This is a genomic window from Herbidospora yilanensis, from assembly GCF_001570565.1.
GTDB lineage: Bacteria > Actinomycetota > Actinomycetes > Streptosporangiales > Streptosporangiaceae > Herbidospora > Herbidospora yilanensis.
Genome location: NZ_BBXE01000014.1, coordinates 113,184 through 169,791 on the forward strand (window position 1 = coordinate 113,184; position 56,608 = coordinate 169,791).

Sequence of the window (56,608 nt, forward strand, 5' to 3'; positions counted from 1 at the left end):
CCCTGCTGGTCGAGGCCGTAGGGGAGGATCAGCTCCTTGACCGCGACGTCGCGGTCGAGCAGCACGTCGTGTGCGTGCCACACCATGCCCATGCCGCCCCGGCCGACCGGCGAGAGCAGCCGGTAGCGGCGGCCGACGAGCCTGCCCTGCCCCTCGGGCGTCCCGCCCTGACCATCGGGGACCATACCGAGCAGGCGATCGGTCGTCATAGGCGGGGTCCCCAATTCTCCTCGTCCGGGCCGCGCGAGAGACCCGCACGATTTTCTGAGGTTGGCCACCGATATTAGGGTCAAACCAGGGTCAAAGGGAATTAAACCCGGGCCAAAGCGGCCAGCGCGGCCGTGAAAGCCTCCATCGGAGGACTCACCAGACCTGCTCCGACCTGCCCCGTTCCGGCGACGCGCCCGGCGATACCCGTATTGACTACCGGCAGCACCGAGGTCCGCGTGACCAGTGTGACATCGATCCCGGCGGGCGTGCCGCGGAACCCGAGACCCGGGATCTGGTAAACGGGGTGCTCGGCGAGCGTGATCTCGTACATGGCCGTGGTGGCGGCGACCGCGTCGGCGACGTCGCCGCCGACGAACCGGACGATCGCCGGGGCCGCGGCCATCGAGAAGCCGCCCAGGCCGACCGTCTCGGTGATGGTCGAGTCGCCGATGTCGGGGTTGGCGTCGCCGGGGCCGTAGGCGCCCAGATAGAGGCCGTCGGGCACGCCCGCCGGGCCGGTGAACCAGCGGTCGCCGAGGCCGGAGACCTGGATGCCGAAGTCGGTGCCGTTGCGGGCCATCGCGACGACCATCGAGGAGCCCGCGACGTTCCGCGCGGCGTCGGCCGAGACCTTGCCTGCCGCCATGCCGGCGTTGAGGAAGAAGTGGTCGTTGCCGTTGACGAACCGGAGGATCTCGGCGGCCCGGCTCGGGACGGCGTCGACGATGGCCGGGGCGAGCTCCCTGACCATGAGGGAGGTCGCGGCCCGGTTGCGGTTGTGCAGCTCGTCGCCCATCTGGAGGGCCTGGGCGATCAGGTTGCGCAGGTCGAGCGGGCCGACGACCTTCATGACCTCGGCCAGCGCCGGGCCGAGGACCTCGCCCATCCACCTCAGCCGCTCGATCACCTCGGGCCCGTAGGCGCCGTAGCGGAGCACCTTGCCGAGGCCCTCGTTGAGCGAGCAGTAGGCGGTGCCGCCGTTCTCGGCGTCGTGCACCTCCAGCATCCACATGGACGGGGACACGACCCCGGCCATGGGCCCGACGGTCCGGTGGTGGTGACAGGAGTCGAGCGTGACCTCGCCTCCCGCGAGCTTCCGCTCGGCCTCCTCGGCGTCGGCCGCGAGCCCCTCGAACAACATCCCGCCGATGAGCGCGCCCCGCATGGGCCCGGAGGCCCGTTCCCACTCGATGGGCGGCCCGGCGTGGAAGAAGGTGCCCTTCGGGAGATCCAGTACGTCTCCGGCCCGCTTCACCCCGACGAGATGCGGCCGCGCGCTCAGCAGCCGGGCGACGGCCTTCTCGTTGGCGGCCTTCCGGCGGGGGTCGGCCATGACGGCGGCCAGATCGGCGGCCACCCCCTGGACGGGGGGACGCCAGTCGACGGGGGTATGCGCCACGGCCTGCTGGTCGATCGCCTCGGCCAGGATCGACGCGCCCACCGAGATGACGGAGGGCTCCGCCGAGAGCATGGCCAGAGGACGGCCCACCCAACCGCCCTGAGAGACCGACGCCTCTCCGGCCGTCCCGGCTCCGGCCGCGGTGGGTTCGGCCGCGGTGGGTTCGGCCGCGGTGGGTTCGGCCGCGGTGGGTTCGGCCGCGGTGGGTTCGGCCGCGGTGGGTTCGGTCGCGCTGGGTTCGGCCGCGCTGGGTTCGGGCGCATTCGGCTCGGCCGGGCTGGTTCCGGTCCCGGTGGTGGCCGCCGCTTCGGGCGCGGCCGGAGCCGCTCCGGCCAGCGTGGCGGCTCTCCGCGCCGCCTGGGCGTTCGAGGTGTAGACCTCGGCGCCCGACTCGAACAGGCGGGCCGCTTGGGCCTGGAGGTTCTGGGGGTCGCCCTCCGTGCCGACCAGCGCGACCACCACGGCCACGCCGCGCGACTTCGCGGCGGCGATCGCCGCGGACAACGAACCGGCCGGGTCGGGGTCGGAGCCGTGGCCCAGCACGACGTCGAGGAGCACGACGCCCTCGGTCACCGCGTCGAGGGCCTCCAGGCGGAGGGCGGGGTCGATCATGGGGTGGGCGCGGCCCACCGTGTACTCGTCGTCGCCGAAGTCGGTGAACTCGCCCGTCCCGGCGATCAGGCGGGCCTCGGTGCACAGGGTGCCGCCCGAATAGAGGCCGCGCAGCGGGCCGCCGCCGGGCTCGGTGTCGCCGGGCCGGCTCGGCCAGACCGGGATCTCGGCGCCGACGGCGCGCAGGACCGATTCGGCGGCCGTCGTCAGGTCGGGCCGGCCCTCGCCGAGGAGGGCCGTGATCACGGGCTTCGGGCTCCGCGCGATCGCCTCGCCCAGGTGGGCCGCCACCTCGGGGCTCGGGGGCTTGGAGACGACGACGATCAGCTCGGTCGCCGGGTCGGCGTTCAGCGCGTCCAGGGCCTGGAGGGTGGACCGGCCGCCGACCTCGGCGCCCAGGTCGCGGCCGCCGACGCCGAGCACGTGGCTGACGCCCACCCCGGCCAGGTCGAGCAGGGCGGTGAGCTGCTGGGCGCCCGTCCCGGAGGCGGCGACCACGCCGACCCGCCCGGGGCGGACCACGTTGGCGAAGCCCAGACCGGCGCCGCCGACGATCGCGGTGCCGCAGTCGGGGCCCATGACCAGGACGCCGCGCTCGCGGGCGAGGTCCTTCAACGCCACTTCCCGCGCCACCGGCACGTTGTCACTGAAGATCATCACGGAGTGGCCGCCGTCGACCGCCTCCATCGCCTCGGTGAAGGCGTGCTCGCCCGGCACGCTGACCAGCACGACCGCCGACGGGTCGGCCAGGCGCGCCGCGGCCCGGATCGTGCGGGGGAGGGCCTCCTCCCGGCCGCGCGTCTCGGTCCGGGCCGACAACTGTCTCTCCAGGTCGGCCGCGGCGTCGTGGAGGTCGGCGTCCGTCGTCGCCCGGATGGCGACCAGCAGGTCGCCGGCCGTCGCGGCCGGGACGTCGAAGCCCGCGTCCGCGGCGAGTTCGACGTTCAGGGCCGTCGCCATCGCCACGATCGCCAGTTCGACACCCGGGCGGCCGGTCAGCGCCTGGCTGACCCTCATCAGGCTGACCGAGTCGTGATAGACCCCGGGACGGATCTCCACCAGGTTCACTCAGCGTCCCTCTCACCAAGTCCGAGGACGGCCGACACTCCCGTCCGGATGCCCCACGCCAGGTCGGCGCCCGAGGTGTGACCCAGGCGGAGCAGGCGGTGCGCCGCCGGTTCCAGCGGCTGGCGGCCGGTGAGGCCGCGCAGCACCGCCAGGGTCTCCAGGCCCGCCTCGCCGCGCGCCGCGCAGTGCAGCAGCGTCGCGGAGATCGGTGTGGTCCGGGTGCGGGCGTCGAAGGTCACCGCGGCGGCGAGCCAGTCGGCCAGCCACACCGCCCGGCCGACCCCGGCCGCCGTGCCGACGGAGCGCAGGGTGACCAGGAGCCCGGCCAGCATGTCGTCGCCGCTCGGGGTGAGCCCCGGCCCCAGGCCCATGAGCTGCTCGGCCGCGGTGATCGCGTCGACGAGCGAGCCCCGGTGGCAACCGGCCGACAACAGCGCGGACGCGCCGCCGCTCTCCAGGCCGGGTCGTCTCGGGGAGGAGACGCAGATGTCGTTCAGGACGGGGAGGGAGGCGGCGAGGGCCGTGGCGGAGACGGGGCCCAGCGGCGGAGCGGGGTCCCACCAGCGGCGGACCCGCACGGCCCGGCCGCCGGCCTCGACGACGCCGTCGCCGACCCAGGCGTCGTCGCCGGGGGAGAAGCCCTCCAGCGTGCCGGTCAGCACAACGGCGTTGGGGAGGCGGGTGGCCTCGCCGGTCACCAGCGCGAGCACCCGCGGCTCGGTCTCGGTCCGCACCTCCAGGTAGACCGCCAGGGGGAAGGCGGCCAGCACCCGGGCGGGGCGGCGCGGGGCCTCCAGAAGCGGCCGGAGACTGGTGGCGGCGGCCCCGGAAAGGTACGTGACCTCGGGCTGCGCCGTCTGCACCGGGCGGCGGCTTCGAGGGCGTGTACCTACAACCACGAGTCCTCCCTCATCCGAACCCCCATTAGAAGGGACGCTAGAACGCGACCCCCGGGGTCCGTACGGGGAAATCTGCCAACAGTCGGCCAAATGCTTGGCTCTTCCTGACAGTCGCCCAGTCGGGCACAATTTGCGGAGAACGTTCAAATCCCCCCGGAGCGCACCATGACGACGGATCCCGCTGCACCCGCCATGCGGCTCGCCAGCACCGGAACGATCATCCACGGGGTGGCGGTCGGAGAGGTCCTGGGAGTCTCGACCCTCGCCGGGGCACGGCTCATCGCCGGGAAATCCGGGCTCGACCGCATCGTCCAGCGGCTCAACGTCATGGAGGTGCCCGACATCCTGGCGTGGGTGAAACCCAACGAACTGCTGCTCACGACCGGTTACCCGCTCAGGAACACTCCCCAGTCGCTGGGCCGCCTTGTGGCGGATCTCGACGAACGCGGCTTGTCGGCCCTCGCCATCAAACTGGGCCGATACCTCGACGAACTGCCCGCCGAGATGATCGAACAGGCCGACCGGCTCGGCTTCCCGCTGATCATCCTGCCGAACGACGTTGGGTTCGACGACATCCTCAACCAGGTGCTGACCGACATCCTCAACCGGCAGGCCGCCATCCTCGCCCGCGCCGAGGACGCCCACCGGGGGCTCGTCCAGATCGTGCTGGCGGGCGGGGGCATGCGCGAGGTGACCGCCGAGGTCGCCGGGCTGCTGGAGGTCGCGGTCGCCGCCATGGACGTCTCGGGCGCCACCCTGGCCGCCGCCGGGGGCGCGGAGCAGGTGGCGATGCTGCGCGACGCGTACATGATCAGCGGGCCGGGCCGCGACCAGCCCGAGCCGATGGTGCGCGCCGACGGCCACTACGCCGTCGTGCCGATCGTGGCCGGAGGCCACCACCACGGCCGGATCGTCGCCTTCAGCCAGGCCGGGACGCTGCGCGAGAGCGACATCCGCATCCTGGAGCGGGCCGCCACGGTCGCCGCGCTCGTCATCACCAAGCAGGAGGCCGTCAACGCGGTCGAGAGCAAGTACCGCGCCGACTTCCTGCGCGACGTGCTCACCGGCCGGGGCGGCGGGCGCATCGCCGAACGCGCCAAGGCCTTCGGCTGGGACCTGGAACGCCCCGTCAGCGTCATGGTCGCCGAACTCGACCCCGAGAGCGACGAGCGCACCGCCCAGGACCGGCTGCTGGCCGTCTGGCAGACCGCCGTCCGCCGCCACGACCCCCGCGGCGCGGTGGCCGGGTTCTCCCACGAGGTCGTCGTCATCGTCGGGGCCGGGGTCGACACCGCCCGGCTCGCCGCCGCCGCGCAGTCGGCCTTCGCCGAGTGCACCTTCTCCACCGGCATGAGCCGGATCGCCTCCGGCGCCGAAGGGCTCGCCGACGCCTACGCCCAGGCGCTCAAGGCCGCCCGGGTCGGCCGCCAGCTCCACGGCAACGGCGCGGTCGCCCACTTCGATCAGCTCGGCGTCTACCGCCTGCTGTCACTCGTCAACGACACCGCCGAACTGCACGCCTTCGTCCGCGAGACCCTCGGCGCGCTGGCCGGCGACGACGACGCCGAGAACGCCGACCTGCGGCGCACCCTCCACGTGCTGCTGGAGACGAACCTGAACGTGGCCGAGACCGCCCGGCGGTTGCACTTCCACTACAACACGCTGCGCTATCGCATAGGCAAGCTCGAACGCCTGCTCGGCAACTTCACCGAGGACGCTCACTTGCGCCTCAATCTGACGCTCGCTCTTCATGTGCTCAACATGCGTGGTATTTAGCGCCCGTCTTTTGGGCAAGCTCGAACGCCTGCTCGGCGACTTCACCGAGGACCCTCAATCTCACCCTGGCGCTCCATGTCCTCAACATACGGGGCATCTGAGGCCGGTTGTTTGGCACATGCTGCCCGTGTGCTAGAGAGATCGCAGGCCTAATGTGCCCGCAACAGCCCTGGTAGAAGGGCTGACTGAACGATTTGCCGCGCTGGGAAGCCCGCGGGGTGGCCACCAGGTGTCGGCCCGTTGCAAAGGGGCTCACATGGCTTTCGGGTGGAAGGTACACGGAGAAAAGGGCACGCTCGCACCGGGCGAGGTGGTGAAACCCGACGAGCGGTTGTCGTGGCCGCGCATGGTCGGGTTCGGCGCCCAGCACGTCATCGCGATGTTCGGCGCCACGTTCGTCTTCCCCGTGGTGATGGGGCTCGACCCCAACGTCGCGGTGATGATGAGCGGCGTCGCGACGATCATCTTCCTGCTCATCGTGAACGGGAAGATCCCCAGCTACCTCGGCACGTCGGCGTCGTTCGTCGGCGGCGCCGCCGCGATCACCGCCCAGGGCGGGAGCCCGGCCACGATCACGGGCGCGATCCTGGTGGCGGGCGTCGTGCTCGCGCTGTGCGGCGTGGTCATCCACTTCCTCGGCATCGGGGTCATCAACCGGATCTTCCCGCCGGTCGTGACCGGCGCGGTGGTCATGCTCATCGGCTTCGGCCTGGCCTACGTCGTCGCCGACATCTACTGGCCGCAGGACCAGTGGATCGCCCTCATCACGATGCTCGTCACCTTCGTGATCATCGCGCTGTTCCGGGGCTTCGTCGGACGGCTCGGCATCCTGATCGGCCTCGTCGCCGGTTTCGTCCTCTCGTGGCTGGCCGACGTGGTCTTCGGCCAGATCACCGCCCCCGACGGCGCCGGGCAGGTCACCGCCCACTTCCGCGTCGACTTCGGCGGCGTCGAGCAGGCCCCCTGGTTCGGCCTGCCCAACTTCCACGCCCCCGACTTCAAGCTCTCGGCCATCATCGTGGTGCTCCCGGCGGTCATCGCTCTCATCGCCGAGAACATCGGGCACGTCAAGGCCGTCGGCGAGATGACCGGAGCCGACGTCGACCCGGTCATGGGCAGGGCGATCATCGGCGACGGCGTCGCCACCGTGGTCACCTCGGCCGTCGGCGGCTCGCCCACCACCACCTACGCCGAGAACATCGGCGTCATGGCCGCCACCCGCGTCTACTCGACGCTGGCCTACTACATCGCCGCCGTCATCGCCATCCTCCTGGGTCTGGTGCCCAAGTTCGGCGCGCTCGTCTACGCGATCCCGGGCGGCGTGCTCGGTGGCGTCACCGTCATCCTGTACGGCATGATCGGCCTCCTCGGCGCCAAGATCTGGATCGAGAACCGGGTCGACTTCGCCGATCCGGTCAACATGGTCCCGATCGGCGCGGGCATCATCCTGGCCATCGGCCCGGTCAACATGCAGATCGTCGAGGGCTTCGACCTCGGCGGCATCGCCCTGGGCACCGTGGTCGTACTGGGCGGGTACCACCTGCTCCGAGCCTTGTCGGGGAGTAAAACGGTTTCGTGAAGCCTCCTTCGTTCGTCTACCACGCTCCCGCCACGGTGGCTGAGGCCGTCGAGGCGCTCGCCGCGGCGGGAGCCGACGGGAAGGTGCTGGCCGGGGGCCAGAGCCTCATCCCGCTCATGAACATGCGGCTGGCCGCGCCCGGTCAGCTCGTCGACATCAACCACGTGGCCGGGCTCGGGGAGATCACCGCCGAGGCCGGGGGAGTGCGGGTCGGCGCGCTGGCGCGGCACGCCGAGGTCGAGGCCAGCGAGACCGCCTTCGCCGCGCAGCCGCTGGTGCGCGGGGCGCTGCGGCTGGTGGCCCATCCGGCGGTCCGCAACCGGGGGACCACCGTGGGCAGCATCGTGCACGCCGATCCGGCCGCCGAGATGCCGGCCGTGCTGGCGCTGCTCGACGGATCCGTGCGGGTACGCGGCCCCGAAGGGGAACGCGACATCCCGGCGGCGGAGTTCTTCACCGGGCCGATGGAGTCGTCGCTGCGTACCGGGGAACTGGCCGTCTCGGCCTTCTTCCCGTCCACTCGGGGCGGGACCGCCATCGCCGAGGTGGCGCGGCGGCACGGCGACTACGCCATGGCGGGGGTGGCGGCGCTGGTCGCCCCGGACCGGGCCAGGGTCGCCTGCCTGAGCGTCGGGCCGGTGCCCGTGGTCGTCGACGTCACTTCGGCCGAGGGCGACTGGAAGCGGGCGGCGCACCTCGTACGGGAGCGGATCGAGCCGGAGGCCGACATCCACGCCACGGCCGACTACCGGCGGCACCTGACCGGGGTGCTGGCCGAGCGGGCACTCAGGGAGGCCGCCGATGCATGACGTCACGTTGATCGTCAACGGGGTGCCCAGGCACGCGCGGGTGCCCGCGCGGCGGCTGCTCAGCGACTTCCTCCGGCACGACCTCGGGCTGACCGGCACCCACGTCGGATGTGAGCACGGGGTGTGCGGGGCCTGCACCGTGCTGCTCGACGGCCGGCCGGTGCGGGCGTGCCTGACCTTCGCGGTGTCGGTGTCGGGGCAGGAGGTCACCACGGTCGAGGGTCTGGCGAGGGACGGCGAGTTGTCGCCGGTGCAGCGGGCCTTCGCCGAGTGCCACGGGCTCCAGTGCGGGTTCTGCACGCCCGGGTTCCTGACGACGGTGACCGCGTTCCTGCGGGAGAACCCCGCGCCCGCCGACGACGAGGCGATCGAGGCGGTGGCGGGGAACCTGTGCCGGTGCACGGGTTACCAGAACATCGTGAAGTCGGTGCACCGCGCCGCCGAGCTGATGGCCGAGGAGGGCCCGTGACCACCCGACTGTTCGGCGAGCCGGTCCGCCGCAGAGAGGACGCCCGGCTGGTCGCCGGTAACGGCCGCTACCTCGACGACCTGGGCGCGGACGCGCTGGCCGTGGCGTTCGTGCGCTCGCCGCACGCGCACGCCCGCATCACCGGCGTCGACGTCGACGACGCGATCGACGTCGAGGGCCTGGTCGCGATCTACACGTGGGAGGACCTGCCCGAGGGGGTGCGGGAGCCGCTGCCGCTGCTGATCCCCCATCCGGCGCTGACCCACGGGCGGACCGCCTACTGCCTGGCCAAGGACGTCGTGCGGCACGTCGGCGAGCCGATCGTCATGGTCGTCGCCGCCGACCGCTATGTCGCCGAGGACGTCTGCGAGCGGATCCGGGTCTCCTACGAGTTCCTCAAGCCCGTCGTCGGGCTGGAGAACGCCGTCGAGGGGCCCAACCTCGTCCACGACGACGTGCCGGGCAACATCGGCGCGCACATGGTGCAGGAGGTCGCCCACCGCGACGGCCGGGCCACCCGCGACGTCATCGCCGCCGCGCCCCACACGCTGGAGTTCCGGCTCGACATCGAGCGGTCGGCGTGCATGCCGATGGAGGGCAAGGGGGTGTACGCCCGCTGGGACGCCGACGACCGTTCGCTGCGCGTCTACAGCTCCACCCAGACGTCCACGAGCGTGCGGATGGCCATCGCGGCCAAGCTCGGGCTGCCCCTGCCGAAGGTCGAGGTCATCGCGCCCGACGTCGGCGGCGGGTTCGGTGTGAAGATCGTGCACCCGTGGCCGGAGGAGATCCTCGTGCCGTGGGCGGCCCGGCTGCTCGGCCGGGAGGTCAAGTGGACCGAGGACCGGCGTGAGCACTTCGTCTCCTCGGCCCACGAGCGCGCGCAGGTGCAGCACGTCAAGGTGGGGTTCGACGACGAGGGCCGGGTCCTCGGGCTCGACGTCGAGATCCTGCACGACCACGGCGCCTACACGCCCTACGGCATCATCGTGCCGATCATCACCTCGACGCAGTTGCTGGGGCCGTACAAGATCGGCTCCTACCGGGTGGAGTTCTTCTCCGTCTACACCAACACCGTGCAGGTCACCCCCTACCGGGGGGCCGGGCGCCCGCAGGGCGTGTTCTGCATGGAGCGCACGATGGACAAGATCGCCCAGTACCTCGGCAAGGACCGCACCGACGTCCGGGCGGTGAACTTCATCCAGCCCGACGAGTTCCCCTACGACCAGCAGATGATCTTCCAGGACGGCCGCCCGCTGATCTACGACAGCGGCGACTACCCCGAGTCGCTGCGCAAGCTGAAGGACCTGATCGGCTGGGACGACTTCCCGGCGATGCAGGCCGAGGCGGCCGCCGAGGGCAGGAGGATCGGCATCGGGGTCGGCTGCTACGTCGAGGGCACCGGCGTCGGCCCCTACGAGGGCGGCCACGTGCAGGTGACCTCCGACGGGCGGGTGCACGTCTCCACCGGCCTCACCTCACAGGGGCAGGGCCACGAGACGGTGTTCGCGCAGATCGCCGCGACGGAGCTCGGCGTGCCGATCGAGAAGGTGTCGGTCGTGACCGGTGACACCCGGCGGTTCGGCTACGCCGTCGGCACCTTCGCCTCGCGCGCCGCCGTGATGAGCGGCAACGCCATCGCCCTGGCGTGCCGGAAGGTCAAGGAGAAGGCGCTCCGGATCGCCGCCGACGCGCTGGAGGCCGACCCGGCCGACCTGGAGATCACCGACGGCATGGTGCACGTCGTGGGCGCCCCCAGCGCCTCGATCCCGCTCGCCACCGTCGCGGTGCTCTCCAACCCGCTGCGGTACGCCTTCGACGAGGAGGCCAAACGTGCCACCCAGTTCGCCACCGGCGGCGGCATGGACCGGCCCCCGGTCGCCGAGGGCCAGGAACCGGGCCTGGAGGGCAAGGACTACTACTCGCCGGTGCGCTCGACGTTCGCGTCGGGCATGCACGCCGCCATCGTCGAGACCGACCCCGACACGGCCGAGATCAAGATCCTCCGGTACGCCGTCGTCCACGACTGCGGCAAGATGATCAACCCGATGCTGGTCGAGGGGCAGATCCACGGCGGCGTCGCCCAGGGCGTCGGCGGGGCACTCTACGAGAAGATGGTCTACGACGAGTACGGCCAGCTCCTCAACGCCTCGTTCATGGACTTCCTGATGCCCTACGTCACCGAGATCCCCCGCATCGAGACCGACCATTTGGAGACCCCGTCCCCGCTCAACCCCCTGGGCATCAAGGGGGCCGGCGAGGCCGGGGTCATCCCGGTCTCCGCCGTCGTCGCCGGCGCGGTGGAGGACGCCGAGAAGATCGTCATCGACCGGATGCCGATCTCCCCGTCCGACCTCTACGCGTTGCGCGACTCCAGCAGGACCTCCGGAGCGGTCAGCCTCTTGCGGAACACCCAGTAGGTCCACGCCTGGTAGGCGATGACCCCCGGGAGCGCGATGAGGCCGATCCACGTGAGGACCGTGAGCGTGTAGGGGGCCGAGGCGGCCGACTCGACCGTGAGCCCCGGCAGGGGCTCGGGGTGCAGGGCGAGGAAGGTCGCGGCGGTGGTCAGGGCGATCGTGACCGCCGTGCACCCGAACGCCCACGCCTCGCGCCCGGCCCAGACGAGCGCCACCCCGGCGGCGTACGCCGCCATCGCGGCGTACGCCGGCCAGGCGTCCATCCGCCACAGGGCGAAGGCGACCACCGGGACGAGCACCACGCCCGCCACCCAGGCGGTCTCGCGGGCGCGGGCCCGGACCGGGCCCCTGGTCTTCAGCGCGACGAACACGGCGCCGTGCACCAGCGCGAGGCCGAGCGACAGCAGCCCGCCCATGACGGTGGCGAACGCCGACCCGAACAGCACGTTGCCGAAGATCGCCCCCCACAGGAAGGCGGGCAGCACGCTGCCGGTGACGATCGCGGCGTCCACCAGCGGGGTCTCCCTGGCGCGCACCTTGCCGCGCCATTCGAGCCCCACGCCGCGCACGATCAGCCCCAGGACGACCATGACGGCCGCCAGGTAGAACTGGCTGAGGAACCCGGCGTACCAGGCGGGGAAGGCGGCGAACATGGCGCCGATCGCGGTGATCAGCCACACCTCGTTGCCGTCCCAGACCGGGCCGATGGTGCGCAGCACCTGGCGGCGCTCGGCCTCGCCGCGGGCCAGGACCGGCATCAGCGCGCCGACCCCGAAGTCGAAGCCCTCCAGGACGAAGTAGCCGGTCCAGAGGAAGGCGATCACGATGAACCAGAACGTGGTCATGTCAGGGCACCTCAGTACATCAGGGTCGGGACGCGGCGTTCGGTCTCGTCGGGCACCACGGCCGGCATCGGCTCGTCGGGGCCCGCCTTGACGTGCCGGATCAGCAGCACCGCCTCGGCGACCGCGAGGACGCCGTACACGAGGGTGAACAGGCCCAGCGAGATCGCGACCTCGGTCAGGCTCACCCCGGGCGACACGCTCGCCGCGGTGAGCAGCTCACCCTGGACGGTCCAGGGCTGGCGGCCGATCTCGCTCAGCAGCCAGCCGGAGATGATCGCCGCGATCGGCAGCGGCAGCGCCAGCACGCACAGCCGGGCGAACCAGGTCGGCACGGGCCGGGCCCGCCGGCCCCGGCCCCGGGTCAGGAACAGCCCGAGGAAGGCCAGCCCGACCGTGGCCATGCCGAACACGATCATCACCCGGAAGGACAGGTAGACGATCGGCAGGTTCGGCACGTAGTCGCCGGGCCCGAACTGGGCCACCAGGCGCTGCTGGATGTCGTCGATGCCCTGGACGGTGGCGTTGGGGTCGTGCGCGGCCAGCAGGCTCAGCATGTTGGGGACCTCGATCCCCGGCACCGGCGAGAACGGCGCCCCGGCGGTGTCGTGCCGCAGCCCCTCGGCGGCGGCCAGCTTCATCGGCTGCTGCGTGTGCAGCAGTTGCCCCGACATGTCCCCGGTCAGCGCGACGATCGCCCCCGCGACGGCCGTCATCACCAGCGCGCCGCGCAGCGCCGACCGCCACATGCCGGCTTCGCGGCGCATCGGCACGGTGACGTCGCCGAAGTCCCTCCGGCGGGGGATCAGGCCGGTGGCGTCACGCTCCCGCAGGATCCGGTATCCGGCCACCGCCAGCACGAACCCGCCGGCCACCACGAACGACCCGGCCACCACGTGGGGGACCTGCGCGAGCGCGGTCGAGTTGGTCAGCACCGCCCACAGGTCGGTCATCCGGGCCTTGCCGTCGACCACCTCGTAGCCGACCGGGTGCTTCATCCAGGCGTTCGCGGCCAGGATGAAGTAGGCCGACAGGTTGGACCCGATGACGGCCGCCCAGATCGTGGCCAGGTGGAGCTTCTTGGGCAGCTTGTCCCACCCGAAGATCCACAATCCCAGGAACGTCGACTCCAGGAAGAACGCCAGCAGTGCCTCCAGGGCCAGCGGCGCCCCGAAGACGTCGCCGACGAAGATGGAGTACTCGCTCCAGTTCATGCCGAACTGGAACTCCTGCACGATGCCGGTGACCACACCCATCGCGAAGTTGATCAGGAACAGCTTGCCGAAGAACTTCGTCAGCGTCAGGTAGTGCTCTTTGCCCGTGCGGTACCAGGCGGTCTGCAGGCCGGCGACGAACACGCCCAGCCCGATGGTCAGCGGTACGAAAAGAAAGTGGTAGACGGTGGTCACCCCGAACTGCCACCGTGCCAGGTCCAAAGCGTCCATGGTCGGTCCCCCTCCGGATGCTCTACGGGGCGTAGTGCTACCTCAAGTAGTACTACAGCTTGTAGAGCTCAACCTCCGGTGTCTGCTGCGATCTTCGTCACATACGTGGCACGACCGGGATCCGGGGCTCTCCCAACCCCCGGATCCCGGTGCTCACAACCCCCGTTGCGGTATCGAGAATGCCGCCCCGGGTGTCCCGGCCGACAGGGACGGGCGCCCTGTCCGCGCGGGATTTCCCACGCCACCGAATGTCCCGCACCGGGACCCGTGAGGGCGTCCGCCGGGAGGCTGATTGGGGGGTACACCGCGCGGGTGAGATGTCCCGGGCCGCCGATCGTCAGGACGGGGCGGGGAGGAGCTCGTCCAGATAGGCGCCCAGGTCGCCGAAGGAGAACCCGCGCCTCTCCACCTTCCGCACCAGCCGGGTGAAGTCCTTCGCCAGCGGCGGCCGGAAGTGCAGCAGCAGGATGTCGCCCGGATGGAGCCGCTTGTCGGGGGTCTGGTACGCGATCCGCGCGTTCGTCTGGACCGAGGCCGTCCACAACACCATGGCCCGCATGCCGCACTCTTCGGCGGCGGTCAGCGTGGTGGTGTTCCACGAGCCGAAGGGCGGCCGGAACAGCTCCGGCGCCCTGCCGACGTGCCTTCTGATGGTCTTCGCCGCGCCGCAGATCTCCGCCTTCTGCGCCTCCAGGCCGAGGGTGCGCAGGTCGGGGTGGGTGAGGGTGTGGTTCTCGATCGCCACGCCCAGGTCCTTGAAGTAGGGCCAGCCGCCCGCCCCGACGTACGTCCAGCCCTGCCCGGCCTCCTGGCCGCCCCTGGCCTCGACGGCGTCCCGGGTCGGGAAGACGGTGATCGGGATCCCGCGCTCCCGGACGATCCGGGCGAACCCCGGATCCTGCTCCCAGCCGTCGTCGATGGTGAGGAAGACGACGTTCCGCTCGGTCGGGACGCTGCTGATGACCGGGAACCCGTCCCGCTTCATCCGGCGCACCTCACCCGGCCGCGGCAGCCCGCTCGGCGTGGGAGACGGGGACGGCGACGACGAGGGGGCCGCCGGTTCCGGCGGCGGGATGACGGGCGGCGGGGGAGCGGCCAGGGGCGCCGAACAGGCGCTCAGCACGAGGGCCGGCAGGATGATCGCGAAGGCCCGGCGCATGACGCGCAATCCTAGCCTCCGGGTGCCGGAACCGAGGGCCGCGCACGAGCGCGGGAGGAGCCGGGATTCGGCCGGGCGCCGGTCTACGCTGGAGATCGTCGCCGGGGTTGGTGAACATCTGCACGGTGTCCGCGCCCCCGGGCGGCAGATGTTGCCGTACTCGCCGGTCGCCTGGATTCTCTAGTGTGCTCGGCAACCGAGGGAGGTGGCCGTGAAGGTCGTCGGCAGTGCCCTGATCGGGGCGGAACGGTCGAAGGTCTGGGACGCTCTGCAGGATCCCGCCGTGCTGGTGCGCACCATTCCCGGCTGCCAGCGCCTGGAGGCGGTCGGGAGCGACGTCTACACCATGACCGTCTCGGCGGGGGTGGCGTCCATCAAGGGGATCTACCAGGGACAGGTGGCGCTCACCGACCCCGAGGAGCCGGAGGCCTTCGTGCTGAAGGCCCGCGGGCAGGGGGCGCCCGGCACGGTCGACGCCACCGTCCGGGTGCGGCTCACCGAGGAGGACGGCGGCACCCGCGTCGACTACGACGCCGACGCCGTCGTGGGCGGCATGGTCGGCGGGGTCGGGCAGCGGATGCTCACCTCCGTCGCCAAGAAGATGGCGGGGGAGTTCTTCACCGCCGTCGAGAAGGACATCCTCGCGCTGCCCGCGATCTTCCCCGGCGCACCGATCCCCGTGGAGGGACAACCCGTGGGGGAGGCGGCCGTCTTCACCCGCGTGGAGGCCCCGGCGGCCGGTCCCGTCCCTGATCGCGGCACCCGCGTGTGGCCCGTTCTGGCCGCTTTCGGGATGGGTGCCGGGATCGCCCTGGGAAGCGCCGTCATCGGCTGGCTTCTCGGTCGTGCGGCGAAACGGTAGCGATCGGGCGATCTTTGGGCGTAACTTGTCCGCATGCGGGAGTCGCACGCGGAGGACGCTCGGGCAGAGGCACGACGGCTGACCACCGACCTGCTGGGGGAGGACCGTCCAACGGCGGCCACCCTCCTGAGGGAGGCGCAGGCCGTGCTCGGCCGCGAACGCACCCGACGCGTGGCGGACCTGGTCCGTCTCGCCCCACTGACTCGGCGTTCAGCCGAACTGGCGGCCGTCGCCGCGCTCCTCGTCGGGACCGATGAGCTCGGCGGCGGTTGGTGGACCGTCAGCCGCGACGGGAAGTTGCCCGCGCCGGAAGAGGCGCTGGTCAAGGCGCGGCCGATCGAGCCGTGGGGTGACCTGACCGTTCTCGAGACGCTGGCGGCGTGGATCTCCGACGACGTCGCCGACATCCTGTGGGGGGCGCCCGTCGGCAGTGCCGACCTCAACTCCTGGCAGGCCGAAGACCGGGTGGCGGTGCCGCCCGGCGCGAAGGCCGGGGCCAGGCTGGTCGTCTCGTTCGACGCGGGCGGCCGGCTCGACGCCGTCGTGGTGCGGCGGCTCGACGACGAACTCGGCACCAACCTCGACTTCAACTCCCTCCGGTACGCCCGCCCGGCCGAGGCCCAGTGGTCGTGGGGCGTCGCGGCCGGTCTGGGGCCGCACCCGCTGCCCGGGGAGGAGCCCGGCCCGTACGCCCGGGAGATCGACCCGGAGGCCGGCCACGTGCTGCGGGAGTGGACGATCCGCCACGGCGCCACCACCGAGGAGACCGGGCCCGCCTGGCAGACCGTCGGCGACGTCGTGGCGGCCGTGGAGCGGCTCGACTGGATGTGGCGCAGCGCCGAGTGGTTCGCCTGGTGGCGGGCCGTGTCGGCGCTCGTCGACGGGCACGACGACCAGTTGACCGAACGCCTGCACGATCTGGCCCGATAAGCGCCACGCGGGAATTCGGCCGTGGCCCGTCCGGGTTGCAGCCGGTGTGAAAGTTGAGATCTTCTCCGACGTCGTCTGCCCGTGGTGTTACATCGGGCACACGCGGTTCCGCGCGGCCGTCCGCGCCTACGGCAAGCCCGTGCAGGTGGCCTACCGGCCCTTCCAGCTCTCCCCCGAGTCCGTCAGCGACGGCACCCCGCTCACGTCCTGGCTGGAGCGCAGGTTCGGCGGCCAGGCGCTCCAGATGATCGACCGGGTGGTCGGCGTCGCGGCCGAGGACGGTCTCGACCTCAAGTACGACAAGGCGATCGGGGCCAACACGCTGGAGGCCCACCGGCTCATCTGGCTGGCCCAGCGTGACGGCAGGGCCCCGGAGATGGCCGAGCGCCTGTTCCGGGCCCACTTCACCGACGGTCTCGACGTCGGCGACGCGGCGGTGCTGGCCGGGCTCGCCGCCGAGGTGGGGGTGGACGACACCGGCGAGGGCGCCCCGGAGGTCCGGGCGGAGCTCGACCGGGCCCGCGAGCTGGGCATCAGCGGCGTGCCGCTGTTCCTGTTCGAGGACAAGTACGCCGTCTCCGGCGCCCAGCCCGTCGACGTGCTGGTCGGGGCGCTGCGGGAGGTCGAGGAGCGGGAACCGCTGTCGGTGCCGCGGGGCGACGCGTGCGCCGACGGTTACTGCCTCGTCTGAACGCCGTTTGGGTCCGACCGTATCCGAGCCCGGCTCAGGTCTTCGAGCTGTGCCGGAAGCCAGGTTTTCGGGTGACTGAAAATAACCAAACGGTGCGGGCGTCCGATGTTCCGGGCAAAACCGGCTCCCCCCGGCTCCCCGTGCGGGAACCCCGCCCCCATCGGCCCCAGGGCCGCTGACCTGGGGCCGCACGGGCCCGGCCGGGCGGAGGTTCACGACGGCGCCGGGCAGGCTGTGACGAGTATTTTGGGATTCTTCGGCACAACCCGCTGATTCCCCACGTCGGGCAGGTCGGTAGAAACGGGGCATGTACAGCGTCCGAATCGGTGTCGACACGGGTGGCACGTTCACCGACGTGGTGCTCGTCGACGAACGCACCGGGCAGATCGTGACGACCAAGACCCCGTCGACGCCGTCGAACCCGGCCGACGGCTTCCTGGCCGGTGTCGCCAAGGTCCTGGAGCTCCACGGCGGCGGGGTCGACCTGGCGAGCGTCTCGGCGCTGGTCCACGGCACCACGGTGGCCACGAACCAGCTCCTGGAAGACCGTCCCGACCGGTCGGACCATCTCGGCTTCATCACCACCGAGGGCTTCGAGTTCATCCTGGAGATCGCCCGCCAGAGCGTGCCGGACGGCTACGGCAACTCCTACTTCTGGGTGAAGCCGCCCCGGATCGTGCCGGTGCACCGGGTGAAGACCGTGCCGGGCCGCCTCGACCACACGGGGGCGCAGGTCCGGCCGTTCGACGAGGAGGCCGCCGCCGGGGCCGCCCGCTCGCTCCGCGACCAGGGCGTCACCGCCATCGGGGTGTGCTTCCTGCACGCGTACGCCAACCCCGCGCACGAACGCCTCATGCGCGACGTGCTGGCCCGTGAGCACCCCGAGGCCGTGGTCTCGCTGTCGAGCGACGTGCTCCGGGAGTACCGCGAGTACGAGCGCTCGGTCACCACGCTGGTCGACGCCGCGGTGAAGCCGATCATGCGGACGTACATCGGCAACCTGTCCGAGCGGCTCGGCCGGGGCTTCTCGGTGATGAAGAGCAACGGCGGGGTGTTGTCGGCGGCCGAGGTCGTCAACCAGCCCATCACCACCGTCCTGTCCGGCCCGGCGGCGGGCGCGCTCGGCGCCGCCCTGATCGCCGGGACGGCCGGCCACCCGAGCGTGATCACCCTGGACGGCGGCGGCACCAGCACCGACGTCGCCGTCATCGTCGACGGGGAGCCATCCCAGACCACGGAGGGCTCCATCGGGCGTTACCCCTGCAAGATCCCCATGATCGACATCGTCACCGTCGGGGCGGGCGGCGGCTCGGTGGCGTGGATCTCGCCCGAGGGGACGCTGAAGGTCGGTCCCCGTTCGGCGGGGGCCGACCCCGGCCCCATCTGCTACGGCAAGGGCGGCACCGAGGTCACCGTGACCGACGCCCACGTCTTCCTCGGCCGGGTGCCGCCCCACCTGCTCGGCGGCGAGATCCCGCTCGACGCGGCGGCGGCGCGGGCCGGCATCGAGGGCCTGGCCGCCAAGCTCGGCCTCACCCCCGAACGTTGCGCGACCGGCATCCTGGAGATCAGCGCCTTCAACCAGTCGAACGCGATCCGCCAGATCACCGTGAAGCGCGGCCTGGACGTGCGCGACTTCCCCATGGTCGCCTTCGGCGGCTCCGGCCCCCTGCTGGTCTGCCGGCTGCTCGACGTGCTGGGCCTGAAGAGCGCGATCGTGCCGCCCGACCCGGGCAACGTGTCGGCCTTCGGCCTGCTGACGGTGGACGTGAAGAACGACTACGTCCGCACCCACGTCACCACCGACCCGCGCCCCGACGAGATCGAGGCGATCTTCCAGGAGCTGGAGGCCCAGGCCGGCGAGGCGCTGACCCGCGAGGGCTTCACCGACCACGTGTACGTCCGCACCGCCGACCTGCGCTACTACGGCCAGGCCTACGAGGTGCGGGTGCCCGCCGACGGCGACGTCGAGGCCCGTTTCCACGAGGCGCACCAGAGGCTCTACGGCTACGGCTACCGCGACGACCCCCGCCACGCCGTCGAATGGGTCAACCTCCGCGTGAGCGGGGTCGGCCCCATCACCCGCCCGGCGCTGGCCCGCCGCCCTGAGCAGTTCGAGGAGCCCACCCCGATCTGCACCCGCGACGTCCACTTCGACGGCTGGGCCCGGACGGTGATCTACCGCCGCCGCGACCTCGGCGCGGGGGCCGTGGTGCACGGCCCGGCGGTCATCGAGGAGTACGGCTCCACGATCCCGGTGCACCCCGGCTTCACCGCGACCATGGACGACTACGGCAACCTGGAGGTGCGCCGTGAGCTTGGCTGACCCGATCCTGATCGAGATCGTCGAGGGGACGCTGGCGTCGGTCGAGATGGAGGTGGAGACCGCCATCGCCCGGACCGCCCGCTCGCCCATGATCCGCGACGCGCACGACTTCCGGGCCGGCATCCACGACGTCCGGCTGCGGAAGCTGACCGGGCGCTCCTACAGCGCGCTCGTGCAGCCGATCGTGCGCGACTTCCCGGTCGAGACGATGAACCCCGGCGACGTCTTCTTCCACAACGACGTCTACCTGTCCGAGGGCGGCATCGGCCATCTGCCCGACCTGTGCGTGACCGTGCCGGTCTTCCACGACGGGCGGGTCGTGGCGTTCGTGCAGGCGTTCGGCCACCACGACGACATCGGCGGCGCGTGCCCCGGCTCGATGCCCTCGGGGGCCCGGAGCGTGTTCGAGGAGGGCCTGATGGTGCCTCCGATCAGGTTGTGGGACCGGGGCGTGCCCAACGACGCCGCGCTGCGGATCATGACGCGCAACTCCCGCATGCCCGACTCCCTGGCCGGCGATCTCGACGCCGAGTGCTCGGCCTGCCTGATGGGCGCGCGGCGGCTCGGCGAGTTGTTCGACCGCTACGGCCGGGAGGCCGTCGAGGCGTGCTTCGACGCGATCCTGGCCAAGACGACCGAGACCTTCCGCCGCGAGCTGCTGGCGAAGATCCCCGAGGGCGTGCACGTCTGGGAGGACTACGCCGAGCACGACGGCGTCGACGAGCCCCGCCTGCACGCCCAGCGCATCACCCTGACCGTCGACCACGCCGCCCCCGAGCCGCTGGTGATCGACTTCACCGGCACGTCACCGCAGGCCAAGGGCCCCATCAACCACGCCGGCGACTACGCCGACGGGGTGTTCCTGAAGAAGTGGCTGGCTCCGATCCTGCGGAACCTGGCCGACACCCCCGAGCGCATGGCCGAACTCGACGTCAACGAGGGCGTCGTCCCGCTGATCAAGATGGTCTTCCCGGAGAAGGGCACGCTGCTCACGCCGGTCTTCCCCGCGCCGACCAACGCCCGGACCTTCGTGATCCTGAGGTTGCTGGGCGTGCTGGCCGGGGTGCTGGCCAAGGCGACCGGCGGCCGGATGCCCGCCGACCAGGAGACGATCCGCTACACCGGCGTCCACGGCCACGACGCGGCCGGCAACGACTACCTGATGCGCGAGGTCCTCGGCGGCGGCTCGGGCGGCCGGTGGTACGCCGACGGCGAGGACACCATCCACGTGGTCCCCGACTCCCGCAACATCCCCGTGGAGTTCGCCGAGGCACGCTGGCCGCTGCGGGTCGAACGCCTGGGCCTGGCCGTCGACAGCGGCGGTCCGGGCCGCTACCGGGGCGGCCTCGGCTACGACAAGCACATTCGCCTGCTGCGCGACGCGTCGTTCATGAGCATCGCCGACCGCTCGATCCTGAGCTGCTGGGGCGTCAACGGCGGCCGGGCCGGCCGGCCGTTCGTGGTGACGGTCGACGGCGTCGAGATGGACGGCCTGGTCGACGACTTCCCCGTGCGCGAGGGCGAGATCGTCCGGGTACGCACGACCGGCGGCGGCGGCTGGGGTTCCCCCTTCGACCGCGAACCGTCACGGGTCGCCGACGACGTCCGCGACGGGAAGGTGTCGCTCGAAGCCGCGCGGGAGGACTACGGCGTGGTGTTCTCCGGCGGCCTCACGGTCGACGAGGCGGCCACCGAGGCGCTGCGAGCGGAGCTGCGGGGGCCGCGGGAGGCGTTCTTCGACCGGGGGCCGGGCTTCCCGAAGTTGTCGGGCGGCCTGCCCCACGCGGAGGTGGACGTCCGGCCGTAGGGCTCAGCGGGTGAGCCAGCGGAACCGGCCGGTGCTCCGGTAGCGGATGCGCAGCCGCCCGTAGCCCAGCCGGCCCGTCACCCGGAGGTGCGGGTGGCCGGGCACGGGCGCGCCCGGGACCTTGGAGAACACGCCGCCCCAGTCGGTCTGGACGCCGTCGGCGTCGGCGGTCGCGCCCGGCGGCAGGACGATCGTGGCGCTGCCGTAGGCGAGGTCGAGCTCGACGTCGATCCGGTCGTGTTCGATCACCGCCTCGGACAGGTCGAAGTGGGGGTGGGCGTATTCGGCCTCGACGCGCAGCGTGCGGGGGACCCGCCAGGCGCCCTTGCGGACGACGCGGCCCGACTTCGTGCGGATCGTCACCACCTCGCCCGGACGTTCGGGCAGGTCGGCGGTGAGCGCGGCCAGGTCGCCGCGGGAGACGGCGGTCAGCGCGCGTCCGACGCGCTGCTCCATCTCGCCGGGGGCGAGGCGGCCGTCGGCGTACGCCGACTTGAGGTGGGCGACGGTCGATTCCCGGTCCTGGTCGGAGGCGCGGGCTTCCTGGTCCATGGCCATCAACCTACGGCCAGGCGACCTCGAACGTGGTTCCCTCGACCCGGGCGTCCGGCACGACCGGATTCCGGGCGAACCAGGCGTCCTCGGCCGCCGTCCACGTCGCCCAGTTGTCGACGTGCTCCACTCCGTCGCGGGCCAGGACGCGGGCCCGCCGGACCTCCCGGGCCACCTCCACCCACACGCGAAGGGCCGCCGGGCACTCGGCGCGGGCCACGCTGACCCCCTCGACGATGACGACGGTCGCCGGGGGCACCTCGACCTGTTCCGCGTAGGTTCCGGTACGCCAGTCGTACCGGAGGAAAGTGGCTTTTGTCGCACGTTGCAGTGGTTGGAGCACGTCTCGGGTGAGATGCGAAAACCAGGATTCGGGGCCCTGGTCCCAGGGGATGGGGAAGTCGTCGCTGTGCACCACGGGTGCGCCGTTCAGCGCCCCGGAGAGCAGGCCGGCGAAGGTCGTCTTGCCGGAGCCTCCCGGGCCGTCGACGGCCACCAGCCGGGACGGGCCGCACGACGGCTCCAGAAGGGCGATCCGGGCGGCCAGGTCGGCGATGGTCGGCATGCCCCCGATCGTGCCAGCCCCCGTTGGTACGGGTAGCCTGCGGGCTCCCATCGAAATCGGAGGACGATCGTGCAGGGACCCCTGACCGGTGTCGTGGTGCTCGACCTGTCCCGGGCGCTGGCCGGCCCCCACGCGGCCCAGATGCTCGGTGACCTGGGCGCCGACGTGATCAAGGTCGAGCATCCGCAGGGCGGGGACGAGTCGCGCGCCTGGGGGCCGCCCTTCGTCGGCGACGTGTCGACCTATTTCCTGTCGGCCAACCGCAACAAGCGGTCGATCACGCTCGACCTCAAGGAGCCCGCCGGCAAGGACGTGCTGACCCGGCTGATCCGGCAGGCCGACGTCCTCATCGAGAACTTCCGGACCGGGGTGCTGGCCCGGCTCGGCTTCTCCACCGAGACGATCGAGGAGCTCAACCCCCGCATGGTCGTGTTGTCGATCACCGGGTTCGGGCACGACGGGCCCGAGGCCGGCCGTCCCGGCTACGACCAGATCGCCCAGGGCGAGGCGGGGCTGATGTCGATCACCGGGCCGCCCGGTCAGCCGCACCGCGCCGGGCCGTCGATCGCCGACCTGCTGGCCGGCATCCACGGGGCCTACGGCGTGGCCGCCGCCCTCTACGAGCGCGAGCGCACCGGCAGGGGCGGCGTGGTCCGGACCTCGCTGCTGGCCTCGGTCGTCGGCGTGCACGCCTACCACGGCACCCAGTGGACGGTCGCGGGCCAGGTCCCGAAGGCCAACGGCAACCACCACTCCTCGATCGCGCCCTTCGGGGCCTTCCGCTGCTCCGACGGCATGATCCAGATCGCGGCCGGCAACGAGGGCCAGTGGCGGAAGGTGGCCGCGCTGCTCGGCGTCGACCCCGACCGGCCCGAATACGCCACCAACCGCGACCGCTTCGCCAACCGCGACGAACTCGTCGGAGAGATGGAGAAGACGCTGACCACCGAGACCCGCGACCACTGGCTCGGCCGGCTCGCCGACGCCGGGGTGCCCGCCGGGTCGATCCGCACCATCGACGAGGTCTACGCCTGGGACCAGACCCTCTCCCAGGGGCTGCTCGTCGAGGTCGACCACCCGGCCCTCGGCCCTATCGGGCTGCCCGGCCCGGTCCTGCGCTTCGACCACCACCCGCCCCGGGAGCACACGGCCCCGCCCGCCCTCGGCGCCGACAACCAGGCCGTCCTCGACTGGCTCACGGGGAGAGAGGCGACGTGACCCCCGAGAGACCCGACGCGCGCACCCTGATCGAGGTCGTGCTCGACCCCGGCTCGTGGGTCTCCTGGGACCGGCCGCCCCTGGAGACGGCCCCGCCCGGCTCCGACTACGCCGGCGAACTGGCCGCCGCCCGGAACAAGTCGGGCTACGACGAGTCGGTGGTCACCGGTGAGGGGCGGCTCGACGGCCGCCGGGTCGCCGTGGTCGCCGGGGAGTTCTCCTTCCTCGCCGGGTCGATCGGCGTCGCGGCGGCCGAACGCCTGGTCGCCGCCGTCGAGCGCGCCACCGCCGAACGGCTGCCGCTGCTGGCCGCGCCCGCCAGCGGGGGCACCCGCATGCAGGAGGGCGCGCTGGCGTTCGTCCAGATGATCAAGATCACCGCCGCGGTGACGGCCCACAAGGAGGCCGGGCTTCCCTACGTCGTCTACCTGCGGCATCCGACGACCGGGGGCGTGTTGGCGTCGTGGGGGTCGCTGGGCCACGTCACCGCGGCCGAGCCGGGCGCGATGATCGGCTTCCTGGGGCCGCGCGTCTTCGAGTCCCTGTACGGCTACCGCTTCCCGAAGGGCGTGCAGGAGTCGGAGAACCTGTTCGCCCACGGCCTGGTCGACGCGGTGGTCCCGGCGGTGCAGGCGCGCGAGATCGCCGTCCGGGCGCTCAGCGTGTTGTGCGCGCCCAAGGACCTGCCGCCGCTGCCGCCGACCGCCGGACCCGAGGCCAGAACCGACGTCCCGGCCTGGGACGCGATCGTCAGCTCCCGGCGCGACGACCGTCCCGGCGTCCGGACCCTGCTGAAGCTGGCCGCCGCCGACGTCACCCCGCTGAACGGCACCGGCGCGGGCGAGAGCGACCCCGGTCTCCTGCTGGCCCTGGCCCGGTTCGGCGCCGCCCCGGCGGTGGTGCTCGGCCAGGACCGGCGCGGCGCGCGGGCCGGCCTGAAGATCGGCCCGGCCGGGCTGCGGGTGGCCCGCCGGGGGATGAAGCTCGCCGAGGAGCTCGGCCTGCCCCTGGTGACCGTCATCGACACGGCCGGGGCCGAACTGTCGAAGGCGGCCGAGGAGGGCGGCCTGGCGGGCGAGATCGCGCGCTCGCTCGCCGACCTGGTCATGCTCGACGCCCCGACGGTCTGCCTGCTGCTCGGCCAGGGGTCGGGCGGCGCGGCCCTGGCCCTGCTGCCCGCCGACCGCGTGCTGGCCGCCCAGCACGCCTGGCTCTCGCCGCTGCCCCCGGAGGGCGCCTCGGCGATCCTCTACCGCACGGTCGACTTCGCCCCCGAGATCGCCCACGCCCAGCGGGTGAGGGCGGCGGACCTGAAGCGCGACGGCATCGTCGACCGCATCATCGCCGAGTGTCCCGACGCGGTCTACGAGCAACCGGCCTTCACGAAGAGGGTCGCGCGGGCCCTGGAGGAGGAGATCACCGCGCTCCTGGCCGAACCGGCCGGCGACCGGGTGGCCCGGCGGATCGCCCGCTACCGGGCCGTCGGAACGAGCTGACCTTGGCCCGCCCACCCGGGACCGAGCTCATGGTGCCACCCGTGTCCGACGTTTCGGCATGGCCGACCCGGCCCGGTGGAAAGCCGGTCTAGCCGGAGGTGAGGGGGACGGCGATGCGCTCGACCCTGATCGAGTGCACCTCCTCCCGGGGGACGACGACCTCGTAGGCCCCGTGGTCGACCAGCCAGTAGCCGAGGGCCTCGGCCTTCATGCCGCTGTGCCCGGTGTAGGCGATGTGCAGGCCGCCCTCCTCGCCGTCGTCCTCGTCGAGGACCAGGCAGGGTTCGCCGCCGAACTCGCCGACCGTGCGGAGCAGCACGAGGTGGTCGAGCTCCTTGGTCGTCACGGCCAGGCGGTGGTAGCCGCGGCCGCGTTCGAAGCCCGGCTCGGCCGTCTCGCTGAAGAGGACGACGTCGTCGCCGCCGGGGCCGATGGCGGCCGGGTAGTTGCGGCCCCGGTAGGTCGCCATGAACCCCAGGCCGACCGGTTCGACGTCGCCGCTCATGCGGCCGGCCGCCACGAGAGGCCGTCGAAGGCCGCGAACAGGCGCTCGCCCTGCCGGGTGAGGTGGACGATCTCGGCGCCCGCCGGGATCGGCATGGGCATGGTGTGGAACTGCGGCACGACGTGCTCCCGCGAGGCGGTGAAGCCGTTTCCGGCGAAGGGGGGCGAATCGCTCCAGTCGCCGCCCATGTGGGGGCCGTAGGGAACGACGTAGGTGTCGATCTCCCGCGCCAGCCAGCGCAGGATGTAGAGCTCCGGTACGCCCGGGACCAGCTCCGACCCCTCGAAGGAGAGGTCGAGCGCGTCGACGATCGCCCGGGGGGTGGTCAGCCGCTCGCAGTCCTGCACCCGGTAGACGTAACCGGAGATGACGGTGCGCCGTCCGGCCAGGTATGGCACGAGCAGGCGCGGTGGGATCACCTTCTGCATGCGTGTGCTGTGCCCTGGCTCACTCATGGGGGACAGTTTACGAGCGATTGACTTCCTCACCTCCCGTTAGGAGGGATTCACCCGCCAATGTCCCCGATTGTGAATCGCCGGTGCAGCAGGGCGGGCAGCGCCGTCCTGACCGCCTCCGTCCGGGCCGCGTCGATCACCCCGGCGCCCACGCCCGGCGCGGGGCCGAGACCCCTGGTCACCACGCCCATCGGGTCGACGAGCATGCTGTGCCCGACCCCGAACCCGTCGGTGTGGGGCGGCTGGCCGACGGCGATGGTCCAGGTCGTGTTCTCGATCGCGCGGGCCCGGACCATGGTCGTCCAGTGGTCCTCCTTCAGCGGCCCGGCCGCCCACGCCGCGATCACCGCGAACACCTCGGCGCCCCGGTCGACCAGCTTCCGGAACAGCTCGGGGAACCGCACGTCGTAGCAGGTCGCCAGGCCCACCCGCAGCCCGGCCACCTCGGCCACGACCGGCTCGGGGCCGGGGCTGACGAACTCCGACTCCCGCGACCCGAACGAGTCGAACAGATGGATCTTCCGGTACGCCCCCTTCAGCGACCCGTCGGCGTCGACGGCGACCGCGGTGTTGGCGACGCGGCCCCCGTCGGGCTCCCAGACCCCGGCGATCACGGCGGTGCCGGACTCGCGGGCGGCCTCGCGGAGACCGGTGACGAACGGCCCGTCGAGCGGTTCGGCGACCTCGCCGATGTGGCGGCCGAACCGGCTCAGCGTGGCTTCGGGGAAGACGACCAGGTCGGCCTCCACCGAGGCCAGCGCCTCACGCACGGCCTCCAGGTTCTTCTTCGGCTCGTGGTCGATCGGGATCTGTCCCAGCGCTACTACGGTCACCCGCAACAGTCTGCCTGTTGGGGACCACCTTCATCCAGGTGAGGCACCGCCAGACCCACTCCAGCGGGCCGTAGCGGAACCGCGAGAGCCACCACGCGGAGAACCACCACTGGACGACCAGGGTCACCACCGTGACCACGACCACGGAGCGGAACGACTCGGCCCCGGCCGCGATGATCACGAAGGAGCTGGTGACGTAGTTGGTCAGCGCCATCCGCCCCAGCGGCTCGAACACCCGGGGGCTCAGCAGCAGGAAGCCCGACGCGTAGACCGCCGCCCCGGCCAGCGCCGAGGGGAACCCCTCGAAGGGGAAGAACACGACCGCCGCGCCCACGCTGATCAGGAACACCATCAGGCTCGGCTTCGGCCCGCCGTGGTCGACGCAGGCCAGGCCCAGCAGGAACAGGCCCGCGATGAGGATCCACGGGCTGCCCTGCACCACCGCCCAGGCCACCACGGCGGCCCCGAGCACCGGGTTGAGCCATTTCGGCAGGTAGCTCGCGGGCAGCAGGACGCCCACGCCGAGCAGGGCGTAGGGCAGCAGCACCTCGCCGGGCATCAGCCACCAGTGGCCCGCGCCGAACAGCGCCAGCACGGCCAGCCGCCGCAGCATGATCAGCCGGTCGTCGTGGGAGCGCAGGAACAGGGCGAAGCTCACGCCGAACAGGAACGAGAAGATCGGGTAGAACCGGCCCTCGACGAACCCCATGAACGCGGCGCCCTCTTCGGGGCGCGGGTCGACGTGCTGCCAGGTGTTCACGAGCATGATCCCGCAGACCGCGAACCCCCTGAGGGCGTCGAGCTCCCGGATCCTGGCCATGCGAACAGAGTAAATTGTGCGGATGCTAGTTGGACGTATGAGGGAATTCGGCCCGACGATTTTCGCCGAGATGACGGCGCTGGCCGTCCGGACGGGCGCGATCAACCTGGGCCAGGGTTTCCCCGACGAGGACGGCCCCGCCGCGATGCTCGCCGTGGCGACCGAGGCGATCCTGGGCGGCCGCAACCAGTACGCCCCCGGCATCGGCGTGCCCGAGCTCCGCCAGGCGATCTCCGAGCACGCCAAGGAGACCCAGGGCCTCTCCTACGACCCCGACACCGAGATCCTGGTCACCGTCGGGGCGACCGAGGCCATCGCGGCGGCGGTCCTGGCCCTGGTCGAGCCGGGCGACGAGGTGATCGTCTTCGAGCCCTACTACGACTCCTACCCGGCCGCCGTCGCGCTGGCCGGGGGCACCCGCCGGGCGGTGCCGCTGCGCCCGGTCGACGGCCGCTTCACCTTCGACCCGGCCGACCTGCGGGCGACGCCGAAGACCCGGGCGATCATCGTCAACTCGCCCCACAACCCGACCGGCACCGTCTTCACGCCCGCCGAGCTGGAGACCATCGCGGCCTTCTGCCGCGACAACGACCTGATCGCCATCACCGACGAGGTCTACGAGCACCTGACCTTCGACGGTGTCCCGCACGTCTCACTGGCCACCCTCCCCGGCATGCGCGAGCGCACGGTCCGGATCTCCAGCGCCGGGAAGGCGTTCTCGGTGACCGGCTGGAAGACGGGGTGGATCTGTTCGACGCCCGAGCTGGTCACGGCGGTGACGGCGGTGAAGCAGTTCCTGACCTTCACCTCGGCCGTGCCCTGGCAGCTCGCCGTCGCCCACGCGCTGCGCCACGAGCTCGGCTGGGTCGGCGGGCTGCGCGACCGGCTCCAGGCCAAGCGCGACCGGCTCTCGGCGGGGCTGGCCGGCGCCGGGTTCGAGGTGCTGAAGACGGCCGGGACCTATTTCGTGCAGACCGACATCCGGCCGCTGGGGCTGACCGACGGGCTGGAGCTGACCCGCCGGCTGCCCGAGCTGGCCGGGGTGGTGGCGATCCCGACGCAGGTCTTCTACGACCACGCCGAGACCGGGCGCCCCTACGTCAGGTTCGCGTTCTGCAAGCGCGACGAGGTGATCGACGAGGCGGTCGGGCGGCTGGCGTCGCTGCGGCTGGGCTGAGCCGTCACGGAGAATGATCGGCTGTTAACAGGTGATGAGGATCACATTTCGGAGCCAGTTGGAACGATCCGCGAATGAGATGCTCAATATGTGACCCGCGCCTATACCTCTACCGTCAGTGATCCCTTCGACCGCGGCCATGAATTCGGGCAGGCGCACGGCGCCGACATCGCCCGCACCGTCGCCACCTACACCGAGGTCTTCCGGCAGAAGGCGGGGGGGCGGCAGCCCGACCTGACCGAGCTCGGCAAACTCGGCATGAAGGCGATCGAGGCGTGGGCGCCCGACCTCGCCGAAGAGATCACGGGAATGGCGGAAGGCGCCCGTCTCCCCGTGACCGACCTCGCCGCCGTCAACGCCCGGACCGAGATCCTGTCCTACCTGGGCGGCGCGCGGGAGAGCGAGTGCTCCGCGGTCGTCCTGCTCGGCGACGACGAGGACGCCGCGCCCGTGGCCGTGCAGACGTGGGACTGGATGCGCCAGATGGCGGCCGGCTGGCTCGTCTGGACCATCCCGTTCCCCGACGGCCGCGTGACCACGACCCTCACCGAATACGGCGTCGTCGGCAAGATCGGCGTCAACGGCAGCGGCCTGGGCCTGCTGTTCACCCGCCTCCACCACGACGACGACGGCGCCGACGGGATCGGCCTGCCGGTCCACGTGGCCGCCCGCCGGGTCCTCGACGAGTGCGACACGGTGACCTCGGCCGCCTACACCCTCACCACGGCCCCCGTCACGGCCTCCTCGTCGCTGAACCTGGTCTCCCACGGCCCCGCCGGAAACGCGGCCGTGACCTGCGAACTCCACCCGGGCGGACCGGGGTGGACCGTTCCCGAGGACGACGGCATGCTCGTCCACACCAACCACTTCCTCGACCCGCGCGTGGTGCCCAGCGACCCCTATCCGCGCCTGCACCCGGGCACCCTCATCCGCCGCGACCAGTTGCGGCGCGGCCTGCGCCGGCACACCGCCAGGCCCGACGCGGCGACCGTCCGCAAGGTGATGGCCCGGCACGCCGGCGGCGTCTGCCACCACACCGAGCCCGGCCACGACGACGACCACATCACCCTGGCGACGGTCGAGCTCGACCTGAAGAACGGCGAGGTGCGGGCCACCGAGGGCGGGCCGTGCGGCCGGCGCACTTGGTGAATATTGCCCAGGGTCATGACCTTCGACGGCGAGAGTCGCCAATGCCGGGGAGATGGGCGGCGGATAGTTTCGCCGTGTGACGGGTGAGCGTGTCCTGATCGCCCTCGGCGGCAACGCGATGACCGCGCCGGACGGCTCCGCCGCCCCGGCCGACCAGAAGCGCGCGATCGAGCGCGCCATGACCCACGTCGCCGACCTGATCGGCCAGGGCCACCGGGTGGCGATCACCCACGGCAACGGCCCCCAGGTCGGCAACATCCTGCTGAAGAACCAGCTCACCGCCCACGTGGTCCCGCCGGTGCCGCTCGACTGGTGCGGCGCCCAGACCCAGGGCACCCTCGGCTCGCTGATCATGAACGCGCTCGACCCGATTCCGGCGGCGACCGTGGTCACCCGCACCCTCGTCGACCCCGGCGACCCCGCCTTCGACGACCCCGTCAAGCCGATCGGGCAGTACTTCTCGGTCGTGGAGGCGCGGCGCTTCCAGGCGCTCGGCCAGACGTGGCGGGAGTTCGAGCGCGGCTGGCGCCGGGTGGTGGCCTCGCCGCGCCCGGTGGAGATCCTCGACGCGGCCCCCGCCGTGGCGCTGATGGTGGCCGGTTACACGGTCGTCGCGGCGGGTGGCGGGGGAGTGCCGGTCGTCCGGCACGCCGACGGCGGGCTCCACGGCGTGGAGGCGGTGATCGACAAGGACCACGCGGCCTGCGCCCTGGCCCAGGCGGTCGGCGCGGACATCCTGGTCATCGCGACCGACGTCCCGCACGCCATCGCCGGATACGGCACCCCCGCAGCCCGCCCGATCGGGGGCGTGACGCCGAAGGAGATGCGGGTACTCCAGGCCGAAGGGCATTTCGCCAGCGGCAGCATGGGCCCGAAGGTCGAGGCCGCGCTGCGTTTCGTCGAGGAGGGCGGCGCCAAGGCAGTGATCACGTCACTGGACAACATCGCCGCCGCCATTTCAGGAAATATCGGTACAACGGTTAACCGGGAGAGTTAGATGCCGGACCCCATCGAGGTACGCAAGGTCGCCATCGAGAGCGTGACCGACGCCTCCGGGCTCGCGAAGCTGATCGACGACGGCGTGATCGAGGCCGCCCGCGTGCTGGCCGTCATCGGCAAGACCGAGGGCAACGGCGGCGTCAACGACTACACCCGCATCCTGGCCGACCGCGCCTTCCGCGAGATCCTGGCGAGCCGGGGCCACCCGTCGCCCGAGAGCGTGCCGCTGGTCTGGTCGGGCGGCACCGACGGCGTCCTGTCGCCGCACGCGACGATCTTCGCCACCGTCGACCCGGCGTCCGCGCCGCAGAGCGACGAACCCAGGCTGAGCGTGGGCATCGCGATGAGTGAGGTCATCCTCCCCGAGGACATCGGCCGCCCGGCCATGGTCGAGAAGGTCGCGGCCGGCGTCCGCGAGGCGATGAAGATCGCCGGCATCGACGACCCGCGCGACGTCCACTACGTGCAGACCAAGACCCCGCTGCTCACCCTGTCGACCATCAACGACGCCAAGTCGCGCGGCCACGACGTGATCACCGAGGACACCGGCCCGTCGATGGACATCTCCAACTCCACCACCGCCCTCGGCATCGCCGTGGCCCTGGGCGAGATCGAGATGCCGGCCGCCGACCAGATCCACCGCGACCTGTCGCTCTACTCCTCGGTCGCCTCGTGTTCGAGCGGCGTCGAACTCGACGTGGCCCAGATCGTGGTCGTGGGCAACGTGCGCGGCATCGGCGGCCGCTACCGCGCCGGCCACTCGGTCATGAAGGACGCGCTCGACACCGACGGCATCTGGGCGGCCATCCGCGACGCGGGCATCGACCTGCCCGACCGCCCCCACCCCAGCGACCTGGGCGGCCGTCTGGTCAACCTGTTCATGAAGTGCGAGGCCGACCCGACGGGCAGCGTGCGCGGCCGCCGCAACATCATGCTCGACGACAGCGACGTCCACTGGCACCGCCAGATCAAGGCGACCGTGGGCGGCGTCGCGGCCAGCGTGACCGGCGACCCGGCCGTCTTCGTCAGCGTCGCGGCCGTCCACCAGGGCCCCAGCGGCGGCGGCCCCGTCATCGCCATCGCCGATCTGGGCTGATCTCCGTCACATTCAAGACGGCTCCGTTACGGCGGAGCCGTAAGGGAGGAAAGCTCTGGCTCCTCGCCGAATCCGGGCCGGGTATCCTCGCCCTTCGTGCCTTCGATTCCGCAGCCCCTGGTGCCCGACGACGACGGGCGGGCCGACGCCGCGCTGGCCGGGACGCTGGCGCGCTTCCAGACCGGAGACGCCACCGTCGCCGACGTCCTGACCGCCCTCGGGCCCGCCCGGCTGCTCGTGCCCGTCGTGGCGCTGCTGACCGAGGCCGAGGTCGGCGAAGACGGGCTCAAGCGGGAGAAGGAGAGCGAGATGGCCCTCCCCAAGCTCGTCGGGCAGGACGGGCGGATGGCCGTGCTCGCGTTCACCGGAGTCGAGGCGCTCGCCCGGTGGCGGGCCGACGCGCGGCCCATCCAGGCATCCGCCTCCCAGGTGTGCAAGGCGGCCGTGCACGAGCAGGCCGCGGCCGTCGTCATCGACGTCGCGGGGCCGGCGCCGTTCGCGGTCGAGGGGTCCATGCTCCACGCCATGGCCGCCATCGAGGACGCCGCCGCGCGCCGGAACCTCGACGTCGACGTGCCGGGGGTGACGGTGGCCCGCTTCGAGGCCGCGCCGCCGAAGAAGAGGAGCTGGTGGCGGCGGTAGGGATTTCCACACCCGTAACACGCATCGGGGCCGCGCGCGCCGAGGAGGGGTTAGGGTCGGCCGCGTGTTGTCTTGGGGGCTGCTCGCGCTGCTCGGCGTGGTCGCCGGGCGCTACGCGCGCGAGCTCGCGGGAGGGTTCGTGCCCGAGCCCGACGACACGCGCAAGGAGGCGCGGGCGGCGTTGCGCCACGCCTTCGGGGTGGTGCCCGCGCCGCGCCGGCCCTTTGTCGTCGAGGGGGTCACGGGGCTGCTGTTCGGGGTCCTCGCGTGGCGACATGCCCCCACGCCCGAGCTGATCCCGGCGCTGCTGATGGCCGCCTGGGCCGGAGTGGTGCTCACGCTGACCGACCTGCGCACGTGGCGGCTGCCCGACGTCGTGACGCTGCCCGCCTATCCCGTTCTGCTGGCCGCCCTCGCCCCCACCGGGCGGCTGATGGTCGCCACCGCGTGCGGGCTGGCCATGGCCGGGATCTATCTCATTCTGTGGTTCGGGCGGCCCTCGGGGCTCGGGTTCGGCGACGTGAAGCTCGCCGGGCTCGTCGGGCTGGTCGCCGGAGCGGTCAGCGTCGACGCCGCCATCATCGCCGGGGTGGGCGGGCAACTGCTCGGCGGGCTCTGGGCATTAGGGCTGCTCATCACCCGGAAAGGCACCCGGACCAGCGAGTTCCCCTTTGGTCCCGCTATGATCGCGGGCGCGCTGGCGGCTCTGCTGGCGGGAGCTTAACCGCACATCTGAAAGACTTGGTCCCATGCTGCGCTGGTTGACCGCCGGGGAGTCCCACGGCCCCGAACTCATCGCGATCCTCGAGGGGCTGCCCGCCGGGGTCGAGATCACCACATCCGAGCTCGAAGAGGCGCTGCGCCGCCGGCGTCTCGGCTACGGGCGCGGCGCCCGCATGAAGTTCGAGCAAGACGAACTGACCATCTCGGGCGGCGTCCGCCACGGCCGCACGCTCGGCTCGCCGGTCGCCATCCGCGTCGGCAACACCGAGTGGCCCAAGTGGGAGCAGGTGATGGCGGCCGACCCGGTCGACCCCGCCGTCCTCGAAGGGCTCGCCCGCAACGCGCCCAGGTCGCGGCCCCGCCCGGGCCACGCCGACCTCGCCGGCATGCAGAAATACGGCTTCGACGACGCCCGGCCCGTCCTCGACCGGGCCAGCGCCCGTGAGACGGCCGCCCGCGTGGCGCTCGGCCAGGTCGCCAAGAACTTCCTCAAGCAGGCCCTCGGCGTCGAGATCGTCAGCCACGTCGTGTCGATCGGGTCGGCCGTGACCCCGTCGGCCGAGCTGCCGGCCCCCGCCGACCTGGCCCGCATCGACGACGACCCGGTCCGCTGCTTCGACCCCGAGGGCAGCGCCGCGATGGTCGCCGAGATCGACAAGGCCCACAAGGAGGGCGACACCCTCGGCGGCGTCGTCGAGGTCGTCGCCTACGGCCTGCCGCCGGGCCTCGGCAGCTACACCCACTGGGACCGCCGCCTCGACGCGCGCCTGGCCGCCGCCCTCATGGGCATCCAGGCGATCAAGGGCGTCGGCGTCGGCGACGGCTTCGAGACCGCCCGGCGTCCCGGGTCGCGCGCCCACGACGAGATCGAGAACACCGAGAACGGCGTCCGGCGGGTCACCAACCGGGCCGGCGGCGTCGAGGGCGGCATGACCAACGGCGAGCCGCTGCGGGTCAGCGCCGCAATGAAGCCGATCTCGACCGTGCCGCGGGCGCTGGCCACCATCGACGTGGTCACCGGAGAGGCCGCCAAGGCCCACCACGAGCGCTCCGACGTGTGCGCCGTGCCGGCTGCCGCGATCGTCGCCGAGGCCATGGTCGCGCTGGTGCTGGCCGACGCCGCCGTCGAGAAGTTCGGCGGCGACTCCGTCGAGGAGGTGGCCCGCAACGTCTCCGGCTACCTGTCCTCGCTGATCATCAAGTAGGGGGAGCGACCATGCCTGTCGTGGTGCTGATCGGCCCGCCGGGGTCCGGCAAGTCGACCACCGGCGAGTTCCTGGCCGAACGCCTCGGCGTCGGCTTCCGCGACACCGACGCCGACGTCGAGCAGGTCGCGGGCAAGCCGATCGGCGACATCTTCGTCGAAGACGGCGAAGAGGCCTTCCGCGCGCTTGAGGCCGCGGCCGTCCGGGCCGCCCTCGACGAGCACGAGGGCGTGCTGGCGCTCGGCGGCGGCGCCATCCTCGACCCGGCCACGCGCGAACTGCTCGCCGGCCACACCGTGGTCTACCTGAAGGTCGGCCTCGACCAGGCGGTCAGGCGCGTCGGCCTGGCCTCGGCCCGCCCGCTGCTGGTCCTCAACCCGCGCAGCCAGCTCCGCAAGCTGATGGAGGAACGCCGCCCGCTCTACGAGGGCCTCGCGGTCCTCACCGTCGCCACCGACGACCTGGAGGCCGACGTGGTGGCCGACGCTGTGGCCGACGCTGTGGCCGACCAGATCCGGGCCGAGCCGAAGCCGGAGTCCGAGTGACCGTCACCCGCATCCCCGTCTTCGGCGACAGCCCCTACGACGTCGTCGTCGGCACCGGCGTCCTGGGCGAACTGCCCGGCCTGGTCGGCGAGAAGGCCCGCACGGTCGCCGTCGTCCGCCCGGTCAGCCTGCCCGAGCTCGCCGGCCCGGTGACGGGCGTGCTGGAGAAGGCCGGCTACGACGTGCTGGACATCCCGGTGCCCGACGCCGAGGCGGCCAAGGACGTCCACGTGTTGTCGTCGCTCTGGTCGGCGTTCGGGCGCCACGGCATGACCCGGACCGACGTCGTCGTGGGCGTCGGCGGTGGGGCCACCACCGACCTGGCCGGGTTCGCGGCCGCCACGTGGCTGCGCGGGGTGCGGGTCGTCCAGGTCCCGACGACGCTGCTGGCCATGGTCGACGCCGCCGTCGGCGGCAAGACCGGCATCAACACCCCCGAGGGCAAGAACCTGGTCGGGTCGTTCCACCCGCCGGCGGGCGTCCTGTGCGACCTCGCGACGCTGGTGGGCGTGCCGCGCGACGACTACGTCGCCGGGCTGGCCGAGACGATCAAGGGCGGGTTCATCGCCGACCCCGAGATCCTGCGGCTGATCGAGGAAGACCCCGACGCCGCCCGCCACCCCGAGGGCGCCCACACCCGCGAGCTGATTGAGCGCAAGATCCGGGTCAAGGCCGACGTCGTCGGCGCCGACCTGAAGGAGAGCGGGCTGCGCGAGATCCTCAACTACGGCCACACCCTGGCCCACGCCATCGAGCGGGTCGAGAACTACACCGTCCGCCACGGCGAGGCGGTCGCGATCGGCCTCGTCTACGCCGCCGAGCTCGGCCGCCTGTCCGGCCGGGCCGACCTGGTGGCGCGCACCCGTTCGATTCTGACCTCGGTCGGTCTGCCCACGGTTTACCGTGAAGACGCCTGGCCCCGGTTGCGTGAGCACATGAAGATCGACAAGAAGGCGCGGGGGGCCAAGCTCCGGTTCGTCGTGCTCGACGCGCTGGCCGAGCCGTCCCGGCTCGAAGACCCGTCCGAGGAGTTGCTGGAGGCCGCCTACCGGGCGGTGAGCGGAGGCCCCCATGCGTGACGTCCTGGTGCTGAACGGCCCCAACCTGGGCCGGCTGGGCACCCGCGAACCCGACGTCTACGGCGCCACCACGTTCAAAGACCTGGTGCTGATCTGCGAGACCGCCGGTCGCGACCTGGGCCTGGCGGTCGAGGTGCGGCAGACCGACGACGAGGCCGAGATGGTGCGCTGGATCCACGGGGCCGCCGACTCCCGCACCCCCGTGATCCTCAACCCGGCGGCGTTCACCCACTACAGCTACGCGCTGCGCGACGCGCTCGCCCAGCGCACCGCGCCGCTGATCGAGGTGCACATCTCCAACCCGGCCGCCCGGGAGGAGTTCCGCCACACCTCGGTCGTGGCGGCCGTCGCCAACGGCACGATCGCCGGTTTCGGCGTGCAGTCCTATGTCCTGGCCTTGCGAGCCATCGCGGAGATGTGAGATGTACGGGTCGTTCGTCGCCCTCGGCGACAGTTTCACCGAGGGCCTCAGCGACCCGGGCGTGAACGGTTCCTATCGTGGCTGGGCCGACCGCGTGGCCGAGACCCTGGCGAGTCAGAACCCCTCCTTCGTGTACGCCAACCTCGCGGTCCGCGGCCGCCTGCTCGACCAGGTGGTGGCCGAGCAGGTGCCGAGGGCGATCGAGATGCGCCCCGACCTGGTCAGCTTCTGCGCCGGCGGCAACGACCTGCTGCGTCCCGGCAGCGACCCCGACAAGATGGCGAAGACCTTCGCCGGCGCGGTCAGGGCGCTGCGCGAGACCGGCGCCGACGTGATCGTCTTCACCGGCGTCGACCCGCGCGACACCCCGATCATGCGCCGCGCCCGCGGCACCTTCGCGACCTACTACCTGCACGTCCGCTCGATCGCCGACCTCTACGGCTGCCGCCTGGTCGACCAGTGGTCGATGCAGGGCCTGCGCGACTGGCGGGCCTGGAGCGACGACCGCCTCCACATGAACGAGCACGGCCACCGTCTGGTCGCCGCCAAGGTGCTCGACGTGCTGGGCGTACCGGGCCAGGAATGGCGGTTCACCTGGCCGCCCCGCGACAAGGTCGACCCCCGGGTGAAGCGCCGCGAAGACGCCGAGTGGTTGCGCGAACACCTGGCCCCGTGGGTGCTGCGACGGTTGCGCGGGAGGTCGTCCGGAGACAACATCGCCCCGAAACGCCCTGATTTGTCGCCTTTCGACTAATTTGGGCCGCTCTTGAGGTGCACTGTCCGCTTTCCGGGGAGGGGGATCCCCGAAGGAGGACAGTGATGAAGCCAAGTCAGGCCAAACTCGCGGTGGGCATCGCCCTCGGCTACTACTTCGGCCGCAACCACAAGCTCGCACTGGCGACCGCCGTCGCCGTCGGAGGTCTCGCCGGCGCGCTCCGGCCCAAGAGCCTGCTGGGCAAGGGCCTCAAGAGCCTCGGCTCGCCCGAACTGGAAGAACTCGCCGGGAAGCTGCAGACCGACTTCATGGAGGTCGGCCGCGCCGCCGCCACCGCGGCGACCACCGGCCCGATCAACCAGCTCAGCGACCGCATCCACGACAAGGCGGAGCGCCTGCGCAGCCCGCTCGGCACCAAGACCGCCGAGAAGACGTCCGAGAAGACCCCCGACACGACCTCCACCGAGGAGGACTCATGACGGAAACCAAGACGGCGTCACCGCTCGGCAGACTGGGCAGAGAGGTCGGCGGCATGATCGGCGCGGCCGGCAAACGCGGCGCCTCCAAGCTCACCGGCAAGGTCACCGGGAAGATCAAGGGCAAGGTCGGCGACCTCACCGACCGCCTCACCGAATACGCCACCGGCGAGAAGAGCGGTCTCAGCGACCTGGGCTTCGGGGAGCAGCGCAAGGAGCAGGGTGGCGGCGAGGAGAAGAAGGAGGGCTTCTTCAAGCGCCTCGGGCACGGCGTGAAGGGCGTCACCGAACTGGTCAAGGCCTTCACCGGCAAGGGCGGCAAGGGCAAGGGCAACCGGAAGGTCACCAACATCGTCGAGTCGATCGACATCGGCGCGCCGCTCCAGGTCGTCTACAACCAGTGGACGCAGTTCGAGGAGTTCCCGTCCTTCATGAAGAAGGTCGAACGCGTCAGCCAGGACGAGGACACCAAGCTGACGTGGAAGGCCCAGGTCTTCTGGTCCCACCGCACCTGGCAGGCCGACATCATCGACCAGGTCCCCGACGAGCACATCATCTGGCGCTCCCATGGGGCGAAGGGCCACGTCGACGGCTCGGTCACCTTCAGCGGCCTGGCGCCGAACCTGACCCGGGTGCTGGTCGTGCTGGAATACCACCCGCAGGGCCTGTTCGAGAAGACGGGCAACATCTGGCGCGCCCAGGGCCGCCGCGCACGGCTGGAACTGAAACACTTCCGCCGCCAGGTGATGAACCAGACCCTCCTGCGCCCCGACGACGTCCAGGGCTGGCGCGGCGAGATCCACGACGGCGAGGTCACTTCCGAGAAGCCGCCCGACGAGGAGCGGGAGACTCCCGCGGAGGAGCAGGCGACGGAGGCCCCCGAGGCACCCCCGCCCGGTTCGGGAGAGGAGCCCGAGGCGCCGGAGGAGGGAGAAGAGACGGCCGAACCGGAGGAGAGCGAGGACCACGAGGACGAGGAGAGAGTGCCCGAGGGCCGGGTGAGCGCACGTGGCTGACGAGGACCCCGACGTCTACCTCGACGTACCGAATCTCAGCGTCGACGAGATCACCCTCCGGGTCGCCGACCTCAAGGCCCGCGTCAGCGTCAGCGCCGAGGTCCTGGACCTGCTGAAACTCAACGTCGGAGCGGACGTGTCCCTGGGCGAGGTCGACCTGGGCATCAAGGGCGTCCAGGCCCAGGCCCTGCTGAAGGTCCGCCTGGACAACGTCGCCAGAATCGTCGGCGACGTCCTGCAGACCCTCGACCACAACCCGCAGATCCTCGAGAACCTGACCAGAGGCCTCGGCAACGCGACGGAGGCCATCGGCGGCGGCGCGGGCCAGGCCGTCGGCGAAATCGGCAAGGGCGCCGGCAGCGCCGTCAGCGACGTGGGCGCAGGCGCGGGCCACGCGGTCCGCGACGTGGGCTCGGGCGCCGGGGAAGCCGTCAGCGACGTCGGCAAGGGCGCGGGCCACGCGGTCGGCGAGGTCGGCGAAGGCGCCGGCGCGGCGGTGAGTGACGTCGGTGAGGGCGCTGGTCATGCGGTCGGCGAGGTCGGTGAGGGTGCCGGCGCGGCGGTGAGTGACGTTGGTGAAGGTGCTGGTCATGCGGTCGGCGAGGTGGGTGAGGGCGCTGGTGCATCCGTCAGCGACGTGGGTGAGGGTGCCGGCGCGGCGGTGAGTGACGTTGGTGAGGGCGCGGGCCATGCGGTCGGCGAGGTCGGTGAAGGTGCCGGTGCGGCGGTCGGCGACGTGGGCGAAGGTGCCGGCGGGGCGGTCGGTGATGTCGGCGCGGGCACCGGGAAGGCGACCGAGAGCGTCGGTGGGGGAGCGGGCCAGGCTGCGAGCCAGGTCGGCGAAGGCGCAGGAAGGGCGACCGAAAGGGCCGCGGCCGAGGGCGCCGGGAAGGCCACCGAAACGGTTGGCGCTGGAGCGGGGGAGGCTGCTGGTGAAGGTACCCGGCAGGCCGCCGAGCATGGCGATTCCGGTGGTGGCCTGGCTCCCGACGAGGCCGGCGAGGCTGAACGCCGGCGTGACGAAGGCGAAGAAACCGACCGGGCAGGTCGGCCTGGCCCGGCCTCCGGCGAAGGAAGCGTGCTCACCGGCACTGTGGTCGAGGACCAGCAGCGCTCTGCTGAGAGCGTTTCCCGCCCGCCGGTCAGGCGCACGAGCAAGACGGAACCGGCCGGTGGTGGGCAGGAAGGCCGAACGTCAAAGGCAGGAGAAGAGGTCGGCGCCGAGAGATCCAAAAGCGGCGGCCAGGCGGAGGGTCCAAGCGCAGAAGGCCGAGCTGCGACGGCGAAAGGAGAAGGCGGAGCCGAGGGGCGGCAAGGCGGAGGCCAGGAGGGTGAGCCAGCAGCAGAAGGCCTGGATGAGACGCCACGACCAGGAGGCCAGGCTGAGAAGACGACGGATGAGGGCCAGGCCGAACGACTGACGGATGAAGGCACCGAAAAACCGCAGGGTGCGGCGGGGCCCCCGGAATCGACCGATGAGGCGTCAGCTCCAGAGTCGGCGGATGAGAGCCAAGCGGGGGAGCCGGAAGCTGAAGGTGAGGCCGCAGAGTCGCAGGTCGATGCTGAGACGGAGAGCCCGCAAGACGGAATGGGGGCTCCGGAGTCGGCGGGTGAGAGCCAAGTCGAGGAGCCGGAAGCCGGCGGCGAGGCCGGAAAGCCGCAAGTCGAAGATCAGACGGAGAGCCCGAAGGGCGGGGCGAAGGCCCCCGAGTCGGCGGGTGAGGGCCAGGCCGCCGAGCCGGAAGCCGAGGGAGAGGCCGGTGAAAGCCCAGCCGGGAAGCCAGAACATGAGGGTCGAACCCCGAAGCGCAAAGGCAAGGATCACGCCGGCGAGAAAGCCGACCATTGGCGGCGCGAGAGGCCCGATCGGGCCGGTCAGACGCTCGGTGGTGCGTTGAGGGAGTTGCGTCACGCCGCGTTGCTGGCCGGAATGCGGCGGCTCGGCAAGCTGGGCAGGCCCCCGTGAGCGGGCGGCCCACCGACGACGACATCGCGCGGGCCGACATCGTGGTCGCCGCCGAGGTCGAGGCCGAAGAACTCGAAGTCAGAATCGCACCCGGCCACAGGGTCGAGTTCCACGGCGAAGACCAGGCCGCGTCGGGCACCGACCGGGAGAACCTTCCCGAAAAGGTCACCGAGGGTGAACGATATCGTTCGGTCCGTATCAGCTATGCGCTGGAAGCCCGCGCCGCCGGGCCGGGGTGATTCCCGCGTGATCGAGAGAGCGCTTTCTCGTACAGTCGACTGATGAAGCTCTCCGATATCCGGATCTACCCCGTCAAGTCGGTGACCGGTCTCCGACTCGACCACGCCAAGGTCCTGCCGTGGGGCCTCGAAGGCGACCGCCGGTGGGCCGTCGTCGATGACAAGGGGGACGGCTACTGGTCGGGGGAGAACCCCGAATATCTCGCCGTCAAGGCCGTCAACACCCCGGAGGGCGGCCTGATCCTCAACGCTCCGGGGCTCGACGAGCTCAAGGTCCCCCCGGCCGACGGGCCGCTCGTGCCCGTCTACTTCCACGGGCTCGACGAGGCCATGCTCGCCCACGACGACGCCCATGAATGGTTCACGCGGCTCCTGGGCAAACCGGCCAGACTCGTCTACCTCGACGACCCCAACCGGCGGCACATCGTCGACTACCACGGCGGGCTGCCGGGCGAGGTGGTCAGCTTCGCCTGGGACGCCCCGCTGCTCCTGGTCACCCGCGACTCCCTGGCCCGTCTCGACGACTGGATCGCCGAGGGCGCCGTCGAGCGCCGGGAGGCCACGCCGCGGCGGCTCGACGTCGCCCGCTTCCGGCCGAGTGTGGTCGTCGAGGGGTTCGCGCCGTTCGAGGAGGACACCTGGACGTCGGTGCGCATCGGCGACGTCGACTTCCGCGTCTCCGAGCTCTGCGACCGCTGCATCGTCACCCTCTGGGACCCCGACACGCGGGAGCGCGGCAAGGAACCCCTGCGCACGCTGGCCAGACACCGCCGGTGGGACGGCAAGACCTGGTTCGGCATCCGGCTGGTCCCGAAGAACCTCGGCGAACTCCGGGTCGGTGACCCGGTCGTCCCGGTCGTCAGGACGTGAGCCGCTTCAGCGCCGCCCGGACCACCGCGGGGTCGGTCGTCCGCCAGTAGGGCGGCAGCGAGTTCAGCAGGAAGCCGCTGTAACGCGCTGTCGCCAGGCGGGGGTCGAGGACCGCGATCACGCCCCGGTCGTCCATCGACCGCAGCAGCCGGCCGGCGCCCTGGGCCAGCAGCAGCGCGGCGTGGGTGGCGGCGACCGACATGAAGCCGTTGCCGCCCTTGGCCGCCACATGTCGCTGCCGCGAGGAGGTCAGCGGGTCGTCGGGGCGGGGGAACGGGATGCGGTCGATGATGACGCAGGTCAGCGACGGGCCGGGCACGTCGACGCCCTGCCACAACGACAGGGTGCCGAACAGGCAGGTCTCGGGGTCGGCGGCGAACTGCTTCACCAGGAGCGACGTCGAGTCGTCGCCCTGGCACAGCAGCGGCACCGACAACCGGTCGCGCAGCGCCTCGGTCGCCGCCTTGGCGGCGCGCATCGAGGAGAACAACCCGAGGGTCCGGCCGCCGGCCGCCTCGACGAGCTCGACCATCTCCTGGATGTAGGCGTCGGGCAGGCCGTCGCGGCCGGGCTGGGGGAGGTGCTTGGCGACGTAGAGGATGCCGGAGCGGGCGTGGTCGAACGGGGAGCCGACGTCGAGGCCGCTCCAGTCGTCGTTCTTGCCCAGGCCCCACTGGGCGGCCATGCCCTCGAAGGTGCCGCCGAGCGCCAGGGTGGCGGAGGTCAGCACGACCGTGCGGTCGCCGAACAGCTTGTCGCGGAGCATGCCGCCCACCGACAGGGGCGCGACCCGCAGCGTCGGCGGGACCCGGCCGGAACCCTCCTCCAGCCACACCACCTCAGCCCGGTCGACCTCGGAGTCGGCGCCGAACGCGTCGAGCATGCGCTGGGCGGTGTCGTGGACCTCGTCGAGCGCCGTGAACGCCGCCTTCTTCGCCCCGGCGCCCTCGGGGTCGTCCTTGTCGGCGTTGCGGGAGCCGAGGGCGGTGATGCAGGCGAAGGCCGCGTCGCGCACGAGCGCCAGGGTCAGCCCGAGCGACTGCGGCAGGTCGTCGACCCGGCCGGCGGGGGCGGCGGCGAGGAGGGAGCCGAGGTCTTCGGCCGCCTCCTGGAGCCGGTCGGCCAGGCCCTGTTCGATCAGGCGGCCGGCGCGGCGGGCGGCCAGCCCGGCCGTGGACTCCGACAACTCGTCGGTGACCACCGACGTGACCCGGTCGACCAGCTCGTGGGCCTCGTCGACGACCACGACGTCGTGTTCGGGGAGGACCTGGAAGTCCTCCATCGCGTCGATGGCCAGCAGGGCGTGGTTGGTCACCACCACGTCGGACAGGCCGGCCCGCTCACGGGCCAGCTCGGCGAAGCACTCGGCCCCGCTGGGGCAGCGCTGGGCGCCCAGGCACTCGCGCGCCGACACCGAGAACTGCCGCCAGGCGATCTCGCTCACCCCCGGCACGAGCTCGTCACGGTCGCCGGTCTCGGTCTCTTCGGCCCATTCCTGGATGCGCTGGACCATGCGGCCCGTGGCGCTCACCTCACGGGGGTCGAAAAGCTGATCCTGTTCGTCTTCGGGCATGCCGACCGTTGACTTGTATCGGCACAGATAGTTGCGACGGCCCTTAAGAATGGCGAATTCAGGTCGATGCGGGAGTTCTTTTTCGAGGGCGTCGGCGAGCCTCGGAAGATCGCGGTCGACGAGCTGGCGCTGTAGCGCGATGGTCGCCGTGGAGACGACGACGGCGCTGTCGGAGATCGCCGCGTGGCGGATCGCGGGCACCAGATAGGCCAGCGACTTGCCGGTGCCGGTGCCCGCCTGAACTGCGAGATGGTCGCCCTTGTCGAGCGCCTTCTGGACCGCCGTGGCCATCGTGACCTGCCCGGGTCTCTCGGCGCCGCCGAGCTCCCTGACGGCGATCGTGAGCAGCTCTTCTACAGTTGGCAGGTCGGATTTCGGCACCCCGAAAGGCTAGCGCCCACGACCGACAAGAGCGTGCTGTTATCGGACCGTGACCGCCGGACCACATCCCGGAGTTCGGGGGTGCGAAGGGGAGTTCCCGTGGCACACTGGCCACACGGGGCGCTGGGTCAAAGACGATCCACCTCGGGCAAACGGGGGTAACCCGACCAATCCGAGACGGGCGTTTCTGTAGGGTTTCTTGAGGTCGAGTGGACGGATAAGGGCAGGTAAAGGCACTATGTCTGTCATGTCGGAAGTCGTCCCGCTGCCATCCTTCGGCGAGGTTTTCTTTGACGCCCGAGGTCAGGACCGCGTTCTGCGGGTGACCTGGCACGAGGGCACCCTCGTTCTCAGTCTGTGGCGGGGCGAGATGTGCACCGCCAGTTTCCGCATGCCCATGGACGACGTCGGCCGCCTTCTGGAGACCCTCCAGATCGGCTACGCCGAGGCCACCGGGCAGCCGACGGCCGGCCCCGACCAGCCCGGCACGGGCCCCTTCCCGGCGCCCGATCTCGGCGACTACCCGGGTGAATATCCCGGCACGGGGCAGTACTCGCGCCCGCCCGCCCCCGAGCAGCAGCCCATGGCGCCGCAGCAGCCGTTCCCGCCCTTCCCGCAGGAACAGCAGCCCATGCCGGTCGGCTACGACCCCGGCCCCTACCCCGAGGCCACCCCCGCCTACGGCCAGCCCGCGCCCGCGGCCCCGGCCGCGCTCGGCCCCAACGACGTGCTGGTCGCCCGGGGCGCCCCCGCGCGCGACCGCCTCGTCGCCGTCGACCAGCAGGCCCCGCCGCGTGAGCGGCCGCGCCGCCAGGCCCCGCAGCCCGACTTCCCGCCCTTCGAGGGGCAGGTCCCGGCCGAGCCGGTCTACCAGTTCCCGTCCCCGATCCCGGGACGCCCGGCCTACCAGTTCGACCCCGAGCCCGACGCCGAGGCGGCCCAGCACCAGCAGCAGCACTTCCCGGCCGACGTCTACCAGGCCGACGCGCCGGTCTACCAGACCGGGAGCTACCAGCCCCAGCAGATCCCGCAGCCGCCGATGCCGCCGCAGATGCCCCAGCAGCAGATGCCTCAGCAGCAGATGCCTCAGCAGCAGATGCCTCAGCAGCAGATGCCTCAGCAGCAGATGCCTCAGCAGCAGATGCCGCAGCAGGCCTATCAGCAGTTCCCGCCGGAGCAGCGCCCCCACCTGGTCCAGGCGGCGCCGCCGTTCCCGCCGGAGCCGTTCGCGCAGGGCGATCCGCAGGCCTACCCGCAGGGCTACGCCCAGGGGGCCGTCTACTCCACCGACCCGTCGTTCCAGGTCCCGCCGGGGCAGCAGCAGTATCCGCCGCAGCAGTACGCCGACCCCCGCTACCAGCAGCAGCCGCCGCCGCAGCAGGGCGTCGACCCCAACGACCCGCTGGGGCTCGGCCCGGTCTCGCGGCCCTACGTGGAGGGGCAGCAGCCGCCCATGTACTCCACGGGCGAGCGGGTCCGTCCCGAGGGCGCCGACGAAAGGCGTGACTGGAGCTAGTCGTTGAGGGACATACGATGACCGCTTGATGGAAGCGATCACAATTCTCCAGTTGCTGGCCCTCCCCGCCGGTGCTCTCGCGGTCTCCGCGCTGGCCCGGCGGATGGACTGGAATGTCCCTCTGCTTCTCGTACTCGCCGGGTTGATCGCGTCGATCCTCCCGTTCGTGCCCGAATACGAACTGAGCTCGGAGATCGTGCTCTTCGTGTTCCTCCCCCCGCTCCTCTACTCGGCCGCCCTCGACAGCTCCTACCTGCGGCTCCGTGACGTGAAGCGGCCGGTCATGCTGTTGTCGATCGGGCTGGTGCTGTTCAGCACGGCCGTGGTCGCCTCGGTGACCTACCTGCTCGTGCCCGAGCTGACCATCCCGGCGGCGATCGCCTTCGGCGCGATCGTGGCCCCGCCCGACGCCGTGGCGGCCGTGGCCGTCGGGCGCAAGCTGGGCCTGCCCCGCCGGGTCATGACCGTGCTGATCGGCGAGAGCCTGTTCAACGACGCCACCGCGCTGACCGCCTACCGGGTCGCGATCGGGGTGATCGCCGGCGGCGGGGTGAGCTTCCTCGCGGCGGGCGGGCAGTTCCTGTACGCGGCCGGCGTCGGCCTGGGCATCGGCCTGGCCATCGCCTACGCCGCGGGCAAGATCCTGACCCGGATCTCCGACGCCCTGGTGGCCAACTCGATCTCGCTGCTGGTGCCCTGGGGCGCCTACCTGGCGGCGGAGGTCGTGCACGCCTCGGGTGTGATCTCCGTGGTCGTGGTGGGCATCTACCTCGGCCACCAGATGAGCCGCACCTCCTACGGGACCCGGCTGCTGTCGGCCGCCGTGTGGCAGGTGATGGACTTCCTGCTGGAGGGCATCGTCTTCGCCCTGATCGGGCTCCAGCTGCTCCCGCTGATCGCCGGGCTGGAGGGCTACGAGCCCGCCACGGTCGCCATGTACGCCCTGGTGCTGTTCGGGGTGATGGTGCTGAGCCGGGTGGTCTGGATGGTGCCCAGCGTCTACCTGCCGAGGATCCTGTCGAAGAAGGTCCGGGCCAGGGAGCCCAAGGTGCCCTGGCAGAACGTGGCGACGCTGAGCTGGGCGGGGATGCGCGGCGTGGTGTCACTGGCGGCGGCCTTCGCGCTGCCCGCCGACGTGCCGCAGCGCGATCTGCTGCTGTTCCTGACCTTCGCCGTGGTGATCGGCACCCTGGTCGTCCAGGGGTTGTCGTTCCCGTGGCTGATCCGCAAGCTCGGGATCTCCAACGAGCGCGAGCGGTTCGAAGACGACCTGTCGGAGGCCGCCGCCCAGCAGGCCGCCGCGGCGGCGGCCACGGCCCGGCTCGACGAGCTGGTGGCCGAAGGGGTGCTCGACATCCACGAGGAGGTCGTGCAGGGGCTGCGCGACCGGTCGGAGCGGGTGGCGCGGATGGCCTGGGAGCGGCTCGGCGGCGGCACCGGGCCCGAGGGCGAGGAGACGCCCGCGACCGTCTACCGGCGGTTGCGCCGGGAGATGCTCGCCGCCGAGCGGGCGGTCTTCATCAGGCTCCGCGACCAGCGCAGGATCGACGACGAGGTGCTGCGCCGGATCATGGCCGAGCTCGACTTCGAAGAGGCCACCCTGGAACGCGACTAACCCATCACGTTGTCGATGAAGCACCACTTCCACGCCTCACCCGGTTCGAACGACTGCATGACCGGGTGATCGGTGTTCTTGTAGTGGGCGGTGGCATGCCGGCGGGGCGAGGAGTCGCAGCAGCCGATATGCCCGCAGTCAAGACATTTACGCAGGTGGACCCACCGGGTGCCCTCGCGCAGGCACTCCTCGCACCCCTGCGGGGAGGTCGGCTTCGGGTCCCCGGCGACCTGCAGATGTTCGCACATTCCCATGTGTTTGATCGTACGACGCCGCATCGGACACATTCCGACCTGCCCCTTTGTGATGGGGCGCTTAGGGCAGGTTCGCGTGCATTAGGCTCCAGGCCATGCGACTCCTCCCTCTTGCCGCTGTCCCGCTTTCGCTCGTGCTGCTCACCGGTTGCGGCGAGCTCAACGAGATCACCGGGGCGATCGACAAGACGCAGCAGTGTATCCAGGCGGCCGGCATCGTGACCGAGACCGTCCAGAAGGTGACCGGCCTCGCGAGCGACCCGCAGGCGGTCGAGACGGCCCTCGCCGACGGCGCGAACAAGCTGGAGAACCTGGCCAACGACGCGGCCAACACGACCCTCGCCGAGGCGGCCAACGACATCGCGGCCAAGCTCGACTCCTTCGACATCCAGGACGCCAACGACGCCGTCGACGCACTCCAGAAGCTGGCCGCCGACTCCGTCCAGTGGGCCGAGACCCTCACCTCCGCCTGCGCCGGGGAATAGCAATTCCGGCAAGACATGCCGGAATTGCGGTGAAATATCCTTTTCGGTATGGACGGCAAAGAACCGGACCCCCGGTTCACCCTGGCGAACGAACGCACCTATCTGACGTGGTTGAGCACCTCCCTCGCGTTGTGCGCCGGGGGAGTCGCCATGGCGGCGGTGCCGCCCGAGATCTTCGTCGCGTGGGTCCGCACCGCGCTCGCCGTCGTCCTGGTGCTGCTCTCGGCCATGGCGGCGGCCTTCGCCTATCCGCGCTGGCGCAAGGTCCAGACGGCCCTGCGCCGCGCCGAACCCCTCCCGCCGCCGAGGCTCGCGCCCCTGTTCGGGTACGGCGTGGCGGGCGTCGCCGTGCTGGCCCTGGTGCTGATCCTTGTCGGCTGAGACCTGGGACCCCGGCCTGCAGAGTGAACGCACTCGGCTGGCGTGGGTGCGCACCGCCACCGTGCTGGCGACCCTGGGGCTCGGCGGGGCGGGCGTGACCGCCCGTTACTCGGGCCACCCCGTGGCGATCGTGTTCTTCGGGGTCGCGGCGCTGCTGGGGGCGGTCACGCTGCTCCGTACGGGAAGGCGGTTCCGGCAGGTGCAGGAGGCGCTGCACCAGCAGCGCCCGTTCGAGCACGGCGGCGACGCCCTGGTCCTGTGGGCCGGGGTGCTGGCGGCGGTGGTCGGAGCCTTCGTTTTCGTGGTCTTCTGACCCCTTTTGCCGGGCGGTGACCGTCCACTCCATAACGTGCTGGATATGCGTGCCATCGCCACCAGCGCCGCCGGCCTCGTCGACGTCGACGTGCCCGCGCCGACGCTCCGCCCGCACGACCTGCTCGTCCGGGTCGAGGCCGTCTTCGGTCAACCCCGTCGACGTGAAGATCGCCGCCGGCGCGGGCGACGGGCGCGTCCTGGGGTTCGATGCCGCCGGGACCGTCGTGGAGACCGGGCCGGAGGCCACCGGGTTCGACGTCGGCGACGAGGTCTACTACGCCGGCGACGTCACCCGGCAGGGCGCGAACGCCGAACTCCACGCCGTCGACGCGCGCATCGTCGGGCACCGGCCCCGGAGCCTGTCGGTGGCCCAGTCCGCCGCCGTGCCGCTGACCACGATCACGGCCTGGGAGTCGCTCTTCACCCACCTCGGGGCGCACGCGGAGACCACGGGCACGCTGCTCGTCGTCGGGGCGCCCGGCGGGGTGGGCTCGATGCTCGTGCAGCTCGCCAAGCAGTTGACGTCGCTGCGGGTGATCGGCACGGCCGCGCGGGGCGAGACCCACGACTGGGTGACCCGGCTGGGCGCCGACGCGACCGTCGACCGCCACACGCTCGTCGAGTCGGTCAAGGCCCTGGCGCCCGACGGGGTCGAGGCGGTGTTCTCGCCGTTCTCCGAGGGCAACATCGAGGCCTACGCCGAGATCGTCAAGCCGTTCGGGCACGTCGTGGCCATCGACGACCACCATCCCGACCTGTTCCCGCTCAAGTCGAAGAGCATCGCCTGGCACTGGGAGTTCATGTTCACCCACGCCATGTACGAGACCCCCGACATGGACAGCCAGGGACGCCTGCTCGAGGAGGCCGCCGCCCACTTCGACGCGGGCCGCCTGCGCTCGACGCTGACCACCGAGATCGACGACTTCACCGCCGCCGGGCTGCGCCGGGCCCACGAGATGGTCGGCGCCGGGTCGGCGATCGGCAAGGTCGTCGTGCGGCGCTAGTCGCTCGTGGCGGCGGCGATGGTCTCGGCGACCTCGACGGCGCGTTCGGTCTCTTCCTTGGCGAAGCGCTCGGCGTCGAGCCTCTCGGCGATCTCCTCGTCCTGGCGCATCAGGTCGTCGAGGTTCTGGCCGGCCATGTCGAGCACGCCCATGTCGACGTAGGCCTGCTGGAGCCGGGGGCTCCACAGGCCGATGTCCTTCACGCACGGCACGATGCGGCTGAACAGCAGCGAGCGGAACAGGCGCAGGTAGTGCGACTCGTCGACCAGCCTGTGGGCCTCTTCGACCTCGGTCTTCGACAGGCCCAGTGCCTCCCACTGCTCCCGGCCGCGCAGCCGGTCGCGCATCAGCCAGCAGCCCTCGATCACGAAGTCCTCGCGCTCGCGGCGTTCGGCCTCGGACAGGCCGGCGTAGTAGTCGCGCAGGGCCATGCGGCCGAAGGCGACGTGGCGGGCCTCGTCCTGCATGACGTAGGCGAGGATCTGCTTCGGCAGGGGCTTGGTGGTGATGTCGCGCATGACGCCGAAGGCGGCCAGGGCCAGGCCCTCGATGAGGACCTGCATGCCCAGGTAGGGCATGTCCCAGCGCGAATCGCTCAGGGTCGAGTCGAGCAGCGACTTCAGGTGGGGGTTGATCGGGTAGGCCAGGCCCACCTTCTCCTGGAGGAAACGCGCGTAGGTCTCGGCGTGGCGGGCCTCGTCCATGGTCTGGGTGGCCGCGTAGAACTTCGAGTCGAGGTCGGGCACCGACTCCACGATGCGCGCCGAGCAGATCATCGCGCCCTGTTCACCGTGGAGGAACTGGGAGAACTGCCAGGCGGCCCCGTGGCGGCGGACCTCCTTGCGGGTCTGGTCGTCCATGCGGTGCCACAGCGGGGAGTCGTAGATCGCGATGGTCTCGTCGGGGATGCCGAGCACGTCGTAGGGGTCGACCTCCAGGCCCCAGTCGACGCGCTTCACCGAGTCCCACTGCTTGTCCTTGCCCTTCTGGTAAAGGGCCAGCATGCGGTCGCGGCCGTCGTCGTACTCCCAGGTGAACCGGGCCGAGCCGGCCATCTGGACGTCCCAGGTCCGCATGTCCGCGGGGATGGTGTAGAGCTCGTGCGTGGACACGTGTGGGCCTCCCGTACGTACGCTGTACGTCTCGACAGTGACACGCAGCTTACCGCCGGTCAATACTGGTCGCGTGCCACCGTTGAACCGCGGCCGGATCGTCGCCGCCGCCATCGACCTGATCGAGCGCGAGGGCGCCGACGCCGTCTCCATGCGCCGGATCGCCGCCGATCTGGAGGTCGGCGTGATGTCGCTCTACAACCACGTGCCGAACAAGTCGGCCCTGCTCGACGCCGTGTCCGAGACGATCCTGTCGGAGGTCGAGTTCACCGACGACCCCGCCGCGCCGTGGACCGGCCGGGTGCGCATGCAGGCCCGCGCCTTCCGGCAGATCGCGCACACCCACCCCCGCTCGACCATGGTCGTGGTGAGCCGCCAGCTCAAGTCGGCGGCGGGCATGCTGCCGGTGGAGCGGGCGCTGTCGACGCTGCGCGAGGCGGGGTTCGGCGAGCGCGAGGCGGTGCAGATCTTCCGGGTCTTCATCGCGTACGTCATCGGCTCGCTCCTGCGCGAGGTCGGGGTCACCCCCACCTTCGCCCCCGTCCACGGGGCGATCCGGGCCGACGACGTCGATCCGGAGTTGTTCCCCGAGATCGGCGCGCTGGCCCCCCACCTGTCGGCCTGCGACCACGAGGCCGAGTTCGACTTCGGGCTCGACCTGCTCATCGAGGCCATCGCCGGACGGCTGGCCCAGCGCACCACCTGATCACCCGGCCTGATCACCCGGCCTGATCAACCGGCCTGATCATCGGGCCCGCGACGCCGCGCCGGGCGTGACCCGGGCGCGGCGTGCCGTCCCCCGGATCAGTACCAGTTGTGGGCCCGGAAGTGCCCCCAGGCCCCGCACGGCGAGCCGTACCGGCCCCTGATGTAGCCGATGCCCCAGCGGATCTGCGTCCTGGGGTTCACCCGCCAGTCCCAGCCCGCCCGGGCCATCTTGTCGCCGGGGAACGCCTGCGGGATCCCGTACGCGCCCGACCAGCGGTTGCGCGCCTTGTGGTTCCAGTTGCTCTCGCGTGTCCACAGGCTGTCGAGGCAGCGGAACTCCCGGCGCGCCCAGTCGCGGCGGCTGATCAGGCGGTGGGCGTACATCTTGCTGCTCGCCTTGATCGAGGGTGCGGCCCGCCGTTTCCAGGTGTGGCCGTCATGCCCGTTCGCGCAGGCGGAGGCGGGGGTGGCCCCGGCGAGCGCGGCGAACGCGAGCATGGCCGCGACGGTGCCGCGACGTGCGCTGATGCTGTCCAAATCGGTCCTTGTCGTCGGGTCGCGTGCGGTCGTCAGGGGCGGACCCCTGCTTCCGGCACGCCCATGGCTCGGGCGCACCGGTCCGCGCGGCCGGACCGGGATAACAGACCAACCCCCGGAGGCACCGCGACGTTTGTTCCCGGCAGATTCATGACGCGAGCCACGACCGGCCGAGGGCCGTCCGCGTCTCGCTCTCTAGCGCGGATTGAAGTACGCCGGGCGACCACGCCGCCGCGTCTTCGGCCCCCCGAGGACGGTTGTTTGCCGACCCGGTGCCAAGGCCGGGTGATCACACGGCCCGGCGCTGGCCGGGCGGCGCCGGCGGGGGAGGTCCCGATGGCGGGGAAATGCCCTCCGCCTGGGGTTTCAGGTCGTCGCAAGGTGGTGAGCGGGACGAATGTGGCGCTCGGTAGAGTCGGCCCCATGACGAACCTCGACATCCCCGTGACCACCCTCGACGGCCGGGCCACGACGCTCGGCGACCTTCTCCAGGGGCGTTCGGCACTGGTCGTGAACGTGGCGTCCAAGTGCGGCCTGACCCCGCAGTACACCGGGCTGGTCCGGCTCCAGGACACCTTCGCGCCGCGCGGCTTCACCGTCGTCGGCGTGCCGTGCAACCAGTTCATGGGCCAGGAGCCCGGCACCGCCGAGGAGATCCAGGAGTTCTGCTCGGTCACCTACGGCGTCGACTTCCCGCTGCTGGAGAAGGCCGACGTCAACGGCGACGACCGCCACCCCCTCTACCGCGCGCTCGTCGGCGACGGCGAGGACATCAAGTGGAACTTCGAGAAGTTCACCGTCAACGCCGCCGGCGAGGTGACCGCCCGCTTCGCCCCGCAGATCGAGCCCGAGTCGGCCGAGGTCGTGGCGGCGATCGAGAAGAACCTGTAGAGCCGGCGGCAAGTTTCGGTCATGCGGGCGCGTCGCTCGGCGGGCCCGCGCGACCGCCCTCGTAGGAAGGGAGCACCGGCCCCCGTTCCGGCCGGAATCCGCTGCTCTCTCCGGGGGAGGCCATGCTCGCAGCGCGTGCCCTCGCCTGCGTGGGGCTGATGTGGACCTGCCTGGCCGCCGCCGTGCCGGTCTCCCACGACGTGGCCGACGCCTTCGTCACCGGTGAGCAGGCCACCGTCGGGTTCTTCGACGGGTGGGACTCGCCCGCGGCCGATCCGCGCCGTCCGGTCACCGAGGACCTGCCGTTCACCGGGGCTCCGCTGGAGGCGCTGGCCGTGGCCGCGTCGGGGCTGGCGCTGACCGGGGTGCTGCTGGCCGTGGGGGCCCGGCGGCGCAGGCGCGCCGAAGTGAGGCGTCTGACGTGAGGGTGCGGTGGGCCCGGGTCGGGTGGGCACGCGTCGCCTGGAAGCGCAAGGGGTGGCTGCGGACCGCCGTCGCGGCGTCCGCGCTGACGGCGACCACGCTGGGCGTGGCCTGGCCGGTATATCTCGGCGTGTCGGCCGCGCGGCACCTGTCGGACGCCAGAGACGCGTTCAGGGAACTCGCCGGGTCGACCCGGCTGATCCCGCCCGGTCCCGAGATCGCGGCCCGGATCGGCGAGGCGCGGGCCGGCGCCGAGGCCGCCATGCGCTACACCTCGGGCCGTGACTGGGCGCTGCTGGCCCGGCTCCCGTTCGCCGGTGAACCGGCCAGGACGGTCCGCGACTACGCGCGGGCCGCGCTCGACCTGGCCACCGGCCTCGAACTGCTGCTGCGGCAGAACCGCGCCGAGATCCCGCGGGCGGTCACCCATCTGCAGGCCGCGCGGGCGGTGCTGCCCCAGGTCACCGCGTTGCGGCGGGTCGACACGCTGGCGGCGCTGGCGGGGCTGCGCGGCCGGTTCCTGGTCGCGGTGCAGAGTCCCGACCGGGCGCGGGCGACCGGGGGAGTGGTGCGCGGGTTCGGGGTGGTGACGATCGCGCCGACCGGCTGGACCGTCGAACCGGTCCGCCGGGTGCCCGACCCGCCGGGCCCCCTCTTCGACCTCGGCCCCGGCTACGCCGCCCGCTACGGCGCCGACGCGACCCGCAGCCTGGCCGCCTCGAACCGGTCCCCGCACTTCCCGTACGCCGCCCGCATCTGGGCCGCCCTCCACGGTCAGCCGGTCGACGGGGTGATCGGCGCCGACGCGGCCACGCTGGCGCGGCTGTCGGGCCTGGCCGGGCTGCCCGGCCTGATGAAGGTCATCGACCAGGGGCACATCCGGATCTGGTCGGCCGACCCGGAGGAGCAGCGGCTGCTGGAGCGCACCCCGCTGGCGGGTGTTCTCACGCCCGCGCCGGGGCCGTTCGCCCACCTGGTCGTCAACGACGCGGGCGGGGAGGGGATCGGCCGCAACCTCGACCGTACCGTCGAGTATCAGGTGTCCCCGGAGTGCGGCAGCACGGTCTCGGCGACGCTGCGCAACGGCGACCGCGACGGGAAGGTGTGGGTGTCGGTGTTCACCGCGGTGGGGTCGCGGCTGGAGAAGGCCTACCTCGACGGGAAGGTGGCCGAGCTGAAGCAGGAGACCGAGCACGGCCACCCGGTGTTCTCGACCACGCTCGACCTGGCCGCCGGGGAGACCCGGACCCTGGAACTGCGGCTCGTGGAGCCGGTCTCCCCGGCCGCGCCGGTCGTGCCGGAGCAGCCCATGGCCAAGCCGCAGCGGACCGTGGTCACCGCCGGGGAGCGCAACTGCTCCTGACGATCAGCTCGGTCGGCAGCGACACCGTCCTCGGCCGCCGCCCGTGGCGCAGGACCAGCTCGGCCGCGCGGTAGCCCACGTCGGAGGCGGGCTGCGCGATCACCGTCAGCGGGGGCGAGCACAGTTCGGCCCACGGCACGTCGTCGAACATGATGAGCGACAGGTCGCGCGGAATGCGCACATAGAGCTCGCGGGCGGCCAGCACGGCCGCCTCGCCGAGCATGTTGCCCCCGGCGATGACGGCCGTCAGGTCGGCCCGCCGCTGGAACAGCCCGGCCGCGGCGGCGTAGGCGGAGTCGCGGCTGGCCCGCGCGAACACCACGAGGTCCTCGTCGAGCAGGTCGCCCATCGCCTCGCGGAACGCGGCGACCCGGTGGGACATGCCCTGGCGGGCCAGGAAGCCGATCTTGCGGTGGCCGAGCCCGGTCAGGTATTCGATCGCGGTGCGCAGCCCCGACCGGTCGTCGGTCAGCACGGCCGGCACCTCGTCGAGCGTGCGGGCGTGCTGGCCGGGCGACCACACGCGGCGGTCGGCGAACACGACGTTCAGCCCGGCCCGCACCGCGCTGGCCCACATCTCGCCGTCGCCGGTGGGCACCGCGATGATGCGGTCCATGCTCTGCTCCAGCAGCCCGCCGACCAGGTCGGCCTCCTGCTCGGCGTCGTCGCCGGTCACCCCGATGGTCACCGGCTCGCGGTAGGACCGCGCGCACGACAACACCCCGTCGCAGAGCCGCGCGTAGAACCCGTCGGTGATGTCGGGCACGAGCAGCGCGACCCCGCCGCTGCGCTGCTGACGTAGATTGCGGCCGAGGGCGCTCGGCCGGTAGTCGAGCTTGGTCGCCGCGTCGAGCACCCGCTCCCGGGTCTCCGCGCTCGCCGACCCGCCCGACAACACCCGCGACACCGTGGCCACTCCGACTCCCGCCAGCTCGGCGACGTCTTTGATGGTGGTGCGGCGTGGTCCAGGAGTGCTCATGGAAACGATTCCATCATCATTCCATCGTCACCGCCAGTCTCGGTACGATAACGCGACATGCGATGACAAGGTGAAACCGGGCGAGTCGCTTGACACGGATGTCCGGTTCGGGTGAGATGCATGAAAACGTATCCACTTTTCCCTCAATGGGAAGGCGGCGCCGGGGTCCGCGCGTGCCTTCCGGAGCGCGAAGGACTGGCATGGCATCTATCGTTCTGAACAACGTCGACAAGATCTACGCGGGCGGGGTCAAGGCCGTGAACGGCCTCAACCTGGAGATCAAAGACGGCGAGTTCATGGTTCTCGTCGGCCCCTCGGGCTGCGGCAAGTCGACCGCCCTGCGCATGATCGCCGGGCTTGAGGACATCAGCGGCGGCGAGATCGTGATCGGCGACCGGGTGGTCAACCACCTGCCGCCGAAGGACCGCGACATCGCCATGGTGTTCCAGAACTACGCCCTCTACCCCCACATGACGGTCGAGGAGAACCTCGCCTTCGGCCTCAAGCTCCGCAAGATGAGCAAGCCCGAGATCGCCAAGCGCGTGAACGAGGCCGCCAAGATGCTCGGCCTGGAGCAGTACCTCAAGCGCAAGCCGGCCGCCCTCTCCGGCGGTCAGCGCCAGCGTGTCGCGATGGGCCGCGCCATCGTGCGCGAGCCGCAGGCCTTCCTCATGGACGAGCCGCTGTCCAACCTGGACGCCAAGCTCCGCGTCTCGATGCGCGCCTCGCTGAACCAGCTCCACGAGCGCCTCGGCGTCACCACCGTCTACGTCACCCACGACCAGGTCGAGGCCATGACCCTCGGCGACCGCGTCTGCGTGCTCCGCGACGGCATCCTCCAGCAGGTCGACACCCCGCAGAACCTGTTCGACAAGCCGGTCAACCTCTTCGTCGCCGGCTTCATGGGCTCGCCGTCGATGAACTTCACCTACGCCGAGCTGGTCCGCGACGGCGCCGGCGCGGCCGTGGCCTTCGCCGGTTACAAGCTGCCCGTGCCCGACACCGC

Annotated in this window: 56 protein-coding genes (2 of these 56 only partly in view); 39 read left to right on the forward strand and 17 right to left on the reverse strand. The window is 71.7% G+C overall.

Translation table 11 applies throughout. The features are described from left to right. The 3 genes from AW273_RS38385 to AW273_RS04940 all read right to left on the reverse strand — a co-directional run. A protein-coding gene (locus tag AW273_RS38385) for a serine/threonine-protein kinase (protein WP_062345635.1) crosses the window boundary here: on the reverse strand, positions 1-209 show its 5' portion. The gene continues 1,783 nt to the left of window position 1, outside the view; only the first 209 of its 1,992 coding nucleotides appear in the window; it begins with the start codon at positions 207-209; its stop codon lies beyond the left edge, outside the window. A gap of 101 nt (positions 210-310) precedes the next feature. Beyond that, positions 311-3,289, reverse strand: coding sequence for a bifunctional FdrA/YlbE family protein (locus AW273_RS38390; protein WP_232327071.1), 2,979 nt, complete (start codon positions 3,287-3,289; stop codon positions 311-313). After that, positions 3,286-4,188, reverse strand: coding sequence for an oxamate carbamoyltransferase subunit AllH family protein (locus tag AW273_RS04940; RefSeq protein WP_062345637.1), 903 nt, complete (start codon positions 4,186-4,188; stop codon positions 3,286-3,288). The genes AW273_RS38390 and AW273_RS04940 overlap by 4 nt, the downstream gene beginning before the upstream one ends. Before the next feature lie 165 nt (positions 4,189-4,353). Between AW273_RS04940 and AW273_RS04945 the strand changes: the two genes are divergently transcribed. From AW273_RS04945 to cutA, 5 genes are all read left to right on the forward strand, one after another. After that, positions 4,354-5,964 (forward strand): PucR family transcriptional regulator, encoded by a 1,611-nt coding sequence (locus AW273_RS04945; protein WP_083949515.1) that lies wholly within the window; start codon positions 4,354-4,356, stop codon positions 5,962-5,964. A 256-nt stretch (positions 5,965-6,220) separates the two neighbouring features. Next, complete coding sequence (locus AW273_RS04950) at positions 6,221-7,543, forward strand: uracil-xanthine permease family protein (protein ID WP_062345641.1); 1,323 nt, start codon at positions 6,221-6,223, stop codon at positions 7,541-7,543. Beyond that, entirely contained in the window at positions 7,540-8,352 is an 813-nt protein-coding gene (locus tag AW273_RS04955) for an FAD binding domain-containing protein (RefSeq protein ID WP_062345643.1), read from the forward strand. Before AW273_RS04950 ends, AW273_RS04955 begins: the two co-directional genes overlap by 4 nt. Further along, positions 8,345-8,821 (forward strand): (2Fe-2S)-binding protein, encoded by a 477-nt coding sequence (locus AW273_RS04960; protein ID WP_062345645.1) that lies wholly within the window; start codon positions 8,345-8,347, stop codon positions 8,819-8,821. The genes AW273_RS04955 and AW273_RS04960 overlap by 8 nt, the downstream gene beginning before the upstream one ends. After that, entirely contained in the window at positions 8,818-11,241 is a 2,424-nt protein-coding gene (gene cutA, locus AW273_RS04965; protein ID WP_062345647.1) for an aerobic carbon-monoxide dehydrogenase large subunit, read from the forward strand. The genes AW273_RS04960 and cutA overlap by 4 nt, the downstream gene beginning before the upstream one ends. On the opposite strand, the gene cydB is transcribed toward cutA, so the two are convergent. The 3 genes from cydB to AW273_RS04980 all read right to left on the reverse strand — a co-directional run bounded on the left by cydB (position 11,178) and on the right by AW273_RS04980 (position 14,687). Continuing rightward, positions 11,178-12,086: a cytochrome d ubiquinol oxidase subunit II gene (gene cydB / locus AW273_RS04970; RefSeq protein WP_062345648.1), complete on the reverse strand. Its 909-nt coding sequence runs from the start codon at positions 12,084-12,086 to the stop codon at positions 11,178-11,180. The two genes, cutA and cydB, sit on opposite strands and share 64 nt — an antisense overlap. Before the next feature lie 11 nt (positions 12,087-12,097). Then, a complete protein-coding gene (locus AW273_RS04975) occupies positions 12,098-13,528 on the reverse strand; it encodes a cytochrome ubiquinol oxidase subunit I (protein WP_062345650.1) in 1,431 nt (476 codons plus the stop codon). Positions 13,529-13,865: 337 nt separating this feature from the next. After that, on the reverse strand, positions 13,866-14,687 hold the full coding sequence (locus AW273_RS04980; RefSeq protein ID WP_062345652.1) for a polysaccharide deacetylase family protein: 822 nt from the start codon (positions 14,685-14,687) through the stop codon (positions 13,866-13,868). A gap of 211 nt (positions 14,688-14,898) precedes the next feature. On the opposite strand from AW273_RS04980, the gene AW273_RS04985 reads away from it, so the two are divergent. The 5 genes from AW273_RS04985 (at position 14,899) to AW273_RS05005 (ending at position 21,303) form a co-directional block, all read left to right on the forward strand. Further along, entirely contained in the window at positions 14,899-15,549 is a 651-nt protein-coding gene (locus AW273_RS04985) for an SRPBCC family protein (RefSeq protein WP_062346125.1), read from the forward strand. A gap of 33 nt (positions 15,550-15,582) precedes the next feature. Next, the gene (locus AW273_RS04990) at positions 15,583-16,479 is read left to right on the forward strand and encodes a hypothetical protein (protein ID WP_062345654.1); all 897 of its coding nucleotides are present in this window, start codon (positions 15,583-15,585) and stop codon (positions 16,477-16,479) included. 46 nt (positions 16,480-16,525) lie between these two features. Beyond that, the gene (locus tag AW273_RS04995) at positions 16,526-17,170 is read left to right on the forward strand and encodes a DsbA family oxidoreductase (RefSeq protein ID WP_062345656.1); all 645 of its coding nucleotides are present in this window, start codon (positions 16,526-16,528) and stop codon (positions 17,168-17,170) included. A 307-nt stretch (positions 17,171-17,477) separates the two neighbouring features. Further along, positions 17,478-19,496: a hydantoinase/oxoprolinase family protein gene (locus tag AW273_RS05000; RefSeq protein WP_062345657.1), complete on the forward strand. Its 2,019-nt coding sequence runs from the start codon at positions 17,478-17,480 to the stop codon at positions 19,494-19,496. Continuing rightward, positions 19,483-21,303 (forward strand): hydantoinase B/oxoprolinase family protein, encoded by a 1,821-nt coding sequence (locus tag AW273_RS05005; protein WP_157555571.1) that lies wholly within the window; start codon positions 19,483-19,485, stop codon positions 21,301-21,303. The genes AW273_RS05000 and AW273_RS05005 overlap by 14 nt, the downstream gene beginning before the upstream one ends. A gap of 3 nt (positions 21,304-21,306) precedes the next feature. Here AW273_RS05005 and AW273_RS05010 read toward each other — a convergent pair whose 3' ends face one another. Further along, positions 21,307-21,855, reverse strand: coding sequence for a DUF1707 SHOCT-like domain-containing protein (locus AW273_RS05010; protein WP_232327072.1), 549 nt, complete (start codon positions 21,853-21,855; stop codon positions 21,307-21,309). A 10-nt stretch (positions 21,856-21,865) separates the two neighbouring features. After that, positions 21,866-22,420, reverse strand: coding sequence for a uridine kinase family protein (locus tag AW273_RS05015; protein ID WP_062345659.1), 555 nt, complete (start codon positions 22,418-22,420; stop codon positions 21,866-21,868). Positions 22,421-22,489: 69 nt separating this feature from the next. Here AW273_RS05015 and AW273_RS05020 point away from each other — a divergent pair, with 69 nt between their 5' ends. Together AW273_RS05020 and AW273_RS05025 are read left to right on the forward strand one after the other, a co-directional pair. Continuing rightward, a complete protein-coding gene (locus AW273_RS05020) occupies positions 22,490-23,638 on the forward strand; it encodes a CaiB/BaiF CoA transferase family protein (RefSeq protein WP_062345661.1) in 1,149 nt (382 codons plus the stop codon). After that, complete coding sequence (locus tag AW273_RS05025) at positions 23,635-25,134, forward strand: carboxyl transferase domain-containing protein (protein WP_062345663.1); 1,500 nt, start codon at positions 23,635-23,637, stop codon at positions 25,132-25,134. Before AW273_RS05020 ends, AW273_RS05025 begins: the two co-directional genes overlap by 4 nt. An 88-nt stretch (positions 25,135-25,222) precedes the next feature. On the opposite strand, the gene AW273_RS05030 is transcribed toward AW273_RS05025, so the two are convergent. Genes AW273_RS05030 through AW273_RS05045 form a run of 4 tightly spaced genes read right to left on the reverse strand, consistent with a single transcriptional unit; the run spans position 25,223 to position 27,747 of the window. Then, positions 25,223-25,639 (reverse strand): hypothetical protein, encoded by a 417-nt coding sequence (locus tag AW273_RS05030; protein WP_062346133.1) that lies wholly within the window; start codon positions 25,637-25,639, stop codon positions 25,223-25,225. After that, positions 25,636-26,094, reverse strand: coding sequence for a hypothetical protein (locus AW273_RS05035; protein WP_062345665.1), 459 nt, complete (start codon positions 26,092-26,094; stop codon positions 25,636-25,638). Before AW273_RS05035 ends, AW273_RS05030 begins: the two co-directional genes overlap by 4 nt. A gap of 50 nt (positions 26,095-26,144) precedes the next feature. Next, a complete protein-coding gene (locus AW273_RS05040) occupies positions 26,145-26,927 on the reverse strand; it encodes a carbon-nitrogen hydrolase family protein (RefSeq protein WP_062345667.1) in 783 nt (260 codons plus the stop codon). Then, positions 26,857-27,747, reverse strand: a complete 891-nt coding sequence (locus tag AW273_RS05045) for a DUF418 domain-containing protein (RefSeq protein WP_062345669.1) — start codon at positions 27,745-27,747, stop codon at positions 26,857-26,859. Before AW273_RS05045 ends, AW273_RS05040 begins: the two co-directional genes overlap by 71 nt. A 22-nt stretch (positions 27,748-27,769) precedes the next feature. On the opposite strand from AW273_RS05045, the gene AW273_RS05050 reads away from it, so the two are divergent. The 16 genes from AW273_RS05050 to AW273_RS05125 all read left to right on the forward strand — a co-directional run bounded on the left by AW273_RS05050 (position 27,770) and on the right by AW273_RS05125 (position 42,065). Continuing rightward, positions 27,770-28,924 (forward strand): pyridoxal phosphate-dependent aminotransferase, encoded by a 1,155-nt coding sequence (locus tag AW273_RS05050; RefSeq protein ID WP_157555572.1) that lies wholly within the window; start codon positions 27,770-27,772, stop codon positions 28,922-28,924. 90 nt (positions 28,925-29,014) lie between these two features. Next, positions 29,015-30,073 (forward strand): C45 family autoproteolytic acyltransferase/hydrolase, encoded by a 1,059-nt coding sequence (locus AW273_RS05055; protein WP_062345672.1) that lies wholly within the window; start codon positions 29,015-29,017, stop codon positions 30,071-30,073. 76 nt (positions 30,074-30,149) lie between these two features. Continuing rightward, positions 30,150-31,070, forward strand: a complete 921-nt coding sequence (locus AW273_RS05060; protein WP_232327073.1) for a carbamate kinase — start codon at positions 30,150-30,152, stop codon at positions 31,068-31,070. After that, a complete protein-coding gene (gene bar / locus AW273_RS05065) occupies positions 31,071-32,168 on the forward strand; it encodes a barbiturase (protein WP_062345674.1) in 1,098 nt (365 codons plus the stop codon). Positions 32,169-32,264: 96 nt separating this feature from the next. Next, positions 32,265-32,810 carry an SseB family protein gene (locus AW273_RS05070; protein WP_062345676.1) on the forward strand — a complete coding sequence of 182 codons (546 nt, stop codon included), beginning with the start codon at positions 32,265-32,267 and terminating at the stop codon, positions 32,808-32,810. A gap of 64 nt (positions 32,811-32,874) precedes the next feature. Continuing rightward, on the forward strand, positions 32,875-33,534 hold the full coding sequence (locus tag AW273_RS05075; RefSeq protein WP_062345678.1) for a prepilin peptidase: 660 nt from the start codon (positions 32,875-32,877) through the stop codon (positions 33,532-33,534). A gap of 25 nt (positions 33,535-33,559) precedes the next feature. Further along, positions 33,560-34,738, forward strand: coding sequence for a chorismate synthase (gene aroC, locus AW273_RS05080; RefSeq protein WP_062345680.1), 1,179 nt, complete (start codon positions 33,560-33,562; stop codon positions 34,736-34,738). An 11-nt stretch (positions 34,739-34,749) separates the two neighbouring features. Further along, positions 34,750-35,283, forward strand: coding sequence for a shikimate kinase (locus tag AW273_RS05085; protein ID WP_062345682.1), 534 nt, complete (start codon positions 34,750-34,752; stop codon positions 35,281-35,283). After that, entirely contained in the window at positions 35,280-36,362 is a 1,083-nt protein-coding gene (gene aroB / locus AW273_RS05090; protein WP_062345684.1) for a 3-dehydroquinate synthase, read from the forward strand. The genes AW273_RS05085 and aroB overlap by 4 nt, the downstream gene beginning before the upstream one ends. Next, positions 36,355-36,783, forward strand: coding sequence for a type II 3-dehydroquinate dehydratase (gene aroQ / locus AW273_RS05095; protein ID WP_062345692.1), 429 nt, complete (start codon positions 36,355-36,357; stop codon positions 36,781-36,783). Before aroB ends, aroQ begins: the two co-directional genes overlap by 8 nt. Position 36,784: 1 nt before the next feature. Next, complete coding sequence (locus AW273_RS05100; protein WP_062345694.1) at positions 36,785-37,537, forward strand: SGNH/GDSL hydrolase family protein; 753 nt, start codon at positions 36,785-36,787, stop codon at positions 37,535-37,537. 65 nt (positions 37,538-37,602) lie between these two features. Continuing rightward, a complete protein-coding gene (locus AW273_RS05105; protein ID WP_157555573.1) occupies positions 37,603-37,977 on the forward strand; it encodes a hypothetical protein in 375 nt (124 codons plus the stop codon). Next, on the forward strand, positions 37,974-38,990 hold the full coding sequence (locus AW273_RS37765; RefSeq protein ID WP_062345698.1) for an SRPBCC family protein: 1,017 nt from the start codon (positions 37,974-37,976) through the stop codon (positions 38,988-38,990). Before AW273_RS05105 ends, AW273_RS37765 begins: the two co-directional genes overlap by 4 nt. Further along, positions 38,983-40,956 (forward strand): hypothetical protein, encoded by a 1,974-nt coding sequence (locus AW273_RS39025; RefSeq protein WP_063909839.1) that lies wholly within the window; start codon positions 38,983-38,985, stop codon positions 40,954-40,956. Before AW273_RS37765 ends, AW273_RS39025 begins: the two co-directional genes overlap by 8 nt. Continuing rightward, a complete protein-coding gene (locus tag AW273_RS05120; RefSeq protein WP_062345700.1) occupies positions 40,953-41,195 on the forward strand; it encodes a hypothetical protein in 243 nt (80 codons plus the stop codon). The genes AW273_RS39025 and AW273_RS05120 overlap by 4 nt, the downstream gene beginning before the upstream one ends. A gap of 42 nt (positions 41,196-41,237) precedes the next feature. Continuing rightward, complete coding sequence (locus AW273_RS05125) at positions 41,238-42,065, forward strand: MOSC domain-containing protein (protein ID WP_062345702.1); 828 nt, start codon at positions 41,238-41,240, stop codon at positions 42,063-42,065. Here the strand turns inward: AW273_RS05125 and AW273_RS05130 are convergent. Further along, positions 42,055-44,019 (reverse strand): ATP-dependent DNA helicase, encoded by a 1,965-nt coding sequence (locus tag AW273_RS05130; protein ID WP_062345704.1) that lies wholly within the window; start codon positions 44,017-44,019, stop codon positions 42,055-42,057. The genes AW273_RS05125 and AW273_RS05130 overlap by 11 nt on opposite strands. A 247-nt stretch (positions 44,020-44,266) precedes the next feature. Here AW273_RS05130 and AW273_RS05135 point away from each other — a divergent pair, with 247 nt between their 5' ends. Together AW273_RS05135 and AW273_RS05140 are read left to right on the forward strand one after the other, a co-directional pair. Beyond that, positions 44,267-45,535, forward strand: coding sequence for a hypothetical protein (locus AW273_RS05135; protein WP_157555574.1), 1,269 nt, complete (start codon positions 44,267-44,269; stop codon positions 45,533-45,535). Positions 45,536-45,563: 28 nt separating this feature from the next. Continuing rightward, positions 45,564-47,150 carry a Na+/H+ antiporter gene (locus tag AW273_RS05140; protein ID WP_062345706.1) on the forward strand — a complete coding sequence of 529 codons (1,587 nt, stop codon included), beginning with the start codon at positions 45,564-45,566 and terminating at the stop codon, positions 47,148-47,150. On the opposite strand, the gene AW273_RS05145 is transcribed toward AW273_RS05140, so the two are convergent. Continuing rightward, on the reverse strand, positions 47,147-47,404 hold the full coding sequence (locus tag AW273_RS05145; protein WP_062345708.1) for a ubiquitin carboxyl-terminal hydrolase 14: 258 nt from the start codon (positions 47,402-47,404) through the stop codon (positions 47,147-47,149). The two genes, AW273_RS05140 and AW273_RS05145, sit on opposite strands and share 4 nt — an antisense overlap. Positions 47,405-47,499: 95 nt before the next feature. On the opposite strand from AW273_RS05145, the gene AW273_RS05150 reads away from it, so the two are divergent. The 4 genes from AW273_RS05150 to AW273_RS05165 are packed head-to-tail and all read left to right on the forward strand — an operon-like array spanning position 47,500 to position 49,589. Beyond that, complete coding sequence (locus tag AW273_RS05150; protein ID WP_062345710.1) at positions 47,500-47,889, forward strand: DUF8711 family protein; 390 nt, start codon at positions 47,500-47,502, stop codon at positions 47,887-47,889. 48 nt (positions 47,890-47,937) lie between these two features. Then, the gene (locus AW273_RS05155; RefSeq protein ID WP_062345712.1) at positions 47,938-48,270 is read left to right on the forward strand and encodes a YidH family protein; all 333 of its coding nucleotides are present in this window, start codon (positions 47,938-47,940) and stop codon (positions 48,268-48,270) included. Then, positions 48,260-48,583, forward strand: a complete 324-nt coding sequence (locus AW273_RS05160) for a DUF202 domain-containing protein (RefSeq protein WP_062345715.1) — start codon at positions 48,260-48,262, stop codon at positions 48,581-48,583. Before AW273_RS05155 ends, AW273_RS05160 begins: the two co-directional genes overlap by 11 nt. 49 nt (positions 48,584-48,632) lie before the next feature. Continuing rightward, complete coding sequence (locus AW273_RS05165; protein WP_269750213.1) at positions 48,633-49,589, forward strand: zinc-binding alcohol dehydrogenase family protein; 957 nt, start codon at positions 48,633-48,635, stop codon at positions 49,587-49,589. On the opposite strand, the gene AW273_RS05170 is transcribed toward AW273_RS05165, so the two are convergent. Continuing rightward, entirely contained in the window at positions 49,586-50,701 is a 1,116-nt protein-coding gene (locus AW273_RS05170; RefSeq protein WP_062345716.1) for a ferritin-like domain-containing protein, read from the reverse strand. The genes AW273_RS05165 and AW273_RS05170 overlap by 4 nt on opposite strands. A gap of 73 nt (positions 50,702-50,774) precedes the next feature. Between AW273_RS05170 and AW273_RS05175 the strand changes: the two genes are divergently transcribed. Continuing rightward, a complete protein-coding gene (locus AW273_RS05175) occupies positions 50,775-51,407 on the forward strand; it encodes a TetR/AcrR family transcriptional regulator C-terminal domain-containing protein (protein WP_062345718.1) in 633 nt (210 codons plus the stop codon). A gap of 98 nt (positions 51,408-51,505) precedes the next feature. Here the strand turns inward: AW273_RS05175 and AW273_RS37770 are convergent, their stop codons facing one another. After that, positions 51,506-51,946: an aggregation-promoting factor C-terminal-like domain-containing protein gene (locus AW273_RS37770; protein ID WP_062345720.1), complete on the reverse strand. Its 441-nt coding sequence runs from the start codon at positions 51,944-51,946 to the stop codon at positions 51,506-51,508. 423 nt (positions 51,947-52,369) lie between these two features. On the opposite strand from AW273_RS37770, the gene AW273_RS05185 reads away from it, so the two are divergent. From AW273_RS05185 to AW273_RS05195, 3 genes are all read left to right on the forward strand, one after another. After that, a complete protein-coding gene (locus AW273_RS05185) occupies positions 52,370-52,837 on the forward strand; it encodes a glutathione peroxidase (RefSeq protein ID WP_062345722.1) in 468 nt (155 codons plus the stop codon). Positions 52,838-52,959: 122 nt separating this feature from the next. After that, positions 52,960-53,262 carry a hypothetical protein gene (locus AW273_RS05190; protein WP_157555575.1) on the forward strand — a complete coding sequence of 101 codons (303 nt, stop codon included), beginning with the start codon at positions 52,960-52,962 and terminating at the stop codon, positions 53,260-53,262. After that, positions 53,259-54,623, forward strand: coding sequence for a DUF4012 domain-containing protein (locus AW273_RS05195; RefSeq protein WP_157555576.1), 1,365 nt, complete (start codon positions 53,259-53,261; stop codon positions 54,621-54,623). The genes AW273_RS05190 and AW273_RS05195 overlap by 4 nt, the downstream gene beginning before the upstream one ends. On the opposite strand, the gene AW273_RS05200 is transcribed toward AW273_RS05195, so the two are convergent. After that, a complete protein-coding gene (locus AW273_RS05200) occupies positions 54,595-55,602 on the reverse strand; it encodes a LacI family DNA-binding transcriptional regulator (RefSeq protein ID WP_062345728.1) in 1,008 nt (335 codons plus the stop codon). The two genes, AW273_RS05195 and AW273_RS05200, sit on opposite strands and share 29 nt — an antisense overlap. A 200-nt stretch (positions 55,603-55,802) precedes the next feature. Here AW273_RS05200 and AW273_RS05205 point away from each other — a divergent pair, with 200 nt between their 5' ends. After that, on the forward strand, positions 55,803-56,608 hold the 5' portion of the coding sequence (locus AW273_RS05205; protein WP_062345730.1) for an ABC transporter ATP-binding protein. The gene runs 418 nt beyond the window's last position; only the first 806 of its 1,224 coding nucleotides appear in the window; the start codon lies at positions 55,803-55,805; its stop codon lies beyond the right edge, outside the window.

What these genes read in the sequence shown, in the direction of transcription:
- AW273_RS05125 (WP_062345702.1), top strand. Translation starts at nt 41,238, where the DNA reads ATGAAGCTCTCCGATATCCGGATCTACCCCGTCAAGTCGGTGACCGGT.
- AW273_RS05135 (WP_157555574.1), top strand. Translation starts at nt 44,267, where the DNA reads ATGTCGGAAGTCGTCCCGCTGCCATCCTTCGGCGAGGTTTTCTTTGAC.
- AW273_RS05030 (WP_062346133.1), bottom strand. Translation starts at nt 25,639, where the DNA reads ATGAGCGGCGACGTCGAACCGGTCGGCCTGGGGTTCATGGCGACCTAC.
- AW273_RS05000 (WP_062345657.1), top strand. Translation starts at nt 17,478, where the DNA reads ATGTACAGCGTCCGAATCGGTGTCGACACGGGTGGCACGTTCACCGAC.
- AW273_RS05045 (WP_062345669.1), bottom strand. Translation starts at nt 27,747, where the DNA reads ATGGCCAGGATCCGGGAGCTCGACGCCCTCAGGGGGTTCGCGGTCTGC.
- AW273_RS05085 (WP_062345682.1), top strand. Translation starts at nt 34,750, where the DNA reads ATGCCTGTCGTGGTGCTGATCGGCCCGCCGGGGTCCGGCAAGTCGACC.
- AW273_RS05100 (WP_062345694.1), top strand. Translation starts at nt 36,785, where the DNA reads ATGTACGGGTCGTTCGTCGCCCTCGGCGACAGTTTCACCGAGGGCCTC.
- AW273_RS05035 (WP_062345665.1), bottom strand. Translation starts at nt 26,094, where the DNA reads ATGAGTGAGCCAGGGCACAGCACACGCATGCAGAAGGTGATCCCACCG.
- AW273_RS05200 (WP_062345728.1), bottom strand. Translation starts at nt 55,602, where the DNA reads ATGAGCACTCCTGGACCACGCCGCACCACCATCAAAGACGTCGCCGAG.
- AW273_RS05155 (WP_062345712.1), top strand. Translation starts at nt 47,938, where the DNA reads ATGGACGGCAAAGAACCGGACCCCCGGTTCACCCTGGCGAACGAACGC.
- AW273_RS37765 (WP_062345698.1), top strand. Translation starts at nt 37,974, where the DNA reads ATGACGGAAACCAAGACGGCGTCACCGCTCGGCAGACTGGGCAGAGAG.
- AW273_RS05190 (WP_157555575.1), top strand. Translation starts at nt 52,960, where the DNA reads ATGCTCGCAGCGCGTGCCCTCGCCTGCGTGGGGCTGATGTGGACCTGC.
- AW273_RS05010 (WP_232327072.1), bottom strand. Translation starts at nt 21,855, where the DNA reads ATGGACCAGGAAGCCCGCGCCTCCGACCAGGACCGGGAATCGACCGTC.
- AW273_RS05145 (WP_062345708.1), bottom strand. Translation starts at nt 47,404, where the DNA reads ATGGGAATGTGCGAACATCTGCAGGTCGCCGGGGACCCGAAGCCGACC.
- bar (WP_062345674.1), top strand. Translation starts at nt 31,071, where the DNA reads ATGCCGGACCCCATCGAGGTACGCAAGGTCGCCATCGAGAGCGTGACC.
- AW273_RS05015 (WP_062345659.1), bottom strand. Translation starts at nt 22,420, where the DNA reads ATGCCGACCATCGCCGACCTGGCCGCCCGGATCGCCCTTCTGGAGCCG.
- AW273_RS05050 (WP_157555572.1), top strand. Translation starts at nt 27,770, where the DNA reads ATGCTAGTTGGACGTATGAGGGAATTCGGCCCGACGATTTTCGCCGAG.
- aroQ (WP_062345692.1), top strand. Translation starts at nt 36,355, where the DNA reads ATGCGTGACGTCCTGGTGCTGAACGGCCCCAACCTGGGCCGGCTGGGC.
- AW273_RS04960 (WP_062345645.1), top strand. Translation starts at nt 8,345, where the DNA reads ATGCATGACGTCACGTTGATCGTCAACGGGGTGCCCAGGCACGCGCGG.
- cydB (WP_062345648.1), bottom strand. Translation starts at nt 12,086, where the DNA reads ATGACCACGTTCTGGTTCATCGTGATCGCCTTCCTCTGGACCGGCTAC.
- AW273_RS04945 (WP_083949515.1), top strand. Translation starts at nt 4,354, where the DNA reads ATGACGACGGATCCCGCTGCACCCGCCATGCGGCTCGCCAGCACCGGA.
- AW273_RS04950 (WP_062345641.1), top strand. Translation starts at nt 6,221, where the DNA reads ATGGCTTTCGGGTGGAAGGTACACGGAGAAAAGGGCACGCTCGCACCG.
- AW273_RS05150 (WP_062345710.1), top strand. Translation starts at nt 47,500, where the DNA reads ATGCGACTCCTCCCTCTTGCCGCTGTCCCGCTTTCGCTCGTGCTGCTC.
- AW273_RS05185 (WP_062345722.1), top strand. Translation starts at nt 52,370, where the DNA reads ATGACGAACCTCGACATCCCCGTGACCACCCTCGACGGCCGGGCCACG.
- AW273_RS05105 (WP_157555573.1), top strand. Translation starts at nt 37,603, where the DNA reads ATGAAGCCAAGTCAGGCCAAACTCGCGGTGGGCATCGCCCTCGGCTAC.
- AW273_RS04990 (WP_062345654.1), top strand. Translation starts at nt 15,583, where the DNA reads ATGCGGGAGTCGCACGCGGAGGACGCTCGGGCAGAGGCACGACGGCTG.
- aroC (WP_062345680.1), top strand. Translation starts at nt 33,560, where the DNA reads ATGCTGCGCTGGTTGACCGCCGGGGAGTCCCACGGCCCCGAACTCATC.
- AW273_RS04980 (WP_062345652.1), bottom strand. Translation starts at nt 14,687, where the DNA reads ATGCGCCGGGCCTTCGCGATCATCCTGCCGGCCCTCGTGCTGAGCGCC.
- AW273_RS04975 (WP_062345650.1), bottom strand. Translation starts at nt 13,528, where the DNA reads ATGGACGCTTTGGACCTGGCACGGTGGCAGTTCGGGGTGACCACCGTC.
- AW273_RS05140 (WP_062345706.1), top strand. Translation starts at nt 45,564, where the DNA reads ATGGAAGCGATCACAATTCTCCAGTTGCTGGCCCTCCCCGCCGGTGCT.